The organism is Flavobacterium cryoconiti (genome assembly GCF_048158645.1).
Lineage (GTDB): Bacteria > Bacteroidota > Bacteroidia > Flavobacteriales > Flavobacteriaceae > Flavobacterium > Flavobacterium cryoconiti.
In genome coordinates this window covers 115,343-173,013 of record NZ_JBLNKW010000005.1, presented here as the reverse complement: position 1 = coordinate 173,013, position 57,671 = coordinate 115,343, and the positions used below count along the sequence as shown (strand labels likewise).

The window sequence follows — 57,671 nt, the reverse complement described above, 5'->3', positions numbered from 1 at the left end:
AAATTATGTGCAATTTGATTGATAGTATAAAACCGCATCAAATATATGCCGCTGGAGATTTAGCAGATCCGCATGGCACTCATAAAGTATGTCTGGACAGCTTGTTTGAAGCGTTAAAAATTGTAAAACACAATAGTTATATGGATGATTGTTGGGTTTGGTTGTATCGCGGAGCCTGGCATGAGTGGGAATCATATCAAATTGAAATGGCGGTTCCTATGAGTCCGGATCAGGTGCTTAAAAAACGTCATGCTATTTTTTATCACCAGACTCAAAAAGATGGAGTGATGTTTCAAGGTGACGATAACAGAGAGTTTTGGGTTCGTGTTGAAGATAGAAATAGATTAACAGCAAAGAAATATCATGATTTAGGATTAGCAGATTATTCGGCTATTGAAGCGTTTAAACGATATCATTTTTAGTATGTTGTTTTTATAAACAACAAATTATTTATGTGGTTTGTTTGGTTAGTTACCTGGTTTTGTTAAAAATGCAATCATTTTGGTTGCATTTTTTTTGCTTATTATAGTAAGAGATAAATAATCAAGATGTAATAAAATTACTTTTAATATTTTGAGATTTCAGAGAAATATATTGTTTTTTTTTAAATGAAGGAAAAAAAATCTACATACAATCTAGATTGGAGATTAAATCTGAATCAATTCTTAGTCGTGTAAAAAGAAGTATAATTGGATTAAATTATCAAAGTTTGATATTTTAAATAATGTAACCTCTAAAAAGAGGGTTTTATTAAATAGAGGAATTTAAAATTTTTTGTTTAACATCATCAATATAAGATCTTCCTATTACGTATCTAAGGCCTTCTATTTCTATACTATTTCCTTCAACAGCATCAATTTTATCGATAGCTATGGTATAGGATCTGTGTATTCTTATAAAATCTCTTTCAGGTAATAAGTTGGTAAAATCGGATAGTGTGCTGTGTATGATGTATTTGCCTGTTAAAGTATTTATTTTTAAGTAATCTTTTAAGCTTTCGATGACCAAAATTTCATTTAAAAAAATCTTCTTCATTTTCTTTTTATCTATTTTGACAAAAATGAATGGGTTTTCTTTACTGTTTTCCAGAGTAACTTTACTGGTATTGTTGAGTCTTTTGTTAATCTTGTTTACCGCTTTCATCAATCTGGGAAACTCAATAGGCTTAACTAAGTAATCCAAAACGTCTAATTCGTAAGTTTCTATTGCAAATTGATCATATGCGCTAGTAATAACTAATAAAGGTGGGTCTTCTAAACTTTTTATAAAATTTATACCATCAAGAACAGGCATATTAATATCTAGAAAAATTACATCAATTGTATTGTTTTTTAAAAAATTTAAACCTTCTATTGAATTACTAAAGGTGTTTATTAATTCTAAATCTTCAATTTGCTCTATGTAATTTTTAATAACATTAATCGCCAATGGCTCATCATCAATAATCAAACACTTTATTTTCATTTCTATTTTATTAGTTTTGGTCAAAATAATTTGAGTGGGGATAATTTTAAAAAAAAAGATAAACTGTATTAAGATACTTTAATTACTAGCTTCACGACAAAATTATTCTTTTTATTTTTAAAAGAAAGCTTATAGTCATTTTTATTATAACCTAAAGCAATTCTTTTTTTTACATTTTCAATTCCGATACCACTAGATATATTTAAATTTTCTTTAAGTTTTGTAATGGTAGGCATTGGGTTTGAAATGCTGAAATGAAGAAAATCTTCTTTAACATTAAAATTAATATCAATTTTTACCTTTCCGGTATTTTTATTTACGCCATGTTTAAACGCATTTTCAACAAAAGTCAGCAATAAAATAGGCGCTATTTCCTTATCGTGAATATCTCCAGAGATAGCTATGTTTACTTCTAATCGGTCATCATTTCTGATTCTCTCTAGGTCCAAGTAGTTTTGAATGCAGAGTATTTCGTTTTCTAAAGTTTGTCGCTTGTTTTTAGTTTCATAAAGCATATAGCGCATTAACTCCGAAAGCTTTAAAATTATTTTTGGTGTTTTATTAGATTTTTCTACAGATAAGGAATAAATGTTATTCAGCGTATTGAAAAAAAAGTGCGGAGAAATTTGTGATTTTAAGAAAAGTAATTCTGTTTCTAATTGTGATTTTTCAAGATCGGTTACTCTTTTTTGTTCTTTTAAAAAGTCTAATGTAATCTTAATTGCCGTAACAAATGTAATTACATAAAGTTCCCCCATCATCATATCAATAGTATAGTTGAGAGATAATTTATCAATAGTTTCTGGTCCTTCCGGCCAAACATTATGAGTTATTAGTAAGTAAGTAAGGTTAAATTTTATAAAGACCATAATAAATATGGCCGATAAAATTGAAAGGACATATAATAGGTATCTTTTTCGGTAAACCAAATGAGGCATAAGAACTAAAATATTCAAATAACATAAGGTCATGTGAATGGGAAAGCCCAATAAATTTGTTTTCAAGGAATATAAATAATCATTGAAATAGCTCCCCCAACGAAATGTATTAAATAAAAAATAGGTTAGCCAAAAGATAATGTGGTAATGCAATGGTATTCGGTATAATTTACTAGTGTTGAAAATCATCATGGGGAGGAAAGTATGGTTTGTTACTATTTTTTTGATGTTTAGGTCAGTTTATATGTTATCCGTCTAAATTAATTTCAGTAGATGTTAAATTTATATAAATTTAAAATTAAATTAAGATTGTTTGATATGAAGAATTTTTCCTTGCTTGTTTTGTTTGTAATTTTAATTACAAGTTGTAAAATAAAGATAAATAAAAATAACCTCCAAGAAGATATTTTTGTTAATCGTGTAAATCCTTTTTTGGGTACTGGAGGTCATGGACATACATATCCGGGGGCAACCGTTCCTTTTGGAATGCTGCAAGTAAGTCCTGACAATGGAGTTTCCAGCTGGGATTGGTGCTCAGGTTATCATTATTCGGATTCTATTGTGGCAGGTTTTAGTCATTTACATTTAAGCGGAACCGGTATTGGTGATTTGGCAGATATATTATTTATGCCAATAAATAAAAAAGTTGATTTAACTGCAAAAACAACTTCTCGCGATCAGTTTCCTTACAAATCATCGTATAGCCATGCTAACGAAAAAGCTACTCCTGGTTATTATCAAGTTTACCTTGAAGACCCTAAAATTAATGTAGAATTAACATCGACACAGCGAACTGCATTTCATAAATATACATTTGCAAAAGAAGATAAGCAATCTGTTGTAATCGATCTTGGTTTTGCAATAAATTGGGATAAAGCCTTAAAAACAGCCATTACAATTGAAGATAAGTATACTATAAGTGGGTATCGTTTTAGTACCGGATGGGCAAAAAATCAAAAAGTATTTTTTGTGGCTAAATTTTCTAAACCTATTTCAGAATCCACATTAACAGCCAATCAAAAAATAGTTTCAGGTACTGCATCTGAAGGAGAACATACTACAGCGCAATTGTTTTTTGATGGGAATAACAACAATGAATTACTTGTAAAAGTGGCGTTATCCTCTGTTAGTATTGCTAATGCAAAAGACAATTTAGAGGCTGAGAACTTCAATTTTGAAAATGTAAAATCAAAAGCAACCACTACTTGGAACACGGCTTTAAATAAAATTACTGTAGAAACTCCTGTAGATTCACTCAAAACAATATTTTATACGGCTATGTATCACACGCAATTAGCGCCTGTGACTTACAGTGATAAAAATGGGCAATTCAGGAAAGAGAATGATGAGATTGTTACGGCTAAAAATTATACTGCCTATTCCTCTTTGTCACTTTGGGACACTTTCAGAGCCGAAAATCCTTTATTGACTTTAGTCGCTCCAGATAAGGTTTCGGATCTTGTAAATTCTATGTTAGCGTATTATGATACTAAAAAGATATTACCCGTTTGGACGCTTTATGCTAACGAAACCAATACGATGACTGGATATCATTCTATTCCGGTAATTGTAGATGCTTACCAAAAAGGAATCAGAGGATTTGATGCTGAAAAAGCCTATAGTGCGATGAAAACAACCATGATGCAAGACGAACGCGGATTGAATTTGTATAAACAATACGGGTTTATTCCTTATAATTTATTAGACGAATCCGTTACTATTACTTTAGAATATGCGTATGATGATTGGTGTGTGGCACAAATGGCGAAAGCTTTAGGTAAAAACGAAGATTATCAATTTTTTCTAAACCGATCTAAAGCGTATCAACATCTATTTGATTCGAAAACGGGATTCATGAGAGGGAAATCAGCAGATGGAAAATCATGGAATGAACCCTTTGATCCCAAACATTCAAACCACAGAGAACAAACTGATTATACCGAAGGAAATGCATGGCAACACAGTTGGTTTGTACCACAAAATGTAGACGATTTTATTTCGTTACATGGAAGTAATGAGATTTTTACCAATCGTTTAGAACATTTATTTACGGAGAGTTCAGAGATTACGGGAAGTAATGTATCTGCTGATATTTCAGGATTGATAGGGCAATATGCACATGGTAACGAGCCAAGTCATCATATTGCGTATATGTTTAATCATGCTGGTCAACCTTGGCGAACACAATATTGGGTACGTCATATTTTAGATACGCAATACAATACCACACCTAACGGATTAAGTGGAAACGAAGATTGCGGACAAATGTCGGCTTGGTATGTATTCAGTTCAATGGGATTGTATCCAATGAATCCTGCTTCGGGAGAATATGAAATTGGAAGTCCAATTTTCGAAAAAGCAACAATCAATCTTCAAGACGGAAAAACGTTTGTAATTGAAACAGAAAATGTTTCAGACAAAAACTTTTATATCCAGTCAGCAACCCTAAACGGTGTAGCATTTAATAAAACAGCAATTACGCATAAACAAATAGTACAAGGCGGAATTTTACATTTTGTCATGGGATCAAAACCCAATAAAAACTGGGGCTTAACAAAATAACCAACCAACCAAATTAATTAACTAATAAATAAAATTAATGGATATTATTGACGTATCAATCATCGTAGCTTATATTCTACTATCGGTAGGAATAGGAATTTGGATTTCAAGAAAAGCATCAAAAGGATTAGACGACTATTTCCTTGGTGGAAAAACCATCAAATGGTATTTCTTAGGTCTAAGCAACGGATCAGGAATGTTTGATGTTTCAGGAACTTCCTGGATGATTGGAGTATTATTTTTATATGGCGTAAAAAGTTTCATGTTTATGTGGCTTTGGCCAATTTGGAATCAGATTTTTGTGATGATGTTTCTGGCCGTTTGGATAAGAAGATCGAAAGTTATGACGGGTTCTGAATGGATTTTAACTCGTTTTGGAAGTGATAGAGCAGGAAAAGCATCGCATATTATTGTTGCCATTTTCGCCATCATTTCTACAATTGGTTTTATTGCTTACTTTTTTGAAGGAATCGGGAAATTTGTAACCATCATTCTTCCTTGGGATTTAACGCTTCATTATGGGGATTTAATTGTATTGACTTCAGAGCGCTCTTATGCTTTGATTATTATACTTTTAACTACGATTTATACCGTTAAAGGCGGTATGTTTTCAGTAGTGGCTACAGAAGTGGTTCAATACATCATTATGATTATTGCGGGTGTTTTAATTGCAGGTTACGCTTTTATCAATTATTCAGAACTTCAGATTAATTCGGTTATTACTGAGGAATGGAAAAATGTTTTCTTCGGATGGCAGTTTGAAACCCAATGGAGTGATAAATTTCAAACTTTCAATACTTTAATAGATTCTGAAGGATACAAAATGTTTGGTGCCTTTATCGGAATGACTTTATTCAAAGGTTTCTTTGCCAGTGTTGCAGGACCTACGCCAAGTTACGATTTACAAAGAATTCTTTCTACAAAATCGGTAAAAGAAGCGGCTTATATGAGTGGTTTTACCAACTTAATTTTATTCATTCCGAGATATTTATTAATTACAGGAATAGTGGTAATCGCTTTAATGAATTTAGCGCCAGAATTAAATGCAAATAGTAATTTAACGGGAGCAGACTTAGAATTATTAATGCCAAAGGTGGTCAATTTGTATATCCCAGTTGGAATTAAAGGAATTTTATTAGCTGGTTTACTGGCTGCATTTATGTCTGGATTTTCCGCTTTTGTAAATGCAGGTCCAGCTTATATTGTAAATGATATTTATAAAAAATACTTCAAACCGGTTGCGACAAATGCACATTATATCAAAGTGAGTCAGATTTCTTCTTTCTTGGTTGTTGGTTTAGGCGTTTTCATGGGATTCTTTGCAGACTCCATTAATTCCTTAACCTTATGGATTACCAGTGCATTATATGGCGGTTATGTGGCTGCCAATTTCTTAAAATGGATTTGGTGGAGATTTAACGGTTGGGGTTATTTCTGGGGAATGTTTGCCGGATTAATTGTAGCTTCTTTCCAGTTTGTTTTAGGGCAAAATAAAGGAAACTTTACGTCAGGATCTTTTTTATATGATTTATCCGAAGTGCAGGCAATTTATTTATTTCCGGTAATATTTGGCTTCTCCATTTTGGGTTGTCTTTTAGGAACTTTCTTAAGTAAACCAACAGATATGGAAGTTCTAAGATCTTTCTACACCAATGTAAGACCTTGGGGTTGGTGGAATCCGGTTTATAAAACATTAAAAATTGAAGATCAGACTTTCGAAAAAAATAATGATTTCTGGAAAGATATGCTGAATTGTCTCATCGGAATTGTATGGCAGTCCAGTATGATTTTGCTTCCGATATTCTTTATTATCAAAGATTATCCAAAGGCTATTATAGCATTAACAGTGTTTTTAGTGACAACAACAATCCTAAAATTCACATGGTTAGATAAAATTCGAAAAATAACGGACTAAGAAAATATTTAACACATAGAAACACATTTCTTTCGCATAGTTGGTTATGTGTATCAGATAGGTTTACAAAATCGATGCTTCTATGTGTTAGAAATACTTATACTCAAAGAAGAAAAAACAAAAACAAAAAATAAAGTTTAATAATTAAGAACGAGATCATGAGCGTAATTCCTTGGCAAGACAGACCCGAAAATAGTACCGAAGTAATTTGGAGATATTCTAATAATCCAATTATAGACAGATATGCTATTCCATCATCAAACAGTATTTTTAACAGTGCCGTTGTTCCTTTTGGGGATGGATTTGCTGGTGTTTTTAGATGTGATAACAAAGCAGTTCAAATGAATATTTTTGCCGGTTTTAGTAAGAATGGTATCGATTGGGATATTAATCATGAACCAATTGTAATGCAGTCCGGTAATACTGAAATGATTGAATCGGCTTATAAATATGATCCTCGTGTTGTTTTCATCGAAGATCGGTTTTGGATTACATGGTGTAACGGATACAACGGACCAACAATTGGTATTGGGTATACTTTCGATTTCAAAGAATTTTTTCAATGTGAAAATGCCTTTTTGCCTTTCAACAGAAATGGCGTTTTGTTTCCACAGAAAATAAACGGAAAATATGCAATGTTAAGTCGTCCAAGTGATAACGGTCATACGCCTTTTGGAGATATTTGGATCAGTTATAGTCCGGATATGAAATATTGGGGAGAACATCGTTGCGTGATGAAACCAACTCCTTTTGAAGACAGCGCTTGGCAATGTACCAAGGTTGGAGCAGGACCAATCCCGATTCTTACAGACGAAGGCTGGTTGATGTTATACCACGGCGTTATCAATACTTGCAATGGTTTCCGTTATGCTATGGGAGCAGCTATTTTAGATGAAAATGCACCAGATCAGGTAAAATACAGAACACAACCTTACCTATTAGGACCAGCAGAAATTTACGAACAAGTAGGAGATGTTGGCAATGTTGTATTTCCTTGTGCTGCCTTGCATGATATAGAAGAAGATAAATTAGCCGTTTATTATGGTGCAGCAGATACCGTTGTGGCTATGGCATTTGGTAAATTAAGTGAAGTAATTCAGTTTACAAAAGATAACAGTTTATAAAAAAAGCATGCGTTTAAAATTTAAATGGTTAACGGTCGCTTTAGGATTTCTGTCCATCATTGGTTATTCACAATCAAAAAACGGAATTGTGCCCAAAAGTTATGTGGCGTATAAAACGACAGATAAAATGATAATCGATGGAGACGAATCTGATGCTTCATGGGCTAAAGTAGATTGGTCAGATCCTTTTATAGATATCGAAGGAATCCAAAAACCAAAGTATGGAACTAAAGTAAAAATGCTTTGGGATGATACTAACTTTTATATTTTAGCAAAGCTTGAGGAACCTCACGTTTGGGCAAACCTAAAGCAACGCGATACCATTATTTTTTATAACAATGATTTTGAAGTTTTTATCGATCCAGATGGTGATACTTTCAACTATTATGAATTAGAAATCAATGCTTTAAATACGGCTTGGGATTTATTTTTGTCAAAACCATATCGTGAAAATGACAATGTGGTTTTGAACGATTGGAACATTACAGGTTTAAAATCAGCAGTAAAAATCAACGGAACCCTTAATGACTCGAAAGATACCGATGAAGGTTGGGTATTGGAAATGGCGATTCCCTGGGCGGCTTATAAGACTTCTTTTTCTGAGAAAAATGTGCCTGCAGATAATTTTTGGAAAGTCAATTTCTCCAGAGTTAATTGGCAGCATACGGTAACCAACGGAAACTATGAACGCAAGAAAGAGGCGAATGGGAAATTTTTACCGGAGTACAATTGGGTTTGGTCGCCTATGGGAGTTATAAACATGCACGAACCTGAAAAATGGGGTTATGTTTATTTTTCTTCCAAAGAAGGAAAAGATAGTTTTACAATACCTCGGGAAGATAAACTAAAATGGGAATTGTTTACTTTATACCGAGCTCAAAAAGAGTATTATCAAAAACACAAAGCATGGGCAACATCTTTAGAAAGTCTTACTAAAGAATCTATTCGTGTTGAAAATAAAATTTTAAAACCGATACTGGAAAATCATCCGACAGGATATACTATTTCGGTAAAAAGTCCTTTTTCAAATAAAACATTAATTATTAGACAAGATGGTAAAATTATATCAAACTAAATCAGCAATGAAGCTAACGAAACTATTTGGTGTTGTACTAGCACTAACTTTCATTTCTTGGGTAAGTAAAGAGGAAAGTAAAAAGGAGCATCTTACTGCTAAAACTGTAGTTACAAAAACGCCTTTCAAATTTGGGGTTTGGATTACTGCCAATGCAAAAAGATCAAATGAGGAGTACGCTCAAGAATTTGAAAAATATAAAAGTGCCGGGATTGATGAGGTTTTAATAAACACGGGAACAGACCCAAAACTTTTAAAACGATTAGTGCCAATAGCCAAGCAAAAAGGGTTAAAAGTTCATGCTTGGATTATGGCTATGAACAGACCGGGTGATTCAATAGCGCTTCAACATCCGGATTGGTATGCGGTTAGTAAAGAAGGGAAATCTTGTTTTGATACACGTCCATATGTAGATTATTATCAGTGGTTGTGTCCTACAAGAAAAGAATCAAGGAATCACATATTAGGTTTAGTCGAAGAATTAGCCAAAGTAGATGGTATCGAAAGCGTACACTTAGACTACATTCGTTTTCCAGATATTTTCCTGCCAATAGGTTTACTTCCTAAATATAATTTGGTTCAAGAGGTGGAATTACCCCAATTTGATTTTTGTTATTGTGATGTTTGTATTAAAGAATTTGAAAAAATTCATCATAAAAATCCAAAAAACAGTCACAATACTTCTATTGACATGGAATGGAAAAACTTTAGACTGAATGCGATAAAAGCAGTGGTTGATGATGCTTACAAAATTGTACACAAGTATAATAAAAACTTGACAGCGGCTGTTTTTCCTTATCCGGAAATGGCGGATCATATGGTGCGTCAACGTTGGGATAAATGGAATATAGATGAAGTATATCCAATGATTTACCATGGTTTTTATAATGAAGAAGTGGACTGGGTTGGCTATGCTACTAAACAAGGAGTTACTGATTTAAAAGGAAAACAAACAAAGATTAATACGGGGGTTTATTTACCGGCTTTTAAATCGGGGGAAGAATTGAAAGAAGCTATTTTATTAGCCAAAGAAAATGGAGCTAGAGGGGTTACTTTTTTTGATGGCCCAGCCTTAACTGCAGATCAATTGAAAACTATTAAAGAAACCAAAGCAAGTTTAAAATAAATAATGAAAAAACAGTATCTGATATATATACTATTTGTGTTGCTTTTGTCTAATTGTGGACTACATAAAAGTCATGTTCAATTAACTAATTATGTAAACCCATTTATTGGTACAGCTGGTCCCGGGAATACATATCCCGGAGCAACTGTACCTTTTGGGATGGTACAATTAAGTCCGGATATTGGTATACCTGGTTGGGATAGAATTGCAGGATATTATTATAAAGATTCTATTATTTCCGGATTTTCCCACATGCATTTATCAGGAACTGGTGCGGGTGATCTATACGATATTTTAGTGATGCCCACCAACAGCCGATTTTCAAAACGGATTAAAGACAATAACTTTATGCCGTTCTCCAGATTTTCACATGATAAAGAAACAGCAATTCCAGGGTATTATGCTGTAGATTTATTAGATTTTGGAATTAAAGCAGAACTCACCACAACAGCACGAACTGGAATTCATAAATATACTTTTCCTAAAGATGATGCATCACAAATTCATATTGATTTGGGCTATGCCTTAAATTGGGATGCACCTACAGAAACCTACATTAATGTTGTGAATAAAACGACTATTGAAGGGTATAGAAAATCTTCAGGCTGGGCCAAAGAGCAACGCGTGTATTTTGTGATAAAACTTTCAAAACCGTTTAAATCCTACCAAATTTTCAAAAATGATTCGCTTACAACGAATCCTTCAAAAGCAGTTAAAACCAAAATTGTTTTAAATTATAATACTGTTGATAACGAAGAAATAATTTTAAAAACTGGCCTTTCAACAGCAACTATTGCAGGAGCTTATAAATCCTTAGCAGTAGAAGCTCGCGATTTTAATTTTGAAAATTATAAAGCGAAAGCTTCAACTCTTTGGGAAAAAGAACTGCATAAAATTCAAATCGAAACCCCAGACGAGACCAAAAAGAAAATCTTTTACACGATGATGTATCAATCGATGTTAGCACCCACATTGTTAAGTGATACTAACGGAGATTATAAAGGGGCAAATGGCTATATAGAAAATGCTAAAGGCTTTGATCGATACGATACGTTTTCGTTGTGGGATACCTATAGAGCGGCGCATCCATTGTATACTATCTTGCATCCAAAACGTGCTTCGAGTATGATTAATTCTTTATTGGCACATTATAAAGAAACAGGATTATTGCCTGTTTGGTCGATGCAAGGAAATGAAACGAATATGATGATAGGCAATCACGCAATACCTGTTATTGTTGATGCTTATTTTAAAGGAATAGAACATTTTGACACAGCATTAGCATATAAAGCGTGTATAGAAAGTTCTATGGTTAATTCAAGACAATTAGATAGTTATAAAACATTAGGCTATGTGCCTGTTGATGAGCATAATGAAAACTGGTCGGTTTCTAAAACGCTGGAATATGCTTATGATGATTGGTGTTTGGCGCAGTTTGCAAAAGCATTACATAAATCAAGCGATTACGAATATTTCTTGAAACGTTCTGAAAACTGGAGAAACATGTACGATTCTGTAAGTACATTTATGCGTCCAAAATCGAAAACGGGTGAATTTATAAAAGACTTTATTCCAAAAGAATATACGCCTTATTTCTGCGAAAGCAATGCATGGCAATATTTTTGGTCAGTGCCTCAAAATATTGAAGGCTTAATAAAAGCGGTTGGCGGAAATCTAACTTTTGAAAAAAAATTAGATACCATGTTTACCTTAAATCCATTGCCAGAAGACAAACTGCCTATATTTAGTACAGGAATGATTGGGCAATATGCACATGGTAACGAGCCAAGTCATCACGTGGCTTACTTGTATAATTATATTAATGAACCTTGGAAAACGCAAAAATTAGTTAGGGAAATTTTAGAAAGTCAGTATAAAAACACTCCAAGCAGACATTGCGGAAACGAAGATTGCGGACAAATGTCGTCTTGGTATATCTTTAGTTCCTTAGGTTTTTATCCCGTAAATCCAGCCCAAGGGATTTATAGTTTTGGCTCGCCATTATTTGACTCAGCCAAGATTAATTTAGAAAATAATAAAACATTTGTTGTTCAAACAAAAAACAACAACAATGAGAATATGTACATCCAATCTATTGAATTGAATGGCAAAAAAATAGATAGAAACTACATCACTCACAAAGAAATTACACAAGGAGGAACCTTAATTTTTACAATGGGTAAATTCCCCAAAAAAGATAAAAGTTACATGGCATTATCTTCGGAAATGTTCAATTAAAAAGAAGTAATGAAAAAAACGGCATTCATATTAACATTTATACTAGCTTTTGTAGTTACCTCCAAAGGGCAAGAAAGTGTTCCTTTTTGGCAAAACGAAAAAATCAATGAAGATAATAGAGAGCCTATGCACGCCTCTTATTATGTTTTTGAAAATGAGGCATTAGCATCTAAAAATGAATGGAGACAATCGAAGAACTATTTGGATATAAACGGACCTTGGAAGTTTAAATATGTAAATAGTCCGAGTGATTTACCAAAAGATTTTGAAAAAAGCACTTTTAACGATTCGGGTTGGGATAATTTTAAAATTCCTGCAAGTTGGGATGTAAACGGTTATGGATATCCAGTTTATGTGAATACTACCTACGATTTTGATTATTTAATGGCACCTAATCCACCTTTTGTACCAACAAATTATAATCCGACAGGAGTTTACAGAAAAGAAATTACAATCGATAAAAGTTGGGAGGGAAAAGATATTTTTCTTCACGTAGGAACAGCAAAATCAAATCTTACCGTTTGGGTAAATGGGGTTTATGTAGGTTATGGCGAAGATGGAAAATTACCTTCAGAATTCAATTTAAATAAATATGTAAAAACCGGAAAAAACACCATCACATTGCAAGTAATGAAATGGAACGACGGTTCGTATTTAGAATGTCAGGATATGTGGAGAATGAGCGGAATTACACGCGATTCTTATTTAGTAGCCAGAAACAAAGCACATTTAAAAGATTATGAAATCATTCCGGATTTAGATGCTTCTTATGTAAACGGAACTTTAAAAATTTCAACTGAATTTTCAAATTTAAATAAAAAGGATAATTACACTTTAGACGTTCAGCTTAAGGATGGTGCTACAATTGTTGCTTCAAAAGTTATTACAGAATTAAACGAAAAACAAACATTTGATTTTGCAGTAAATAATCCTAAAAAATGGAGCGCTGAAATTCCGAATTTATATCAAATCACATTTCTTTTAAAAGATAAAAAAGCAAATGTCATTGAAGTTATCAATCAAAATGTTGGATTTAGAAAAGTAGAAATCAAAGGCGGACAACTTTTAGTAAACGGAAAAGCCATTTACATAAAAGGAGTAAATCGCCACGAAACAGATCCTGTTACCGGACAAACACTTTCGAGAGAACGCATGGAGCAAGATATTAAAATCATGAAAGAATTTAATATCAATGCGGTGAGAATGTCGCATTATCCAAACGATGAATATTTCTACGAATTATGCGATAAATACGGGATTTATGTGGTTGATGAAGCCAATATAGAATCGCACGGAATGGGTTATGATATTACCAAAACTTTAGGTAATAAACCAGAATGGGAACTTTCACACATTCAGCGTATGCAACGTATGATCGAAAGAGATAAAAATCACACCTCAGTGATTATCTGGAGTATGGGTAACGAGGCAGGAAACGGTTACAACTTTTACAGAGGATATTTGTGGATTAAAAATCGCGACAAATCAAGACCAATTCAGTACGAAAGAGCGACTGCCGGTGCGTGGGACGGAAAAGGTTTAAAATTTGAATGGGATTCTGATATTATCGACCCAATGTATAGTTCTCCAAATAAAATGGAAGAATATATTCTGGCAAACCCAAATCCGTCAAGACCTTACATTCAATGTGAATATGCCCATGCAATGGGAAATTCGATGGGAAATTTTAAAGATTATTGGGATGTGATCAGAAAATATCCAAACTTTCAAGGAGGTTTTATTTGGGATATGATCGATCAATCGGTTTATAAAACACAACCCGACGGAACTCGTATTTTGGCATATGGAGGAGATTTTGGACCAAAAGATGTAAAAAGCGATAATAACTTCGTAAACAACGGTGTATTTACGGTAGATAGAAAACCGAATCCGCATGCTCTTGAAATGCGAAATGTGTTGCAAAATATTTTGACTTCTTGGGAAAATCAAGCAACAGCGACAATTAAAGTTTACAATGAATTTTCGTTTAAAGATTTAAGTAATGTTAGTTTACATTGGAAATTAGTTTTAGACGGAAAAGACGATGCAATGGGAACTATCGATAGTTTAGATATCAAATCAAATGAATCTAAAACTTATCAGCTTCCGGTTAATATAGAAGAAAAAGGGTTTCAGGAAGCTTTTATAGTTGTAACGTATCATATTAAAAAAGACGAACCATTTTTACCGAAAGGTTTCCAAATTGCTACAGAACAATTAAAACTCAAGGGGAATTGGAAAAATAACATTAAAATTCAAGGCGCATCAAAAATTACTATAGAGAAAAACGTAAATAACACCATATTTAAAAGTGATAAAGCAACCCTGACTTTCGATAAAAAAACAGGATTTATAAACGGATATTCGTTCAATAATCAGCCAATTTTAAAAGAAGGATATGAATTGCGTCCAAATCTTTGGAGAGCGCCAAACGATAATGATTTTGGGGCTAATCTTCAGGTAAATTTAAAAGCATGGAAAGAATCCACAGAAAATCCAACACTTGTAAGCTGGACCTATACAGCAACAAAAGACAATAAGATTTTAGTAAAAGCAACGTACAATTTAACTCCCGTTTCTTCGACTTTAGAACTAAATTATGAGATAAACAGTAACGGAGAATTGGCTGTAAAAGAAAAATTAAATATTGATAAAACGAAAGAACAACCGGTCTTGCCAAGATTTGGGATGGAAATAATTGTTCCGAAAGATTTTAGCAATATGAGTTATTACGGAAGAGGACCTCACGAAAACTATATTGACAGAAATTATAGTTCTCAGGTTGGAGTTTATAACCAAACGGTTTCAGAGCAATATTATCCATATATCCGTCCGCAGGAAACCGGAAATAAAACAGATGTTCGTTGGTTAGAATTATCAAATGATAAATTGAAAATAACAGTTACTTCAGATGATTTATTAGCGGTTACGGCTTTACATTATTTAAATGAAGATTTAGATGACGGTTTGCAAAAAGATCAAAGACACGCCGCAGAACTAAAAGAAAGAGATTTAACAAGTTTAAAAATTGATTCAAAGCAAATGGGAGTTGGCGGAATCGACAGCTGGCAAGCATGGCCAATGGAAAAATACCTGTTGAGAGACAAAACCTATCAGTATCAATTTAAAATAACACCATCAATAAAATAATTAAAATGAGAACATTAAAATCAATCATTGTCGCTGTCTTACTGATAAGTTCATGCTTTAGCCAAAAAATTGTGGCACAAAAGGATATTAATCTATTTCCAAAGCCAGTAAATTTGGTCCTTCAGGAAGGCGTTTTTCAGTTTTCTAAAAACACCAAATTTGTTGTAAACAATGATTCTCAAAAAGAAATAGCGACTGCTTTAATCCGCAAATTTGAAACAGCAGCGGGTTGGAAACCTCAATTTTCAACTAAAATTCCAAAAAGCAATTACATCCAATTTAAGGTTGATAAAAACTTAAATCGTGAGGCTTATAAACTACAAGTGTCTTCTAAAGGAATTGTCGTTACGGCTAAGGAAAATGCAGGTTTCATTTATGCACTTGAAAGTATTCGACAATTACTTCCAACGGCTATTGAAAGTAAAAAAGTTGCGTCTAATGTAAAATGGGAGATTCCAAGTCTAACAATTACTGACGAACCTCGTTTTCAATGGAGAGGATTAATGCTAGATTTATCTCGTCATTTTTTTGATAAAAACTATATAAAAGAAACTATAGATCGTTTAGCAATGCTTAAAATGAATGTATTGCATTTGCATTTAGTTGATGATCAAGGATGGAGGATAGAAATTAAAAAATACCCAAAATTAACAGAGGTTGCTGCTTGGAGAGTCAATCAGGAGAATTTGATTTGGAATGCGAGACTTGCTGTAAATCCCGATGAAAAAGGGACTTACGGAGGTTTTTTAACACAAGAAGAATTAAAAGAAATTGTAAAATATGCCCAATCAAAAAATATAGAAATTATTCCGGAAATCGAAATGCCGGCGCATGTGAGCTGTGCCATTGCAGCTTATCCGGAGTTGGCTTGTTTCAACCAACGCATAGGAGTTCCATCAGGCGGAGTTTGGCCCATTACCGATATTTATTGCGCAGGAAAAGAATCTACATTTAAGTTTTTGCAAAATGTATTGGATGAAGTCATGACCATTTTTCCTTCAAAATACATTCACATTGGAGGTGATGAAGCCACTAAAACCAATTGGAAAAAATGTCCTCATTGTCAAAAAAGAATCAAAGAGGAAGGCTTGAAAGATGAGAATGAATTGCAAAGCTATTTTGTAAAAAGAATGGAAAAATATATCAATTCTAAGGGTAAAAAAGTAATAGGTTGGGACGAAATTTTAGAAGGCGGTTTAGCTCCAGATGCAACCGTAATGAGTTGGAGAGGAACAAAAGGTGGTATTGAAGCCACAGAACAAGGACATAATGTAATTATGACGCCTGATTCTCATTGTTATTTTAATTTTTATCAGGGACCTCAAAACGAAGAACCTTTAGCCTTTGACGCTTATCTTCCTTTGCGTAAAGTATATGATTTTGATCCTGTTGTAGATTCAATGACTCCAAATCAAGCTAAACATGTTTTGGGAGGTCAAGCTAATTTATGGGCAGAATATATTTCTAATCCCGATGACTCTGAGTATATGATTTTTCCAAGATTAGCAGCTTTGGCAGAAGCCGTATGGAGCCCAAAAGAAGCGCGTAATTGGAATGATTTTATTGATAGATTGCCTTCTTTATTAGAACGTTATGATTATTTAGGAATCAATTATGCCAAAAGTGCTTATTTAGTAACTGCTTCGTCTACCGCTGATTTAGATAAAAAAATAGTCAAAGTAGCTTTGAAAAATGAGTTACAAAAAACGGATATTCGCTATGTTTTGGGTGATAAAAGTGTAGATGAAAATGCTTCAAAATATACAGATTCCATAGCAATTAATGAAACGACAATTATAAAAGCATCTTTATTTCAAAATGACAAACCAATAGGCAAAACTTTTATTGATACGATTCAATTTCACAAAGCATTTGGAAGTAAATTAAAGTTTAAATCTCTGTATGATGATAATTACAAAGGTGATGGGCCATTAAGTTTGGTTAATATTATTAGAGGAAGCAAAAATTTTCATGATGGTCAATGGCAAGCTTGGTTGGTTAATGATATGGAAGTGGTTGTTGATTTAGAAAAGGTGCAAACTATAAATCAAGTAACAGTTGGTTCAATAGAAAATCAAGGAGCAGGAATTTATTTTCCAACGGCAATAAAAGTTTTGGTTTCAGCTGATGGAGTGACTTATAAAGAAGTGCAACAAGTGCTGCATCCATTTGCTATAAATTCAAATTCGGAGTTGAAAGATTTTAAAATTAATTTTGACAAACTCAAAACCAGATTTGTAAAAGTAATCGCCACTAATTTGAAAAAGACTCCAAAAGGAGAAGATTCTTGGTTGTTTATAGATGAAATTTTAATTAATTAAAAGTGTACTAATAAAAATTATAAATCAATTAAAATGAAAAAAGGAATATTCATACTCGCTGTTTTATTTTCAGTTCAAATGTTTTCACAAGCCATTTATGAAGATGAACGTTATGTTCCAGAAACAGATCCATTAGTGTTAAAGAATTTAGATGAATGGCAAGGGAAAAAGTTTGGTTTGTTAATGCACTGGGGTACCTATAGCGAATGGGGAATTGTAGAATCTTGGTCAATATGTCCTGAAGATTATGGTTGGTGTGAACGAACAAAAGGCAGTGATCCAGCTAATTATAATCAATATGTGAAAGATTATGAAGGGTTGAAAAAAACATTTAATCCAGTAAAATTTAACCCGGAAAAATGGGCGAAAGCCGCTAAAAATGCTGGAATGAAATATATGGTGTTTACCACAAAACACCACGATGGGTTCTCTATGTTTGATACAAAATACTCTGATTATAAAGTAACAGATAAGGACTGTGCTTTTAGCAGCAATCCAAGAGCAAACATTGCAAAAGAAGTTTTCAATGCTTTTAGAAATGAAAAACTATGGATAGGTGCTTATTTCTCTAAACCCGATTGGCATAATGAAAATTATTGGAATCCTTATTTTCCTGCTTTTGACAGAAATGTAAATTATGATCCAATTGCATATCCTGAAAAATGGAAAAAGTATGTAAACTTTACACACAACCAAATTTTAGAATTGCTTTCAGATTACGGTAAAGTAAATATTTTATGGTTAGATGGTGGTTGGGTTGCAAAAACAGCTCAAAATGATGTAAAAAAAGGGTACAATGAGAAGTTTGCAGAGAATGAATCGGGTAATGGATTTATTAAGCATAGAGTAGTTGATCAAGACATTAAAATGGATGATTTGGTTGTAGAAGCACGTCAAAAACAACCTGGATTAATTGTGGTGGACAGAGCAGTTCATGGAAAAAACCAAAATTATTTAACACCAGAAAACCGTGTTCCTGAAAAAACATTACCTTATCCTTGGGAATCTTGTATTACCTCTGGTGGTGGGTGGTCTTATACTCCAGATGCTCAATACATGACCGGCAGACAAGGAATTCATATGCTTGTAGATGTGGTTGCTAAGGGAGGAAACTTATTATTGAATGTTGCTCCGGGACCAGATGGAGAATGGCAACAAGGTGCTTATGATTTACTGGCAGAATATGGTGCTTGGATGAAAGTAAATAGCAGTGCTATTTACAATACAAAACCAATAGCGCCTTACAAAGAGGATAATATCTGTATGACTCAAAACAAAGCGGGGAATGTTTTCTTGTTTTATTTGGCTAAAAAAGGAGAAAATAAAATTCCTTCCGAAGTTGTTGTAGAATCTATCAGTCCAAAAAAAGGAACAAAAATCACCATGTTAGGTTCTGGTACTTCATTGAAATGGACCAAACTTGATAAAGGTTTTAAAGTGATAATTCCAGAACAATTAAGAAATAATTTGCCATCAAAAGAAGCTTGGACATTAAAAATTGAAGCGATAAACAGATAGAAAAATTAAAAAGGTATGTTTTTAAATAACAGGTTAATAATACTAGCAACGCTTTTTTCTTTGATGCTTTTTTTTAGCGCAGGAATTACGCATGCACAGCAACCAGCTGATTTTGTAAATCCATTTATTGGAACTTCAAATTATGGTGCTGCTTATCCTGGTCCTATTGCACCAAGGGGAATGGCTAGTATTAGTCCGTTTAACGTAGCGGGACCTCAAAATTTACCATTAGAAAAAGACAGCCGTTGGTTATCGAATCCGTATGTAAATGAAAATACTTTCCTGACTGGATTTAGCCAAGTCAATTTAAGTGGCGTGGGTTGTCCGGAATTAGGCGTTATTTTATTAATGCCTACAACAGGATCCGTTGAAACGAATCATTTAAAGTACGGTTCCACTTATTCTGATGAAGTGGCAAAAACGGCGTATTATAGCGTAAATATTGATAAGTATAATGTACAAGGAGAATTTACGACATCCAAAAGAGTAGGAGTCAGTAAATTTACTTTTCCTAAAGGGCAATCTAACATTTTATTAAACCTTGGTTTAGGCTTAACCAATGAAGAAGGCGCTATGGTAAAAGTAGTTTCCTCAACCGAAATTGAAGGAATGCGTTCCGTAGGTTCGTTTTGTTACAATAGTCCGGAAGCCGCTTATCCAGTATATTTTGTTGCCAAATTTTCAAAACCGGCAGCTAAATTTGGTGTTTGGAAAAAACCATCAAAACAGGAAGGTGTTGAAGCCCAATGGATGACGTATAATGGCAAAACCAGAATGATGGATAATACAACCAAAATGGTTGTTGGAGACAGCATTGGGACTTATTTTTCCTATGAATTTGATAAAACAGAAACGGTTGAAGTGAAAATTGGAGTTTCTTATGTAAGTATCGAAAATGCCCGTGAAAATTTAGAAAAAGAAACCGGAAACAAAACCTTTGATGCCGTTTATAAAGAGACTTATAACGAATGGAATGAAGCACTTTCTAAAATTTTGGTCGAAGGCGGTTCCAAAGAAAATAAAACAATTTTTTACACAGCGTTGTATCACACTTTAATTCATCCCAACACCTTAAATGATGTCAACGGAGAATATCCTGAAATAAAAAGAGGTAAAATTGGTACAACCAAAGGGACGCGCTATACGGTATTTTCGCTTTGGGATACGTACAGAAATTTACATCAATTAATGTCATTGGCTTATCCGCAGCAACAATCAAATATGGTTAAAAGCATGTTGGAAATGTATGATGAAAACGGCTGGTTACCCAAGTGGGAATTAAACTCCACCGAAACATTCACGATGGTGGGAGATCCCGCCAGTATTGTCATTGCTGATACATATTTAAAAGGAATTCAGGATTTTGATGTACAAAAAGCCTATAGAGCCATGTTGAAAGGCGCGGATCAAATCGAAAATAATCCGTTGCGACCGGGACTTAAGGATTATATCGAAAAAGGTTTTTTGACAACCAAAAATGGAGGGCCAGTTTCTACAACGCAAGAGTACAATGCTTCCGATTATTCTATTTCACTTTTAGCGAAGGCTTTAGGGAAAAAGGAGGATTATTTGCGTTTTAAAAACCGTTCGTTATCCTATCGAAAATTATTTGATAAAGATTTAAAATTGCTTCGTCCAAGAACAGTCAACGGAAAATGGTACGAGCCATTTGATCCTGTTTCGGGAGCGAATTTTGAAGAAAATGTTGGTTTTATTGAAGGCAATGCGTGGCAATATGCTTTTATGGTACCCCACGATATCAAAGGACTTATAAAACTTATGGGCGGTGAAAAAGCTTTTTCAAATCAATTGCAAAAAGTATTCGATATCAAGCAATTTGATATGGCAAACGAGCCTGATATTGCTTATCCTTATTTGTTCAATTACATAAAAGGAGACGAATGGAAAAGTCAGGAATTGGTTAAAAAATTAGTAAAAGAATACTTTCAAAATAAACCAAATGGATTGCCCGGAAATGATGACACAGGAACCATGTCTGCCTGGTTAGTGTATTCTATGATGGGAATATATCCTATCTCTCCCGGAGACCCAATTTATACCATCACCACGCCAATGTTTGATAAAGTTACCATTCAATTAGATCCAAAATACTATAAAAAGAAAAGTATTGTAATTGAGCGCGAAGTCAACAATGACGGTAAAATAAAACAAATTCAATTAGACGGAAAAACACTTAATAGTTATTTTATTTCTCATGATGATTTTGTGAACGGAACAACACTAAAAGTGATCCAAAATTAATTAATACACTACCAAAAATACCACCTAAAAATGAAAAAAATAATTCTTGTTTTAGTAATGTTTCTCGGTTTTTTTAACCAAGGCTTTGCGCAAAAAAAATATCCGTATCAAAATCCTAAATTACCGGTTGAAGAAAGACTTACAGACTTGCTGAGCAGAATGAGTCTTGACGAAAAAGTACGCCAAATGGATATGTACAAAGGCGAATACTTTAAAGAAAAAGAAAATTTTTCTAAAACTAAATCGGATGTTAAAATTGGAAATCTTGGAATAGGAGCTATTCATGACATTTATCCACGTTCGGCAAAAATGATTAATGACCTTCAAAGTGAAGTTATAAAAAAGAACAAATGGGGAATTCCGGCACTTATCATGTGCGAAATGCTTCATGGTTATTTAGATGACGAAAGTACGGCTTTCCCAATGAACATTGGTTTAGGTGCCACTTGGGATACAAATCTAATGGATAAAGTGGGGAAGGTAATTGGAACCGAAGCCAGAGCTCATGGTGTTCATTTTGGTTTGGGACCTAATCTTGATGTAGGTCGTGAACCACGCTGGGGAAGAGTTGCCGAAACCTTTGGTGAAGATGTTTATTTAACGGGAGAATTAGGTTTAGCGATGATTAAAGGAATGCAAGGTGATGATTTAACTTCAGACCGTTCTATTATTGCTGAACCTAAACATTTTGCTGTACATGGTATTCCGCAAGCTGGAGGAAATTCATCACCAGTATTGGTTGGCGAGCGCAGTGCTCGGGAAGATTTTTTACCTTCATTTGAAAAAGCGTTTAAAAAAGGAGGCGCTTTAGGAACAATGTGTGCGTATTCAGAATTAGATGGAATTCCTTGTGCGGCCAATCATTGGTTATTGACCGATGTACTTAGAAAAGAATGGGGATTTAAAGGAATTGTGGTTTCTGATTTAGGCGCTATTAAATACCTTCAAACCACACACTATGTTGCAGATTCCCCAAAAGAAAGTATCAGACAAGCCATTGCCGCAGGGGTTGATATGCAGTTTTATGATTTTACAAATGAGTTTTGGCAACAAACTATTATTGAATTGGTGAATGAAAAAAAATTGACGATGGAGCAAATAGATCGAGCTGCAGGCGGTGTTTTGAGACTTAAATTTTTATTGGGTTTATTTGAAAATCCATATACTGATAAGAATTTGATTAAAGAGCGTTTTCATTCAAAAGAAAATCAGGATTTAGCATTAGAAGCAGGACATAAATCTATTGTTTTATTGAAAAATGAAAACAATATTTTGCCTTTAAAGAAAGATATTCAAACCATTGCGGTTATTGGTCCAAATGCTGATGCGTCAAGATTAGGCGGATATTCGGTAAAAAATAAAGTTGGAACTACAGTTTTAGAAGGGATTCAAAAAGTTGTTGGTACAAAAACAAATGTGCTTTATGAAGAAGGCGTTTCTCTTATAGTGAAAGGACAGGTTATTCCATCAAAATTTTTGTTCACGCCAGATGAATCACAAAACGGATTAAAAGGAGAATATTTTAATAATAGAAATTTAGAAGGAAATCCAGCATTAACGCGTATTGACAATCAATTAGAATTCGATTGGCCGTGGTCACCGGGTGATGGAGTCAGTGATGATGATTTCTCTATTCGTTGGACCGGTTATATAAAATCAGAAAAGGCATTTGATGGTTGGTTAGGTCTAAGTTCTGATGATGGAATTAGAATGTGGATTGACGATCAATTGGTTATCGATAATTGGACAAAAGGAGCAACCAATATGGTCACCACTCCAAAGAATATTGAAGCTGGTAAAAAATATAAAGTTCGCATAGAAATGTGGGAAGGTGGCTGGGGAGCCAGAGCACACTTGCGTTGGAACTTAGAAAAAGTAAACTTTCAACCAGCGATTGATATTGCCAAAAAAGCTGATGTTGCTATTGTAGTTTTAGGGGAATCGAATGAATTGGTAGAGGAAAATAGAGATGTGGCTACTTTAGATTTACATGGTATGCAACAAGAACTGATTGAAGCCATTCAACAAACGGGAACTCCGGTAGTTTGTGTGTTGTTAAACGGTCGTCCGCTTTCAGTAAATTGGATAAATGAAAATATTCCTGCCGTTGTTGAAGCTTGGTTTCCAGGTGAAGCAGGAGGAAAAGCTGTTGCCGATGTTTTATTTGGAGATTATAATCCAGGAGGGAAACTTCCTATTACCTTTCCTAAATCGGTTGGGCAGTTGCCTATTTATTACAATCAGAAACCTTCTGCCATTCATAGATATGTGACTGAAAGTGAAAATCCATTGTACACTTTTGGATATGGATTGAGTTATACCACATTTGAATATTCAAATCTTTCAATAAGTGCTACAGAAATTAAGGCTGACGGGGAGTTGAAAGTTAGTGTAGATGTGAAAAATATAGGAAATTTTGACGGTGATGAAGTGGTGCAATTGTATATTAATGATGTTTACAGTAGTGTAACGACACCATTGAAAACATTAAAAGGTTTTAAAAGAGTATTCATTAAGAAAGGTGAAACTAAAAATGTAGCGTTTACATTAACACCTGATGAATTGGCTATTTGGAATCGAGAAATGAAAAGAGTGGTAGAACCGGGTGATTTTGAAGTAATGGTTGGAGGCAATTCAGTTGATTTACTTAAGACAAATTTCAAGGTTGTAAATTAATTTTAACAAATGTTGCTTAACTAATACTCTGGGTTTATTTGCACCTCTAGAACTCGGATGGTAATATTTCCGCATAAGAGAATTTGAAAAAAGATTAATTTATATACAAACCAATGAGAGTAAAGTATACACCTAATAGATTGAATTTAGTTCATCAACTAAAAACCACAGCAATAAAATGTTTTATTATCCTGTTTATTCTGCATTCTCAAATTTCAAAAGCCCAAACAGGTAGTAATAACGAACCCATACGCTATATTGGAGGTACACATATCAATCCGTTCACACATGAAGCTGGCTTACGATATGCCATTGGTGTCGAAAATATTCAGACTTTACGAGCAAATCGGACACATCCCGAGTTAAGCGACGGGTATGGTTGGACTTATAATCATGCGTCTAACTTAGCGTATTGGAATGGTCAGTTCTACCAACAATATATCAGTGGTGAAAAGGATGAACATAGAGCACCTGTACAAACGATGTTGATTACTTCTAAGAATGGGAAAGAATGGGGTTTTCCCAAAGTGGCTTTTCCACCTTACAAAGCCCCTGAAGGTGTTAAAATTCCGGAAGGATCAACTGGTTATATGATGCACCAACGTATGGGCTTTTATGTTACTCCTAATGGCCGCTTACTTACTTTAGCTTTTTATGGACATACAGAAAATCCATTCAGAGAAAACGGTATTGGTCGCGTTGTTCGGGAAATTTATAAAGATGGGAATATGGGACCTATCTATTTTATAAGGTATGATAGCCAAACCAATTGGAATGAATCTAATACAGCCTATCCTTTCTATAAAAAATCTAATGACAAGGGATTTGTTGCAGCCTGCGATTCCTTGTTAAACGATAGATTAAGAACGCTACAATGGTTTGAAGAAGACAACGGTGTTGATGGATTTTACACTTTCAATAAATCCGAACAAGCCTTTAATTGGTACAAACGAAAAGACGGAAAGATTGTGGGACTTTGGAAAAAATCCTTTACCGCACTATCCGATGATGATGGCAAAACATTTTCAGATCCCATAAAATCGAATACACTAGTAATGTCAGGAGGTAAGATGTGGGGGCAACAAACTGAAGATGGCAAATATGCCATTTCCTACAACCCAATCGATCAGACCCAATACCGATTCCCAATGGCAGTCATTACTAGTGATGATGGCATTATTTACGATAATCTTTTACTGGTACAGGCAGAGGTTCCGGTAAGGCGATTCTACGGAATATGGAAAGACTTTGGACCGTGTTATATGCGTGGTATTACTCCTGGAAATGGAAATCCTCCTGGTAAGGATATGTGGATGACTTACAGTATGAATAAAGAAGATATTTGGATTTGCCGTGTTCCTACACCAATTAAATATGCAATTAACGAGGATGTTAAGGATGATTTTGAAAACATGACCGTGAATGGGCTGCTAACGGACTGGAATACCTATTCTACGAAATGGGCAAAGACAAGTTTAACAAAAGAAAGCAATGGCAATCAATCCTTGCACATGACCGATACAGATCCTTACGATTATAGCCGTGCCATACGTGTTTTTGAAGAAGGAACAGCGGTTTCGGTAAGTTTTAAAGTGAAAGTAGAAGCCATAGATAGTTCCCAATTTGATGTAGAGATTACGGATCAGTTTGGCAATAGCCCTATACGGATATCTTTCGGTGAGGATAAACAAATCAAAATTTCGGAGGGTTTCAATATGAAACCTACATTACCGTTTGAATATGGTAAATGGTATAACTTTAAAATTAAAGTGAATACCCTTGGTTTAGGCAGTTATTCCATAGCTATTGATAATAAAATGATAGCTGAAAATATTCCTACTTTAATGGCTGTAAAGTCTGTGGAGCGAATCTCTTTTAGAACAGGGGCTTATAGAAATTTACCTGATCGAAAAACACCCAACGAAGTAAATGATCCTCCATTAAACGGAGCTGATGAAAAACAAAACCTATCGAGTTATTTTATTGATGATGTTTTTGTTATATCAGAGAAGAAATAGAAATAGTAAAAAGAAGTGCATCTCAGAAAGTTATCTATAATATGATTGCTTTTTTTCAAAACAAGAAGTTGCTCTTGCTATTTCAAGTATTAAATTCGCAACTTATACAAACCTTTTTTAAGTTTCTTTTTTACTAAACACTGCTTTTTTTGTACTAGATTTTTGTATAGTTTAATTTAGGATTTTTTTCAATCCAATTTAGATTTAGTTAGACGGAGAATTTGATGATGCCAAATAATTTATTGCATATAATTTTTATTTTAAATTAATGACTGATGTTGTTGTCTATAAAATGGTTAACTTTTTAATACTCTTTAAAAGTCATAATTGCAACGAATTATTAAAAGGATTTAATTGGGTAATTCAGTCATTTGTTAATCAGCAATGTTTTCTAGATTTACTTTTTATAGGATGAAAAGATGTTGAATATCTTATTGCGGTATGTTTGTTAAATTTTAACACTTACTATACTTTTTTTTAGCAATAGCGTCATTTTTTAGTCTTTTAATGTCTTTTTTTAGTTTAAAATGCGATTAAAAGTGTCTTTAAAAATTAACAGAGTTGGTTCAATTATAGGCTGAAAATCACAAAATTTCATAAAAAAATAGCCCAATAGCTTTAAAAAATTGTTATTGGTCGAAATAATTTTCCAGTGATGCAGCATAGTTTTAAATTTAAGAAATTATTAACGTTAGGTTAACCAATTAAAAATAAATTATTAACACAAAAACCAAATTATGATTCAAAAAGTATTTAAGTTACTGTTTGTGTTTTGCTTGTTCAGCTTTCAATTTGCTAAAGCACAAACCACAGTATCAGGAAAAATTACCGATGGAAGTACTGGTATGTCATTACCAGGGGTAAATGTTGTTGTTAAAGGGACAACAAAGGGGATTTCGAGCGATTTTGAAGGGAAGTACAGTATTAATGTTCCAAATCGGTCAGCGATTTTAGTATTTTCTTATGTAGGTTATGCTGAAAAAGAAGTTACTGTATCTGGGTCAACTACTGTAAATGTTTCTATGTCAGAAAATGCAAATCAGTTAGGAGAAGTTGTAGTAACAGCTTTGGGTATTTCTAAAGATCAAAGAAAATTAGGTTATGCCGTAACTACTGTAGGTGGGGATAACTTAGACAAAGCTAGAGAAACGAACGTAGCTAATGGTTTAGCAGGTCGTGTTTCAGGTCTTGTAGTTAGAGGAACTAGTAGTGGTGCTGGTGGAACTTCAAAAGTTCTTTTGAGAGGTATATCAGGTATTACTAGTGGAGGTTCTCCATTATTTGTTATTGATGGTATTCCAATTGATAATACACAAAGAGGTTCAGCTGGAGAATGGGGTGGAGCTGACCAAGGTGATGGTATTGGTAATATCAATCCAGATGATATTGAGAAAATGACAGTTCTTAAAGGTCAGTCAGCATCAGCTCTTTATGGTGCTAGAGCTGTAAATGGGGTTATTATTATTACTACTAAAAAAGGTAAAAAAGGGGGGGATTACTCCATTACTTTTAATTCTAATTTTATGGCTGACGCACCAGTTGATTATACTGATTTTCAAAGTCAATATGGTCAAGGTACAGGAGGTTCAAAACCTTTAACTGCAAGTGCTGCATTAGCTTCAAACAGAAATTCTTGGGGAGGAAAATTAGATGGTAGTTCAGTAATTGGTTTTGACGGTAAACAATATGTTTATGGTAAAGCTAAAGAAAGTTATATCGATTTTTATAGAACAGGAACTAACCTTACCAATACTGTTTCTGTTTCTAAAGGTGTTGGAAATGGAGCATTTCGTTTGTCATTCTCTAATTTAGATTCTAAATCTATTGTGCCAAATAGTGGTCTTAAACGTACTACGATAAATTTGAGCGCAGATCAAAACATTACAGATAAATTAAATGTGGCTGCTTCTGTAAATTACACAGATGAAAGATCAAATAATAGAGCTTTTTTAAGTGATGGTCCTAAAAATCCAAATAATTTTTTATTCTTGGCTCCAAATGTAGATCATAATATTTTTGCTCCTGGTTATGACCCTGTAACTGGTGCTGAAATTGTTTTTAGTGATGATAATTATGTAACAAACCCTTATTTTATAGTTAATCAAGGGGTTGAAGATCCTACAAGAAAAAGAATCATTTCTGTATTATCAACTAAATATAACTTTACAGATAATATCTATGCAATGGTAAGATTAGGAAATGATGTTTCTAATGATACAGAATTTAGTGTTAATCCTTGGGGATTAGATTATACTACTAATAAACGTGGAAGCTTGGATAGTAAAGGTCAATCTACTCGTTCTGAGTTAAATCTTGATGGACTTTTTGGAGCTAAATTTAAAATTGGCAGTGATTTCTCAGTAGATGCATTAGCGGGTGCTAATATTAGACAAAATAAATATGAAAGAATTAAAATAGGTGGTGGTCCATTCGTTTTACCTTATTTATATACTCCAAACAATGTAGTTAATATTAATAGAGAGTATAATTATACAGGAAGTGAAAGCCACTCTGCATTTTATTCATTTGATTTTGGATATAAAAAATATTTAACATTATCTACAACAGGTCGTTACGATGTTTATTCTTCATTGTCATCTGCAGCTTCTTCTAATAATGGAGTATTTACACCTTCAGTTTCTGGAGCGTTTGTTTTCAATGATTTATTACATATCGATGCGTTAGATTTTGGTAAAGTAAGAGTATCTTATGCGGTAACAAGTGGTGAGGCTACTCCTTATACGAATTCTTTATATTTCAATTCAGGGAATTCATTAGTAAGTAATGGTGTAAGTTATTCTACGGGTTCAATTCCTTCAACTCTTCCAACTCTTTTAAAACCATTTACGGTAGACGAGATAGAATTAGGTTTAGATCTTAGATTCTTAAAAAGCAGATTAACATTTGATTTATCTTACTATCAAAAAACTTCTCATGATGAGATTTTAAATGCGGAATACAGTAGATCTACTGGATTTGCTACAGGTGTAGTTGCAAGCGCTTCTATTCAAAATAAAGGGTTAGAAATTGCTGTAACTGGAATTCCTGTAAAAACAGATAATTTTACTTGGACAACTAGTTTGAATACTACCAATTTTAAAAACAAAGTATTGGCTACTAATGCAGATGCTACTCCAATCGTTTTAGGAAGTAACCGTGGAACTTTAGGAAATGCTGTTACTGCTTATGTTGTAGGTGCAGCTGGTCCGCAAATTAGAGCGTATGATTATGCTTATAATACAGATGGAAGTATCCAAGTTGATGCTGCGGGTTTACCAGTAAGAGGGGAGTTTAAAAACTTCGGTTCTGTTTTACCAACTTTTTATGGTGGATGGAATAATGAATTCAAATACAAAAACTTTAATCTTGCGTTCTTAGTTGATTTTAATTACGGTAATAAAGTAATTTCTGCTACTGAATACTACTCTCGTTTAAGAGGATTGAATCAAGCTACATTAGTAGGTAGAGAAACAGGTGTTACAAATAGTGGAATTACTGCTACAGCTGAAAATTATTATCAAGCAGAAGCTCGTAACATTACAAGTACAAGTGTTGTTAGCGGGGATTTTATCAAACTTAGACAATTATCATTTGGATATGCTTTCCCTAAAAGTGTAATGGGCAAAATCTCATTCTTGGAAGGAATTGATGTTTCATTTGTAGCTAGAAATCTTGCTATCCTAATGCGTAAAGCGGATAATATTGATCCAGAAAGTAGTTTTGGTTCTAATGTGAAATATTATGGAATTGAAGGGACTAGTTTACCTTCAACAAGGTCTTTTGGTCTAAATGTTAACTTTAAAATAAAATAATTATGACTAAATATATTAAAATATTGTTTGTTGTTGTTAGTGGTTTGCTAATTTCATGCGATAGTAATTTCCAAGAAATTAATACCGATCCAACTAAAGCAGGATCAGAAATATTTGATCCAAATTTACTTTTACCAAGAGCTCTTTATGATTATGGACAAAGAACTGTAGGTTACGAAGGCCCAATCTTATTTCAAAGTATGTGGGTACAACTTTTAGCATCGCCTTCAACAGGAGGAGCTAATTATTATGATGGTGGAGATAAATATGTTACTACTGGTGGTACATATGATTATGTTCAAAGAATTTGGAATGGTGTTTACACCGCTGCTTCAACAGCGAATCAAATGTCTAAATTAGCAACTCAAAAAGACATGCCAAATTTAGCTGCTATTGGAACAATTGTAAAAATCATGTCTATTTCTTATATTTCAGATGTATATGGCGATGTTCCTTATACTGAGGCTTTAATGTTAGATCAAAGTGTTTCTCAACCAAAATACGACAAACAACAAGATTTATATCCTCAAATGTTAGCTGATTTAGATGCTGCAATAACAACTTTAGATGTTTCTAAAGATAAACCAACAAGTGATATTTATTATGGTGGTAATATTGCTAAATGGCGTTCTTTTGGTTATTCATTGATGTTAAAAATGGCAATGAGATTAACAGTTGCCGATGCTGCTAATGCTAAAAAGTATGCTGAAAAAGCGGCTGCAGGTGGAGTTTTTGCTTCTGTTGCTGACGAAGCTATTTCTCCTACTGATGATGCAGATGGTTTTGATAATGGTAATGGAGCTTCTTTCACTGTATCTGCAGATGTTTATGAAGTACGTTGGTCTAAAACATTGATTGATTATTTAAAATCTAACAATGATTTACGTTTACCTGTTGTTGCTGAAGTTCCAGCTGCTGGACTTGCTGCTAATTATTTATATACAGGTGGTAATACAAGTACGTCTGCTCAAATAGGATTTCCTAACGGATATGATACTAAAGGAGGATCTAGAGATGTAAGTTTAGAGCCTAATTATCCAGGTGCTACAGGTACGGGTAGCAATATCGCTGCAATTGGTAATTATTCTAGACCTACACCTATGTATAGAAATAGAACTACTCCAGTTTTTGTTCTTACTTATGCACAAGTACAATTGTTATTAGCTGAAGCTGCAGTAAGAGGATATTCTGTATCAGGAACTGCTTCTCAATACTTTAACAATGGATTAGTAGGTGCAATGGTAACTTTGAATAAATTTGGTGGAACTCAAATTACAAATGCTGACGCTGTTTTTTATGCTGCTGCACATCCTTTGAATGTTACTTCAACTTCTGCTTCTTTGAAAATGATTAATGAGCAAATATGGGCGACTACTGGTTTAACTGGTAACTGGGTTGAAGCTTGGAATAACTGGAAAAGATCTGATTTCCCTGTTCTTACACCGGTAAATTACACTGGAAACTTTAGTTCAGGACAAATTCCTACAAGACAAGTTTATCCGTCTACTGAAGGAAGTAATAATACTGCTAGTTATAATCAAGCTGTTTCTAACATGGGTGGAGACACTTGGATTACAAAAATCTGGTGGGATAAATAATAAATTGATTTTTTGATTCATAATTCTGTTAAAAGGAGGGGGAACTCTCCTTTTAACTTTTTTTCCAATTTTTATTGTCAAAAAAATAAACAGTTACTCTCTCTTTATTTAATCTGTTGGAAATTCAATAGTACTAATTTTTGTCTATTACTATTGTTTTTTTTAAATATATATTAGGCTATAAATAGTTCATCTTCATATCAATCTGCTCTTCATTTACAAAATGCAGATGCATATTGTATCGAGTTATGTTCTGAATCAGCGATATGAAATCTTCATAATGTTTTGCTTAAAAATAAAAAAACAGTTCTTAATATAGAGTTGGGCTGTCAAGCAATAGTGACCATATTTATTATATGACGCTATTTCTTTTAGAAAATAGAAGCACTAAAGAATTGAAAAAATAAAATCTAAATAATCGAATACTTAAAAATTAAATTATAAAATAATTATTATGGCTAGCAGTAACCAATTAGTAGTACAGGAAAAAAACACCACATTAATTCCAATTATGATAATTGGTGGACTATTTTTTATTTTCGGATTTGTAACTTGGATAAACGGTGCATTAATTCCATTTATGAAAACGATAAACGAATTAACATCAGCTCAATCACTATTGGTAGCTTCAGCGTCCTATATCTCTTTTGTAGTTATGGCCTTGCCGGCATCTTACATTTTAGCAAAGATTGGCTATAAAAAAGGAATGTCTTTAGGATTGTTTATAATGGGAATAGGAGCTTTAGTGTTTATACCTGCCGCCGAGGCAAGAACCTATTGGATGTTTTTAACAGGGATTTTTATTCAAGGAACTGGGATGACCTTATTACAAACGGCATCTAATCCTTACATTACGATTTTAGGGCCTATTGACAGTGCTGCTAAACGTATCGCGATTATGGGAATTGCTAATAAGATAGCCGGAGCTTTAGGGTCTCTTATTTTTGGAGCCCTTTTATTGTCTGGAATAGATGAAATTAAAGAAAAATTAAATGTTGTTGATGCTGCCAAAAAAGTACAATTGTTAGATACTATGGCAGACAGTGTTGTGGTTCCATATGTAATAATGGCAATTGTTTTATTTGTTTTAGGTCTGTTAATACGAAAAGCGCCTTTACCAAATGTAGAAGCAGAACCTATTGAAGTTGCAAAGGAAGGCGAATCAACAAAAACGAGTATTTTTCAATTCCCGCATTTGTGGTTAGGTGTGTTAACTCTTTTTATGTATGTTGGGGTTGAGGTTATTGCAGGAGACACTATTATAGCGTATGGTATTGCTCTAAATTTTCCTGTAGCGGAAGCTAAATTTTTCACCACATTTACATTAATGGCCATGGTAGCGACTTATGGTCTTGGAGTATTTTTAATTCCAAAATACATAACCCAAGCCTTTGCATTAAAAGCAAGTGCAGTTTTAGGAATTATATTGTCATTTTGTATTGTGTTTTCTTCCGGATTTACATCTGTTTTATTTGTAGCAGCGTTGGGTATTTCAAATGCTTTGGTATGGCCGGCAATATGGCCTCTAACTTTAAAAGGGTTAGGTAAGTTTACTAAAACAGCTTCTGCATTGTTGATTATGGCTATTTCTGGAGGAGCAATAATTCCTCCTTTATATGGGAAATTGGTTGATTCAAATAAAGCTGACTTTATTGCTCAAGGAATGAGTGATGCATTGGCAACAGCAAATGCTTCCACAAAAGGATATTGGATTTTATTACCGTGTTATATCATTGTATTATATTATGCCATTGCAGGACATAAGTTAGGATTAAAGAAAAACTAATTGTCAGTAAAAACAAACTAAATAGTAATTTATAATAAACTATGAATTTAAAACTAAAGTATCTTGGAAATTATATTGGTATTAATGTTTTTTTCTTGCTCTTCGATACCTTTTTGTATATGAATTAATCTCAAAGCGTATTTGAGAATCTTTAAGACATTTAAAATAGTAACAATCAAACAAAACTTTCTTAGATTCATGGAGCAGAATGGGAAGCTTACTTGAACTTTTATGTTTAGTTTTAGTAATTTTATAATTTAAGAAGACATCGATACCTGTCATGATAATTCATTTTTAATAAACAAAAAATATGAAAAGAGTTTGGTTATTTATAGGGTTCAGTTTATTGATTTTTTTACCTGTTTTTTCGCAACAGACAAAATTATTTTCTTTGCTACCTGCTGAAAAAACAGGAATTACTTTCAATAATCGTCTTCCTGAATCTCCTCAGCTTAATATTATTACTTACGAGTATTTTTATAATGGCGGCGGAGTGGCATCCGGTGATTTTAATAATGATGGATTGATAGATTTGTATTTTACTTCAAATCTTCAACCTAATAAAATGTATCTCAATAAAGGAAATCTGAATTTTGAAGATATAACAAAGAAATCAGGTACAGAAGGGCGCAGAGGATGGAAAACAGGGGTAAGTGTTGTCGATATAAACGGTGATGGTTGGCTGGATATTTATGTTTGTTATTCTGGAGATGTTGAACCCGAGAAAAGAAGAAATCAATTGTTTATCAATAATGGACCTTCCTCATCCGGAGAAATTACATTTAAGGATAAAGCGGTGGAAATGGGAGTTGCAGATGAAGGATATTCCACGCAAACTGCTTTTTTTGATTATGATAATGATGGAGACTTGGATCTTTTTGTGTTGAATCATAATATCAAAGCGCTTCGTAATTTTGATGCTTCTTTTGTAAAAAAAATGGTAGATCCTGATGCGGGAGACCGTCTTTATCGCAATGATAACAACCATTTTACAGATGTTACCGTGCAAGCGGGTATTATTTCTAATCCTCTTGGATATGGGCTATCTGTTATTGTGAGCGATTTAAATAATGATGGTTGGGCAGATTTATATGTATCTAATGATTATGTCGAAGAAGATTATCTCTACATTAATAACAGAGACGGAACTTTTACGGATAGTTTGAAAGATCAGTTGGGACATATTTCTAATTTTTCTATGGGAGCGGATATCGCCGATATTAATAATGATGGCTGGCCTGATATTTATACACTTGACATGCTTCCTGCCGATAATAAAAGACAAAAATTATTGTATGCCCCAGATAATTATGAACTTTATAATAATACTTTAAATAACGGATTTTACCATCAGTTGATGCGTAATATGTTGCAGGTAAATAACGGTAACAATACCTTTAGCGAAACTGGGCAGTTAAGTGGAATCTCTAATACTGATTGGAGTTGGTCCGCCTTATTTGCTGATTTTAACAATGATGGTAATAAGGATTTGTTTGTTTCTAATGGGTATGCAAGAGACATGATTAATCGAGATTTTGTCAAATTTTATGCTAGTGAGCGATTGAAGCATTTGCGTGGCGAAACCGAAGACAAGATGTTTACAATGTTGCAGGGAATCCCTTCAACTCCTCTTCATAATTATATTTTTGAAAACAAAGGAAATCTTCAGTTTAAGGACTGCTCAATGGACTGGGGACTCGAAGATGAAAATTTTTCACATGGATCCGTTTATACTGATCTGGACAATGACGGAGATCTTGATTTGGTAATCAACCGGATGAATCAGGTTGCAGCTGTCTATAAGAATAATGCTATTGAGATGGGGAATGGTGGCAATTATATCAATCTGGAATTGCAAATGCCAGGACAAAATAAAAATGCTTTGGGAGCTAAAGTAAAAGTGTTTACTCCAAGTGGTACTGTTACCCAGGAAAATTATCCCGTTCATGGTTTTCAAAGCTCCATGCAACAACCCATGCATTTTGGTTTGCCTTCAGCAACTATTGATTCGATTGCAGTATATTGGCCTGATGGAAAAATGGAGACAATAAAAAAGGATATTGCGGTTGGTCAATCTATTAAAGTCCTATATGAAAAAGCCAATCTTAGTTCAATTGTTTCAGAGTCGAGTAAGAAAACCGTTTTTTCTTCGGCTACGACTGCAATTCCTTTTCGACATATAGAAGAAGAAACTAATGATTTCAAGGTGCAACCTCTAATGACTAATATGCTTTCTTACAGCGGACCACATATTGCTAAAGCGGATGTGAACAAAGATGGATTGGAGGATGTTTTTATTGGCGGTTCCAGAGGGCATGCAGGTCAACTTTTCTTGCAGCAACCAAACGGTGATTTTGTTCTTTCTGTCCAAAAAGGATTCGAGCAGGATAGTGCATCAGAAGATGTTGATGCGTTGTTTTTTGATGCGGATAATGATGGCGATATGGATTTGTATGTAGTCAGTGGAGGATATGCTTTTGACGAAAATGACGCAGCATTACAAGACAGACTTTATATCAATACTAATGGGTTTTTTGAAAAAAGTTTGGATGCATTACCAATAGAAACCAAAAGCGGCTCTTGTGTAAAGGCAGCTGATGTAAATGGGGATGGAAATCTTGATTTATTTATAGGAAGTCGTGTAATTCCTGGGAAATATCCTGAAACTCCGGAGAGTATGTTGCTCATCAATAATGGTAAAGGAATATTTACTAATCGTATCGCCTCATTAGCTCCGGCATTGCAACAAATAGGAATGGTTACTGATGCTTTGTGGATGGATATCAACAAAGATGGTCAACCGGAATTGATTGTTTGTGGCGAATGGATGAAAGTGAGTTGTTTTGAAAATAAAAAAGGAACACTTACAGATGCCACTCAAAAATATTTTCCTGATTCCTTGGAAGGTTGGTGGAACCGATTAGCTACAGCTGATTTGGATAATGATGGAGATCTTGATTTGGTTGCTGCTAATTGGGGAACTAATAGTCAAATTCAGGTCAATGAAAAAGAACCTGTAACGCTTTGTTATGGTGATTTTGACAAGAATGGTTCCATAGATCCTTTTGTTTCTTGTTATGTTCAGGGAAAATCATATCCTATGGCTAGCCGAGATGAATTAACAGACCAGATTGTTAGTTTGAGACAACGATTTCCAAATTATGAATCGTATTCAGAAGTAACTATTAATGAAATTTTATCAGCAGACCAATTGCAGTCTGCAAAGCAATTAAAGGCCAGTACGTTTGAAACGGTTTGGTTCGAAAATAAAAACGGGGTCTTTATTAAACACCTTTTACCGGTTCAGGCTAATTATGCTCCTGTATACGCCATTGGAATAGATGATTACAATAATGATGGTAAAACTGATATTTTATTGGGCGGTAATATAGAGAAAACAAGAATAAAAATAGGCAAGATAGACGCTAATTATGGCATCTTATTGACTGGAGACGGAAAAGGAAATTTTAATTATATGCCACAGTTAAGTTCTGGTTTAAATGTTAACGGATGTGTAAAGGATATTATTTCTTTACCATTTAATGGCAAAAAAAGAGTTGTTTTTTCTATAAATAATCAGCGTCCTGCTGTGTATAATTATTAATACAATCGCTATGAGAAAAATCTATATCATTCTATTTGTAATTTTTACAGGGAGCACATCATATTCCCAAAATTCAGCGCAATTCTCTTCAAAAGAGTATGTCTCCGCTTTAAAAAAAGTAACGGATGTGATGGTCAATGATATTGCCTCTCCGGTGGCAGCAGCGAGGTATTATGCTTATGTTACTCTTGCTTCAAATGAAGTGACGTCATTGTTTCAAGTGCCTGCAAATTCTTTTTCCCAATCGCTCAAACACTATCAAAAGTTGCAAGTATCAGATACACTAATTGCAAAAAGTAATGCTTCTTTTGCTACTGTATTTACTGTTTTTAAAATGGCAGAAAAACTGTTACCATCGGGTTCTAAGTTTTCGGCCAAAGCTGATTCTTTAATGCATTTGGCCATAAAAAAAGGAATTCCTGCTGCACAGGTAGAAAATACCTCTAAGTTGGTTCAAGTTGCGGTAAATCAAATGATGCAGTATGTAAAAGCAGATGGTTTTAGTAAGCTCAGTAGTTATAAGAAATACACTCCTTTAGCCGGAGAAGGTCATTGGCAACCAACGGGTCCAGGATATATGCAGGCTTTGGAGCCACAATGGTATCGAATAAGAACCTTTTTGCTTGATTCGGCACAGCAATTTAAGCCAAAAGCACCTGTCTCTTTTGATAGTAACAAAACGTCATTATTTTACCAACAAATGCTTGAGGTTTACACCATTGTAAACCACTTAACAAAAAAAGAAAAAGCCATTGCCAGTTTTTGGGATTGCAATCCTTTCACTTTACAACAGATTGGTCATGTTGAATTTGGTTTGAAAAAAATTTCTCCCGGGGGGCATTGGATAGGGATTACTGGTATCGCTTGTTTAAAAAAAGAAACCACTTTACCACAAACCGTTTTTATTCATACGGCAGTTGCCCTTACATTGTCTGATGCTTTTATTTCTTGTTGGGATGAAAAGTATAGAAGTAATAGGATAAGACCAGAAACAGCAATCAATAAATGGATTGACATTCGATGGCGATCATTGTTGCAAACGCCTCCTTTTCCCGAATATACTTCTGGACACAGCGTAATATCAACAGCCGCTGCTACGGTACTCACTCAAATTTTAGGGGATGATTTTTCTTTTACAGACAATACGGAGATAGAATTTGGTTTGCCTGAACGGAAATTCAAATCCTTTTTGCAAGCATCACAAGAAGCTGCCATTTCCAGATTATATGGTGGAATTCATTACAGAGATGCTATTGAAAACGGTGCGTTACAGGGGAAACAAATTGGAATGTTCATTGGTCAAAAAATATTAAAGTCTAATGATGGGAATTTTACCTTTAAAAATTAATCATTAAATTATTATATACTTTATCAAAATGAAGTTTAAAGTGTTTTATTAGTTTGTCGTTTTTGTTTTGCAAATTAATCTTTAACAATTTGGTTTCTAACACAATTAAAAACAAATACAGTGTTAGAGTATCTAACCAAAAAAGTAAATGGCGTTTTTGATTTAATCTAAGTAATTACAGGAGGTGATGATAGGTAGTGAAAATAAAAAAAACCATCAAAATGTTGATGAGTTTTTCTTAGTAGCGGGTAATCTTGAAAAAGCTAATGAGTTTTTTGACGATTATTATAGTATTTTAGCACGCGCATCTTAAATTTCAAAATAGAACAATAATTTACAAATTATTATTCTATTTATACTTATTCAAATCTAGATTAAGAATAGTACCTACTTTGCTAAACTCTTCATTAATCTTTGCATTCAAGATAAGTTGTTCATTTGTTATTGGATGATTAAAAATTAACTGATGTGCATGAAGCATCATTCCTTTCAGTTCAAAATTCTCCAACCATAATTTATTTTGTTTGTTACAACCATGTGGACGACTTCCTAAAATGGGATGAAAAATATGTTTGAAATGTTTTCGTAATTGATGCATACGTCCAGTTTCAGGAATCGCTTCTACCAAACAATATCGTGACGTTGGTTGGTTGTTAAATTCTAACTCAACTTCGGCATTTTGCAAACGATGAAAGTATGTTATTGCATTTTGTTTAATGTCATCATCATTAGTTAAATCATAATCAATCGTTAGTTCTTCGGGTGACCAACCACGTAAAATTGCTAAATATTTTTTTTCGACTTCGCGTGTGGCAAAACGATCATTCATAATTTTCAAAACGGCTGCATCCAACGCAAATAACAAGACACCAGATGTTTTGCGGTCTAACCGATGAATAGGATAAACGTGTCGCCCTCCTATTTGATTTCTCAATTCTTGAATAGCATAAACTTTTGCATCGCGCGCATAAAATGATTTGTGAACCAACAATCCACTTGGTTTATTAATTGCTATAATATATTCGTCTTGGTAAAGAATTTCTAACATTTGGCAAAAATAAAAGAGATTTCGATAGAAATCTCTTTTTTGACTTATTTATTTCCCCGCTCTCCGAAGAGTTCTTATTAAACGCTGTGCGAATGTCTCCTGACTTCGCACCCACAATCTTGATCAACTAAACAAAAAACAGATACATTAAAAAGTAGTTTTTGTTTTTCAAAGTAAATATAAACAAAAAAAGCTCCAGATTTCTCTGAAGCTTTGTCTTAGTAGCGGGAACAGGACTCGAACCTGTGACCTTCGGGTTATGAGCCCGACGAGCTGCCTACTGCTCTATCCCGCGATGTGCGTTTGTATTTTCAATAAAATTCTTAGTAGCGGGAACAGGACTCGAACCTGTGACCTTCGGGTTATGAGCCCGACGAGCTGCCTACTGCTCTATCCCGCGTTGTTTCGGGTGCAAATGTACGACGAATTTCCGTATTTCCAACGAAAATTTTAAAAAATGTTTTATTTCGTCTATTGACTTGATATGACTACCTTTGCGGAATAAATTATAATAGAAATGTCACATAAAGCAGGTTTTGTAAACATCATCGGGAATCCAAATGTTGGGAAATCAACACTAATGAATGCCTTTGTTGGAGAAAGATTGTCAATAATCACATCAAAAGCACAAACAACACGTCATAGAATTCTGGGAATTGTAAACGGGGAAGATTTTCAAATGATCTTATCGGATACGCCTGGAATCATCAAACCGGCATATGAAATGCAGGAATCAATGATGAATTTCGTTAAGTCCGCTTTTGAAGATGCTGATGTTCTGATTTATATGGTGGAAATTGGAGAACAAGAGTTGAAAGACGAAGCGTTTTTTAATAAAATTATCCATGCCAAAATCCCTGTTTTATTATTATTGAATAAAATTGACAATTCAAATCAGGCGCAACTGGAAGAACAAGTGGCTTTCTGGACTGCGAAAGTTCCTAATGCAGAAATTTTTCCAATTTCAGCTTTGCAGAATTTTAATGTGCCAGAAGTTTTTGGAAGAATCATTTCATTATTGCCAGAATCTCCTGCTTATTACCCGAAAGATCAATTGACGGATAAACCAGAGCGTTTCTTTGTAAATGAAACTATTCGTGAGAAAATCTTGTTGAATTACAGCAAAGAAATTCCATACGCTGTAGAAATTGTTACCGAAGAGTTTTTTGAGGATGAAAACATCATTAGAATCCGTTCTTTGATTATGGTGGAGCGTGAAACCCAAAAAGGAATCATTATAGGTCATAAAGGTGCTGCTTTGAAAAAAGTAGGAATGGAAGCGCGTGTTGATTTAGAAAAATTCTTTGGAAAACAAATTCATATTGAGTTGGTGGTGAAAGTGAATAAAAACTGGAGAAGCAACGCGAATATGTTGAAGCGTTTTGGCTATAACCAATAAGAGTTGATTTGTTCATTCGGTTGTTTGTTTAATCGTTTGAAAATAAAAGCTATTTGATCTCGAAATGCCCTAGCCCTGATAATAGCGGCATCCTTTTTCTGGCTTTTTTAGACAGAAAAAGATACAGCGGATAGCAGGAAAAAGCTCCTTAAAACTTTAAAGTTGAAAGCTTAAACAAAAAGCATACCTTTGCAAAATATTTGAAAATAGGATTATGAATAACATTGTTGCCATTGTAGGAAGGCCAAACGTAGGAAAATCGACTCTTTTTAATCGATTAATCCAAAGAAGAGAAGCTATTGTAGATTCAGTTTCGGGAGTGACCCGTGATAGAAACTATGGAAAAAGCGAATGGAACGGAAAGGAATTTTCTGTGATTGATACGGGCGGATACGTGCGTGGTTCGGATGACGTTTTTGAAGGCGAAATTCGTAAACAAGTAGAACTTGCTATAGATGAGGCTGATGTTATCATTTTTGTTGTCGATGTAGAAGAAGGGATTACTCCAATGGATGATGCTGTTGCGAGATTGTTGCGTAAAGTGACGAAACCGGTTTTACTTGCAGTAAATAAGGTGGATAATGCGATGCGTGAGAAAGATGCGATTGAGTTTTATAATCTTGGTTTAGGAGAATATTATACGTTTGCCAGTATTTCAGGAAGTGGAACAGGGGATTTATTGGACGCATTGATTGATGCTTTTCCTATAAAACCAGAGCCAACTCAAGAAGAAGTTGTATTGCCTCGTTTTGCAGTTGTAGGTCGACCTAATGCTGGAAAATCTAGTTTTATCAATGCATTGATTGGTAAAGACAGATATATAGTTACTGATATTGCGGGAACCACCCGTGATTCTATTGATACAAAATTTGACCGTTTCGGTTTCGAATTTAACTTGGTTGATACGGCAGGAATTCGTCGTAAAGCGAAAGTGAAAGAAGATTTAGAATTTTACTCTGTAATGCGTTCGGTTCGTGCCATTGAGCATGCTGATATTTGTATTTTGATTATAGATGCCACTCGTGGATTTGAAGGTCAGGATCAAAGTATTTTTTGGTTAGCTGAGAAAAACCGTAAAGGAGTTGTAATTTTAGTGAATAAATGGGATTTAGTTGAAAAAGAAACGATGTCAACTCGTGATTATGAAGCTAAAATCAGAGAAGAATTAATGCCATTTACGGATGTGCCTATTCTTTTTGTTTCGGCATTAACGAAACAACGTTTGTTGAAAGCATTAGAAGCAACCGTAAAAGTTTTCGAGAACAGACAACAACGTATTGCTACTTCAAAATTCAATGAATTTATGTTGAAAGTGATTGAAGCATACCCACCACCAGCGACAAAAGGGAAATATGTAAAAATTAAATATTGCATGCAATTGCCAACACCAACACCTCAGTTTGTGTTTTTTGCCAATATGCCACAATATGTTAAAGAACCTTACAAACGTTATCTGGAAAATAAAATTAGAGAAAACTGGGACTTTTCAGGAGTGCCAATCGATATTTATATCAGAGAGAAATAAGAAAAAATCCCGAGCAATCGGGATTTTTTTTGTTTAAAATCGATATTACTGTTCTTCTTCTTCTAAAGTTTCCATTGGATGGTCACCATACCAATCTTTAAAAGTTCTTACTGTTTTGTAATCGTCATGTAGAACTGTATATACCATAAATAAAATTAATGGTATACCAATGCAATATAGGGTCATTATTACCGGCAAAGTAACGTTAGTTTGACATAAACCGGCAAATACAAAAACATAAATGGTGGTAAACCACACGAGTTTGATTGCAAAATTTTTCATGGCTATATCTTTTATTAAAGTTACGCCAGAAAACTTAAAAATTTAGTTAATGTGTTATTAATCAATGCTTAAAATTGGAGTAATTCGTTAAGCTAATTTAGGACTGCTTTTTATGAATTATAACAGTTTAAGAAAAACTCCCAAAAGAGTTGCAATGACTATAATATGGGGTTCTTGTTTTTTTTTGACATAAACCAAAATTAAAACTGTTCCTAAAGCAATCAGTGCAGTGGGGATGTCAAAATGGGTTCGGAAGGGGTAAAGGGGCAGGGACTAAATTTGACTTTGAAAAGTGATTCCACAAAACCTTAGTTGGTCTGTTCTTTATGTCTTTCTTTTAATTTTATTTTATGTAAAAATGTAAACCGAATAATATCCCTGTCAAAATAATCAACACCACTCGCACGTTGTTGAAAACTTTTTAAATAACCCAATTCTAACGCAATGTTTTTGTTAATCCCATATTGTAAAGCGGTATAAATTCTGTTTTGGTCAAAAGTGTTTTTAACAATATTTTCACCGCCATTAATCATTAATTCATCGTAAACAATTGCTTTCAAATACTGACTTTCTTTTTTCCAACAGGAATATTCCCCTTGAAGACGGTATCTAAACCTCCAATAAAAGGTGTTTCCCGAAAGTAACCCCTCTTTATTGGCATTGTGTATATATCGCTCTTCTACTTGAAAGCGTTGATTTATGGTAATTTTATCAAATTCTTGCTTCCATGTTATGTCTTGTTGTCCTCTATATTCGGGTATTTTAAAATCAAAAGTGACTTCAGGAACTTGTGTAGCTACAGAAAAATAAGCATATCCCGCGCCAACTTCTATATTGTTGTTGATTTTATAGCGCCCCTGTAATCGTAGTGCAAATAAATTTTCCTCTATAGGATTTATAAAAATACGATTGTCAACTTCGGTATGTATAGACCATTTATTGTTTATGGTCAATTGGTTGTAATATCGTGTCCAAAGTAAACTCTGATGATCTACATTTTTTTCGGTTTGTGCTTTGGAAACAAAGCATACTAACAAAAGGCAAAAAATTCTAATGGTTTTCATGAAGTTTATTTCGATTTTTGGCAAATTTACATAAACTCTATAAAATATATAGATTTTATTTTATCGCTAAACCAAAAAACCTTTTACATAATCCTTAGTGAGTTTCTCTTTTGGGTTGAGAAGTACTTCTTCGGTAGGACCAAACTCAATAATTTCTCCCATATAGACAAAACCAATATAATCCGATACTCTTCGGGCTTGACGTAGAATGTGGGTGACTAATACAATTGTGTATTTGTCTTTTAATTGTAAAAATAATTCTTCGATATGCTGGGTTGATATTGGGTCTAATGCTGATGTTGGTTCATCTCCCAAAATGATTTCCGGTTCGATAGCAAGTCCTCTAGCCAAACACAATCGTTGTTGTTGACCAATGGATAATCGGGTAGCGGGAGATTTTAGTCTGTCCTTTACTTCATCCCAAAGGTTAACGCCACGAAGGTATTTTTCTACGATTTCATCCAACTCTTTTTTGTTATGGTTTCCGTGGATGCGTTGCCCATAAGCAATATTGTCGTAGATATTCATTGGCAACGGAAAAGGCCTTTGCGATAGCAAACCCATTTTTTTTCGAATGTGGGTTACTTCCACTTTTGGGTCGTAAATGTTTTCGCCATCTACCAAAACTTTTCCATCTACACGGACATCGTTTTGACGGTCGAGTAATCGGTTCATTGTTTTAAGAAGCGTCGTTTTTCCACAACCTGATGGACCAATTAGCGAAGTTACTTTTTTGTCTGGAATATCAAGATTGATGTTCTTTAGAATATGGTTTTCACCAATGTGAACATTTAGATTTTGGATGCTTATGTGAGGTTGAATGATCATATTTTATTTTTTGAAAGATTTTTGCTGGCTATTTTTGCTACAATGTTGATGACTAAAACAATGATGGTTAGGATAACGGCGGCGGCATAGGCTCGGTTTTGCACCTCTTTAATAGGGCTGCTCAATTGGAAAAATATTGATAGCGGTAAAGTTGCTGCTGGTTGGTCCAGGGAAGTTGGAATGCTGTCAGTAAAACCTGCTGTGAATAATACACAAGCAGCATCACCAATGGCTCTTCCAAATGACAGTAATATTGCGGTTATAATTCCAGGAATGGATTGTCTCAATATTATTTTTGCTGATTCATAACGTGTTCCTCCGAGTGCGAAAACAGCGTTACTCATATCTTCTGGCACCACCCGTACTACTTCGTCAATGGCTCGAATGAGTATGGGAATTATCATCAAAGTTACGGTAATGATTCCTGCTAATAAAGAGGTTTTTAATCCCATATAGACCATGATTGCAAATCCAAATGCTCCGTATACAATGGATGGAATACCAAACAAAATGTCAGAACTCAATCTGGTAATCGTGGCCAAAGTTGCATTTCTTTTGGCATACACATTAATGTAAATGACAATGGGAAGGCTGATTATAAGCCCTAATAAAGTTGAACCTATAGTGATGTAGACAGATCCAACGATGGCATTCAAAATACCACCACCTTTACCGATGTAAAAACCTCCTTCGGGGATTTTGGAAACCATATCCCAACTCAAAGAGGCAAGCCCTTTTGAAAACAAGGTGTATAATATCATGAACAGGGTGCTACTAATAATGATGGTGCTTAGTATCATCAAAACTTTGAATATATTTTCTTCTATTTTTCTCATGTTGATACCTGTTTAATTATTTCTTTTTTCGATTCTGTATAAAATAATTCTCGAAAGCGCATTGAATAAAAAGATAATGACAAATAGGAGCAGGGCTGCAAACATCAATGCCGAATCATACATTGGAATAGACATCATCTCGCCGTAATTATTAGCGATAAGCGCCGGCAATGGATAAGCCGAATCGAATAGGCTATGAGGGACTTGTGCCAAATTACCGCAGACCATCAATACTGCTATTGTTTCTCCAAAAGCTCTGGAAATAGCCAGAACCACTGCCGCTACAATTCCGTCAATTGATTTTCGTAGCACTACTTTCTTGGTGGTTTGCCATTGTGTTGCGCCTAATGATAAGGAAGCATTTCGTAAGTCCTGAGGAACATTGTCAAACACTTCAATTACAATACTTATGATAAGAGGGAAAATCATTATTGCTAATACAATTCCTCCCGCCAATACAGAATAACCCGTTGTAAATTCAACAAAATGTGGCGCTATTTTATCTTGTATTAAAGGGACAATTACCAAGACTCCCCAAACTCCATAAAGTACGGGAGGAATACCAGATAACAATTCAATTAAAGGCAGAACTAATTTTCGCACGCGTATGTGAGCATATTCCGAAAGATAAATAGCGGTGAGCATCGATAATGGTAAAGCAATTATAATAGCAATTGCAGTTACCCAAAGCGTACCAACAATAAAGGAATAAAACCCAAAGGCTTCTTTAAAAGGTTTCCATTCGGAAGAGAATAATAAATTATAAAGCGAAGTACTGTTTAAAATAGGCATTGATTTGTAGAACAATCCTAGAGCAATCAATACAACTGTCGAAATTGACAAGAGGGTAAGTGCCAAGAATGCTTTACCAATGAGACGATCTTTGAGTAGTCTTATATTTTTCATTTAATTGTAGTAAACCACCCTCACAAAAACTGTTTTAAAACCCCTCATGGTTTTCAGTATTTGCGTTAGGGTGGATGTTTTATTTAGAAGAATATTATTTTACCTTCTCTAATTCTTTTTTTAGTTTTTCTTTTGAAAGTTTAATGTATCCCGCTTCGGTAACAAATTTTTGACCATCGGTAAGAATGTATTTTATAAATGCTTTTACAACTGCATTGTTAGGTTTACCAGTAGTTACAAAATACAAATCTCTTGCAGGAGGAGATGGGTATTTCCCAGATACAATGGCCGCAATCAATTGATCTATGTCATTATAAAAATTTTCATCTGGATCAAGTTTACCATTATTGTTAAGGTCGATTGGTACTGCAACAATTCCATTGGTAGGTTTGTTGGTTTTTGTATCGTAGATATAAACGATATTGTTAAAACCTAAACCAGATGGATCTCTTTGAACAGCTTGAGCCAATCCAGGATCTCCAAACACGGCAACACCTTGTAAATCTTCTTGTTTTTTGCCAAAATAGCTAGCCCATGTTTCGGCAGCTCCAGCCGCATCAGATCTTGTGTACACATGTATAGGAGCAGTGCTCTTGAAGCCTAATGCATTCCATGTTTTGTATTTTCCTGTGATGAATATGTTATTGAAGGCTTCTTTTTTAACCCCTCTTTTGTATAATACGGATTTATAGGGACTCGTTGCGCTTATGGTTGGAATTACTGCATCTTTAGTTACAGCAATGGCATAAGCTCCTTTTTTGTACTCAGCAGCATTCAGTTGACGAGATACCAATCCAATATCGGTAACTTTGGATAATACATCGGTTATTCCTTTTCCAGCACCACCGGCCTGAATATCAATTTTGACATTTGGATGCGTTTTCTTGAATTCTTCGGCCCATTTTACAGTAATTGGATATAGGGCAAAAGCACCGGAAATACTTATGTTTCCTTTTAAATCTTGTGCTTCTACTTTTGTGATAGTTGCATTCGTCAATAATAAAATAATTACGGCGACTAACGATACTTTATATGTTTTCATTTTGTTTTTTTTTAAGGGTTTTAATATAATTAGATTTTAGCAAAAAGGAATAAAAAACACTGCAGTCATATAAAGGATTACGGTAATTTTTTTATTTAAAATCGAATCTAGTTTACTCTTTTTGGAATTATTATAATGAATATTTCAATGTAATTCCATAAGTTCTTTGATCGCCTATTACACCAGCATATTGTCCGGCATTTCCACCAGCAGGCAATAATTGTTCGTAATAATCCTTATTTAAAAGATTACGTCCCCAGAAGTGAATAGATAACCCTTCAGATGCACGGAATCCTAAACGAGCGTTAAAAATAGCGTAACCAGGAACGACTAAATATTTTGAAGCAGAAGGACTTGATGAGAATTCAGAACGCGCATAAGAATCAACGGCAAGGAAAATTTTACCTGAATTTCCGAAGAATTTTGCATTGTCAGAAAGCTCACCTCCTAAAGATCCAGCCCATTTTGAAGCACCAGGTAAATCAGTTCCTGAAACATCTTTAAAAGCTACAGAAGCTCCTGTTTCTTCTAGCGGAAGCGGTGCATTTGTAAATTTAATATACTTTCCGTCTGTATAAGTTGCAGCTCCGTTTAGGGTTAGGTGACTGTTAACTACAAAACTGGCATCTAGTTCCGCACCTCTTACACGTACTTTATCTGCATTGGCAAGATAGCCACGGTTTACACCTAATTCGGCAGCTTGAACATTGGTTTGAAAATCTTTAATATCTGTATTAAAGAAGGTCAAATTCAATATCGAGTTTTTAAATGGAGATGTTTTAACTCCTACTTCATAATGATTTATTTTTTCAGGTTTAACTACCGCAAGATCGGCTAGAGTCTGACCTGCTGCCGGAGTAGGAAGTCCCGCTACATTCACGCCAATTGGTTTGTAGCTTTTTGCATAAGTAGCATACGCATTGATTTTGTCTGAAGCTTTAAAAGACACAGTTAAGTTTCCAGAAAAGTCTGTATTATCTGTATTTGATGTGAAAGCTTGGTCAGAATAAACTAGTTTTTTCAAAGCAAGTAAAGCAGGATCGGTAGTTTGAAGGCCTCCGTATGTTTTACGGCTGTAATCAGCATCTTTCTTATCGAAATTGGATCTTATACCAGGTAATACATGTAAACGATCTGTTATTGCCCAGTCTAATTGCCCGAAAACTGCCGCACTGGAAGATCTGATGCTGGCATTGGTTTTTATTCCGTATCCTTCAAAAAGACCTGGAGTTTTCCATAATGTGCTGGTAGTACTTTGTGCAAATCTCCATTGCGCATTTCCAGATTCTTCTGTACCGTCTGTTTTTGATGTTTGATCAATAAAAAACACACCCACAACACCACTTACTTTAGATGTAAGTTGTCCCGCATAACGTACCTCTTGCGTTATTTGTGTCTGTCTGGTAGGGTTTTGCGATTTTGCCAGTACTTGTAACCCTGTAAAGTCTCTATCATTTGATGGATCCCAATTCCAAAAACGCCAAGCAGTAGTTGAAGTAAGTGTTCCATTTCCAATTTTTGTATCAATATTAAGGGATACACCACCTAAATCTTGTCCTGAACGCCATGGCGTATCGTGGTCAATCTTACGATCGAAGGCATTTAAACTTGGGAGTTGATAATTCAAATCTTTAATAATTGCGCCAAATTGTCGATAAGCGGCTCTTTTCGTAGGAGCAATCCCAGCAATAACTTGAGCATATCCATCCGGACGCTGTGTCGTAATGTCTGCTGCTAATATAATATTGGTGTTTTCTGTCGGTTTATAGAGTAATTGTCCTCTGATTCCTTGATTATTTAGCGTATTTGTGGCTCTTCCTGTTGCAATATTATCAATTAGTCCATCACGTTGTGTTCCAGAAAAAGAGATACGACCTGCTATTTTTTTGCTCAATGCACCTGTAACCGAAGCCTTTGCTTGCAGGTATCCGTAATTACCATAACTCACTTCAAAGTTGGCACCCGGAGTAAAACTCGGTTTGCGAGTAGTTATATTGAAGGCCCCAGAGGTTGTATTTTTACCAAATAACGATCCTTGTGGTCCGCGTAATACCTCAATTTGCTCTATATCAATAAAATCGAGAGTGGTTGCAGCTGGACGAGCGTAATACACACCGTCAACATAGAAACCAACCCCAGGATCGATACCGTCATTGGTAAGTCCAAAAGGAGAACCTAGGCTTCGAATGTTAATCCCTGTATTTCTTGGGTTTGACGAATAAAGTTGCACTGATGGTACTAGTTCTTTAATACGGTTAACATTAAAAGCTCCAGATTGTTCTGCCTGTTTACCTGTTATAACTGATATTGCGATCGGGACATCTTGTACTTTTTCTATTCGACGTCTGGAGGAAACTACAACCTCTAATAAAGTGTTTTCTTCATTAAGTGTTATTTGTAATGAAGGTATTGGTAAAGAAGTAATTTCTATTTCTGCAGTTTTATATCCTACATATTGAACTAAAAGGGTTAAAGGAAGTTTTCCTTTTGTATCTATTATAAATTTCCCGTCAGAATCTGAAGTTGTGTTAGAAGTAGTTCCTTTTATTACAACATTTACGGCTCCTAACGGAATGTTTTGGTTTGTTGTAATTAGACCTTCAACGTTTTGTGCGAATGATATTGAGAAAGTTAAAATAGATAATATTGTAAGTATATTTTTTATAGAATTTTTCATTATATGTTTATTATATGTAATTAGTAGAGTTTAAATTAATTTTTTTTTTTACTAGCACATACACATCATTTGATTATTCTTTTCTTTAGTTGCAATTACTTGTTTATTTCCTATTTGTTCATTTAAAATAACGAACGTGTTTAAATACGTTTTCATACGTTTAAAATTGGATTGTTAATTATGCGTTAAATTCTATGCAAATATATAATTAATTCTATAAAAATAGTAGAGTTTAAAAAATATTTTTTTATTTTTTTACTAATGAGGAAATTGTAATGCCTTGCATAGCCTTTAGGGTTTCGTCTCGAATAGTCATCAGCCCGTGTCGTAACAGGCATTCAGACTCACTAGTGCAATCGGAGCAAGGCTCGTAAAAATTTAATGATGCACACGGAAGTAATGCAATTGCACCATCAAATAATCGATGAATATCAGCTAAAGTAATTTCGTTTTTGGATTTTAAAAGATAATAGCCGCCAAATTTCCCTTGTTTGCTCCCTACAAAATGTCCGCGTTTTAAATCCAATAAAATCTGTTCCAAAAATTTTTTTGGAATGTTAGCTGCTTCAGCAATTTCAATAGTTCTTGAAATGTGATTATCGTCTTGTTGCGCTAAAAATAGTAATGCCTTGAGGGCGTATTTGGCTTTATGTGAAAGCATTTTTAATGTATTTTAAATTGTAACTTTTAAATTAGATGTGATTCAAATTTAAAAAAAATGAAAGTAAAACAAACATAAACTATTTTAATTTATAATTTTAAAAGTAATGCTGATTTTTGTAAGTATTGATAAAACGGAACAAAATAATTTTAAATCTACCAATTTCCACTAGAACCACCACCAGAGAAGCCTCCGCCACCAAATCCACCACCGAAACCGCCTCCGCCAAATCCACCACCAGATGAACCACCGCCAAAACCGCCACCGCCACTGTTTCTGCCAAGACTACTTAAAATAATTACATCAAGCAAACTAGGCCCACCGCCTCTGTTTCCAGAATTTCCGCCACCGCCTTTGTTTCTTGAAATTAGAATAAGAATGATTACAATAATTACGATAAAAGGTAAAATTGGAAAATTTTGATCTTTATTTTGTTTTCGTTCTCCTTTGTATTTCCCTTTAAAAACATCAATTATGGCATCAGTTCCTTTATCAAGTCCTCTGTAATAACTTCCAGCTTTGAATTCGGGTGTAATGATATTTCTGATTATTTCTCCTCCAATTCCTGCTGTTAAACGGTCTTCCACTCCATAACCAGGGTTAATGGCAATTTTTCTTTCGGCTTTAGCCACTAAAATAATTACACCATTATCGTCTTTTGCAGTTCCTCCAATTCCCCAAGTTTGGCCCCATTTAGTAGCTAGTTGGCTTACATCTTCATTTTGTAAGCTTTCAATAGTAATAACAACTATTTGAGTGGTAGTTGAGTCAGAGTAATGAATTAATTTTTCTTCTAATTGTGTTTTTTCAGATGCGCTAAGAAGGTTAGCATAGTCATAAACCGAGGTTTGTAAACCAGGAACTTCAGGTATTTTAAATTGTGCAAAACCTATTTGTGTAATAAAAAAACAAATAAGCAGTTTGAAAAAATAAGAGCTATTTAATTTATACATAATTATATTATCCTTTTGAGATTTCGTTTGATAATTCATTCGTATCATCTTCGGACCAAGGAAAATGTTTTTTTAGTTCTTCACCTGCTCTTAAAATTCCATCTACCAGACCTTGTTTGAAGTTGCCATTTTTAAAATGAGCCCCCATAATGTTCTTTGTAGTGTCCCAGAAATCATTTTGAACAATGTCATTAATTCCTTTGTCCCCACATATCACAAAATTTTTATCGGCAACAGCCAGATAAATTAAAACGCCATTTTGAAGTTGGGTTTCGTTCATTTTCAATTCATGAAAAACTTCCAAAGCCCTGTCAAAAGGAACTTCGGAAGTTGTTTTTTCTATGTGTACTCTAATCTCACCAGAAGTATTTTTTTCGGCCACGCGAATAGCTTCAACAATTGCTTGTTCTTCTTCTTGGGTTAAAAAATCTTCTACTTTTGACATTTTTGTGTTTTTTAATTCCTTCTTCTGGGGTTAGGAACAATTAGAATTTTACTTCAACTGGTTTGTCTGCACCTTCAACAGCATTAAAATATGCTTTTTCTTTGAAACCGAATATTCCTGCAAATAATGAATTTGGGAACGTTTTAATATGCGAGTTATACGGTTTAACTGCTTCGTTGAAACGGGTTCTTGCAGTAAGAATTTGGTTTTCAGTACTGGCCAATTCGTCCTGTAATTTCAAGAAATTTTGATTCGCTTTCAAATCAGGATATTGCTCTACTGTTACTAATAATCGAGATAATGAACTGCTCACACCACTTTGTGCTTTATTGAATTCTGCTAATTTTTCTGGAGTAATGTTTGTTGGGTCAATTGTAGTTGAGGTCGCTTTTGCTCTAGCTTCAATAACAGCAGTCAAAGTTGATTTTTCAAAATCAGCAGCTCCTTTTACAGTATTTACTAAATTTCCTATAAGGTCATTTCTTCTTTGGTAGGCAGTTTGCACATCTCCCCAAGATTGTTCTACTGTTTGATTCAAAGTTACGGCTGTATTGTTAATCCCTTTAACCCAGCTATAAATTCCAATAATTAATACTGCTGCAATAATCCAAGGTAAAAATTTTTTAAAATCCATTTTTTGTTTAATTTAAAGTTTAGTGTTTAATTGTTTTCTTATAAAATAGGCAACCAAAAAATTATAGTTGATTTTTAATATTCGTTAATTGTGTTCGTATGGTTTCCAGTTTTCGAATAATTTCAAATTTATCCAAGGTTTTCTTCTGACCTTCTTTCAAATGTGTTTTGGCACCTTCCAGTGTAAAACCTCTTTCTTTTACCAAATGAAAGATGAGTTGTAAATTAGTCACATCTTCAGGAGTGAACATGCGATTGCCTTTGGCATTCTTTTTTGGCTTCAGAATATCAAATTCATTATCCCAAAAACGAATCAGTGAAGCATTCACGTCAAATGCTTTGGCGACTTCGCCAATGCTGTAATACCTTTTATCTTTAGAAAGCTCAATATGCATATTTTTTTATTTGACTTTTTAATTCTGCTACGACTATCTGTAGACTTTTTTACTCTTTTTTATAAAGCATTAATCTAATGACTGATTTTCTTGGTTAGCCAATTTTGAAATGGCAACATACTCGATTGCCGAAATATTTCCATAATAAAAATTCAATGGATTCACGACTTTACCATCTTTATGCACTTCATAATGCAAGTGCGGCCCTTCGGATCTTCCCGTACTGCCTACATACCCTATAATATCGCCTCGTTTCACTCTTTGTCCGGCTCTACAGTTGTATTTACTTAAATGACCATACAGCGTTTCGTATCCATAACCATGCCTAATTACCACATGATTTCCAAAACCGGAAACCGTATTATCCGCCTTAGAAACAACTCCATCTCCTGTAGCATAAATGGGAGTCCCTATTTTTGCAGAGAAATCCATTCCTTCATGCATTTTTCTCGCCTTCGTAAAAGGATCTGTTCTGTACCCAAAACCAGATGCCAATCGTTTCAAATTCTCATTTCTTACTGGTTGAATGGCGGGAATAGCTGCCAATAATTTATTTTTTGCTTTAGCTAATTCCAAAATAACATCCAGTGATTTGGACTGAATCGCCAATTCTTTGCTAAGCACATCAACTCTTTTTGTCGTGTTGATTACCAGTTGGGAATTGTCATAGCCTTCTAATGTTTTATAGCGATTGATATTTCCAAAACCTGATTTTCGTACCGAGTCAGGAATCGCTGCCGTATTAAAATAAACCCTGTATAAATTATTATCCCTATCTTCAATGTCTTCAACAACCCCATCAACTTGATCCATTTTCTTATTTAAAATAGAAAAATTCAACTTCAAATTGTCAATTTCACGTGCTTGCAAACGATCTTTTGGCGTTTCAAAATAGGGTGTATTCAATAAAACAATAAAACATAAAAATCCGAACAAGGCCGATGCTATTAAAAATAAGGCTACAACACCAAATTTCTTTCTTTTTCTTACTTTTATTTTTCGGTATGCTAGATTTTCGGAATCGTAATAATATTTTACTTTCGCCATATTTTAAAATACCCTATTTTTGCACCTTCGTAAAAGGTTAGTCGAACAAATTTAATAAATGTTTCATTCGTTCAACCCTTTTTTTAGGAATAAATATAATAATGTGCCTATTCCAGCTATTCGTTGCAAGTTCTCGTCTTGAAATCTTTTTTTCTAATGAGCCAGCAGGAGCTTCCTCCGGTCGCTCTGCCATCTCAAGAAAAAATAAATTTCAAAGCCGCGAAGCTTTTCACTGTTATCTGGGGCAAAAGAAATTAAAAGATTTAATGATTAAAAGATTGAAAAATTCAATTCTAAATAATCTTAAATTTTTGAATCTTTAAATATTTAAATTAAAAAAATGACATCACAAGACGTACGTAAACAATTTCTGGATTTTTTCGCATTAAAAGGACACTTAATCGTTCCATCGGCACCCATAGTTCTAAAAGATGATCCAACCCTGATGTTTAACAACTCAGGAATGGCACAGTTCAAAGAATATTTCCTTGGGAACGCCACGCCAAAAAGCAATAGAATTGCCGATACGCAAAAATGTCTTCGTGTTTCAGGAAAACATAATGACTTAGAAGATGTAGGTTTTGATACCTACCACCACACCATGTTTGAAATGCTTGGGAACTGGTCTTTTGGGGATTATTTCAAAAAAGAAGCTATTAACTGGGCTTGGGAACTTTTGACGGAAGTCTATAAAATTCCAAAAGAAAATTTATACGTTTCTGTATTTGAAGGAAACCCGGAAGAAAATGTACCATTTGATCAGGAAGCTTGGGATATTTGGAAGGGATTGATTGATGAAGACCGAATCATTCTTGGAAACAAGAAAGACAATTTCTGGGAAATGGGAGACCAAGGACCTTGTGGGCCTTGTTCTGAAATTCATGTTGATTTACGCCCGGAAGCAGAAAAATCACAGGTTTCTGGAAAGAGTTTAGTAAACAATGACCATCCGCAAGTAGTGGAAATCTGGAATAACGTATTCATGGAGTTCAACCGTAAAGCCGACGGTTCTTTAGAGAAATTACCTGCGCAGCACGTTGATACCGGAATGGGATTTGAGCGTTTGTGTATGGCATTACAAGGAAAAACGTCTAATTATGATACGGATGTGTTTACGCCACTTATTGAAAAAGTAGAACAAATTACAGGATTAAAATACACAACCAATGATGTCATTCTGAACGATAGTGAAGAATCTGAAGAGCAAAACAAAACCAATATCGCTATTCGCGTAGTGGTTGATCACGTTCGTGCGGTGGCTTTTGCTATTGCTGACGGACAATTGCCATCAAACACAGGTGCTGGTTATGTAATTCGTAGAATTTTGCGTCGTGCAATTCGTTACGGATTTACTTTCTTGAATACCAAAGAACCGTTTATCAATCAATTGGTAGCCGTTTTGGCCAATCAAATGGGTGAATTTTTTCCGGAAATCAAATCGCAACAACAATTGGTTACGAATGTAATTCGGGAAGAAGAAGCTTCTTTTTTGAGAACTTTAGACCAAGGATTGCAATTGCTGGAAAATGTAGTTGCCGAAACTAAAGGGTCAACCGTTTCAGGTACTAAAGCATTTGAATTATACGATACTTTTGGATTTCCAATTGACTTAACCGCATTGATTCTTAGAGAAAAAGGATTTGAACTGGACGAAGCTGGTTTTAACGCAGCCATGCAAGCTCAAAAAGCCCGTTCGCGTGCTGCATCAGAAGTTTCTACCGAAGATTGGTCCGTGTTGATTCCTGGAAATATAGAAACATTTGTGGGTTACGATCAATCAGAAAGGGACGTAAAAATCACTCGCATCCGTAAAATTGACAGTAAAAAGGACGGGGTTTTATACCAAATCGTTTTAGATAACACGCCATTCTATCCAGAAGGTGGTGGGCAAGTGGGAGATAAAGGAACATTGGTCTCTGCAAATGAAACGATTGAAATCATCGATACCAAAAAAGAAAATAACCTGATTTTGCATTTTGCAAAAAAATTACCGGAAAATGTAAACGCTAGTTTTACAGCTAAAGTAAATCAGGATTTGAGAAGTTTGTCTTCTAGAAATCACTCGGCTACGCACTTAATGCACCAAGCGTTGAGAAGTATTCTTGGAACGCATGTAGAACAAAAAGGTTCCTTGGTAAATCCAAACTATTTGCGTTTTGACTTTTCTCATTTTGCTAAAATGACGGAAACCGAATTGCAACAAGTAGAGGATTTTGTAAATGCAAGAATCCAGGAACAATTGCCATTAATTGAAAGAAGAAATATTCCAATTCAACAAGCTTTAGAAGAAGGCGCAATGGCTTTGTTTGGTGAAAAATACGGAGATAATGTACGTGCCATAAAATTTGGCGAAAGCATGGAATTATGCGGAGGAATCCACGTGAAAAACACGGCTGAAATCTGGTATTTCAAAATCGTTTCAGAAGGAGCGGTTGCTGCAGGAATTCGTCGTATCGAAGCCATTACAAGTGATGCCGTTAAAGCACATTTTGCATCTTATGAAAACATATTGAATGATGTAAAAACAGCATTAAAAAATCCTCAGGATATTTTGAAAGCCGTTCATTCGATGCAAGAAGAAAATACCAAATTGGCCAAACAAATTGAGGCTTTGGTGAAAGACAAAGTTAAAAATTTGAAAGCGGGTTTAACAGCAGAAATACAGGAAATAAACGGCATACAATTCTTAGCAAAACAAGTGGATTTAAATCCGGAAGGAGCAAAAGATTTGGCGTATGAATTAGGGAATTTAGGTAAAAATGTATTCCTTGTCTTGGCTACAGCCGACGAAGAAAAACCAATGTTAACCTGTTATATTTCTAAAGAATTAGTTGCTGATAAAAACCTAAATGCTGGGCAAGTAGTTCGTGAATTGGGTAAATTTATCCAAGGAGGCGGTGGCGGACAACCATTTTTTGCTACAGCTGGAGGAAAGAATATAGCCGGAATTCAAAACGCCTTAGAAAAAGCGGTTGAGTTTGTAAAATAAAACAAATTTATTTTTTATAATAGAAACCCTTTTAGAGCAGAAGTTCTAAAAGGGTTTATTTTTTTGTTCAACTCACTTATATATGGTCTTCATATAGTGTTATAGCTAAGTTAAAAAAAGTAGTTTAACCGAAATATAGGGATTGTAGCGATGAATATTGTAGCTTTTGTTTTATTTTTTTAGGTTTGATTTATATAGAACGAAAGGTTTGATGAAGATCTATGCGATTTATTTAGTATTATGAAAAAAACAAAAAAAATATTTTGTGTCTTATCAATTTTTTTATTGACTCTTTGTTCGTGTTCAAATGATACTGATGACAGCATAAAATTGCTAAAAAAGATAGTTGCTACTTCAGCAGATGGAACTTCAGCAACGACTTTGTTTACTTATAATGGCAATAAAA

38 protein-coding genes and 2 tRNA genes (2 of these 40 running past the window's edge) are annotated in these 57,671 nt (G+C 34.3%); 22 read left to right on the top strand and 18 right to left on the bottom strand.

The window, feature by feature from the left end; translation table 11 throughout:
- Positions 1 to 422, top strand: partial view of a glucosamine-6-phosphate deaminase gene (nagB, locus tag ACM55H_RS09090; RefSeq protein WP_416836300.1) — the final stretch only. The gene continues 1,492 nt to the left of window position 1, outside the view; only the last 422 of its 1,914 coding nucleotides appear in the window; its start codon lies off the left edge, out of view; the stop codon is at positions 420 to 422.
- Between the two features lie 328 nt (positions 423 to 750).
- Here the strand turns inward: nagB and ACM55H_RS09085 are convergent, their stop codons facing one another.
- Both ACM55H_RS09085 and ACM55H_RS09080 read right to left on the bottom strand, forming a co-directional pair.
- Positions 751 to 1,464, bottom strand: a complete 714-nt coding sequence (locus tag ACM55H_RS09085; RefSeq protein ID WP_416836204.1) for a LytR/AlgR family response regulator transcription factor — start codon at positions 1,462 to 1,464, stop codon at positions 751 to 753.
- Positions 1,465 to 1,532: 68 nt separating this feature from the next.
- On the bottom strand, positions 1,533 to 2,591 hold the full coding sequence (locus ACM55H_RS09080; RefSeq protein ID WP_416836299.1) for a sensor histidine kinase: 1,059 nt from the start codon (positions 2,589 to 2,591) through the stop codon (positions 1,533 to 1,535).
- Positions 2,592 to 2,720: 129 nt separating this feature from the next.
- Here ACM55H_RS09080 and ACM55H_RS09075 point away from each other — a divergent pair, with 129 nt between their 5' ends.
- The 17 genes from ACM55H_RS09075 (at position 2,721) to ACM55H_RS08995 (ending at position 38,535) form a co-directional block, all read left to right on the top strand.
- On the top strand, positions 2,721 to 4,964 hold the full coding sequence (locus ACM55H_RS09075; RefSeq protein ID WP_416836203.1) for a GH92 family glycosyl hydrolase: 2,244 nt from the start codon (positions 2,721 to 2,723) through the stop codon (positions 4,962 to 4,964).
- Positions 4,965 to 5,001: 37 nt separating this feature from the next.
- Positions 5,002 to 6,879, top strand: a complete 1,878-nt coding sequence (locus tag ACM55H_RS09070; RefSeq protein ID WP_416836202.1) for a sodium:solute symporter family protein — start codon at positions 5,002 to 5,004, stop codon at positions 6,877 to 6,879.
- A gap of 158 nt (positions 6,880 to 7,037) precedes the next feature.
- A complete protein-coding gene (locus ACM55H_RS09065) occupies positions 7,038 to 8,003 on the top strand; it encodes a glycoside hydrolase family 130 protein (protein WP_416836201.1) in 966 nt (321 codons plus the stop codon).
- 7 nt (positions 8,004 to 8,010) lie between these two features.
- Complete coding sequence (locus ACM55H_RS09060; RefSeq protein ID WP_416836200.1) at positions 8,011 to 9,078, top strand: carbohydrate-binding family 9-like protein; 1,068 nt, start codon at positions 8,011 to 8,013, stop codon at positions 9,076 to 9,078.
- Positions 9,079 to 9,085: 7 nt separating this feature from the next.
- Positions 9,086 to 10,204: a putative glycoside hydrolase gene (locus ACM55H_RS09055; RefSeq protein ID WP_416836199.1), complete on the top strand. Its 1,119-nt coding sequence runs from the start codon at positions 9,086 to 9,088 to the stop codon at positions 10,202 to 10,204.
- Positions 10,205 to 10,207: 3 nt separating this feature from the next.
- Positions 10,208 to 12,442, top strand: coding sequence for a GH92 family glycosyl hydrolase (locus ACM55H_RS09050; protein WP_416836198.1), 2,235 nt, complete (start codon positions 10,208 to 10,210; stop codon positions 12,440 to 12,442).
- Between the two features lie 9 nt (positions 12,443 to 12,451).
- Positions 12,452 to 15,592 (top strand): beta-galactosidase, LacZ type, encoded by a 3,141-nt coding sequence (gene lacZ / locus ACM55H_RS09045; protein ID WP_416836197.1) that lies wholly within the window; start codon positions 12,452 to 12,454, stop codon positions 15,590 to 15,592.
- A 5-nt stretch (positions 15,593 to 15,597) separates the two neighbouring features.
- Positions 15,598 to 17,913 (top strand): glycoside hydrolase family 20 protein, encoded by a 2,316-nt coding sequence (locus ACM55H_RS09040; RefSeq protein WP_416836196.1) that lies wholly within the window; start codon positions 15,598 to 15,600, stop codon positions 17,911 to 17,913.
- Positions 17,914 to 17,946: 33 nt separating this feature from the next.
- Positions 17,947 to 19,431, top strand: a complete 1,485-nt coding sequence (locus ACM55H_RS09035; RefSeq protein WP_416836195.1) for an alpha-L-fucosidase — start codon at positions 17,947 to 17,949, stop codon at positions 19,429 to 19,431.
- 15 nt (positions 19,432 to 19,446) lie between these two features.
- A complete protein-coding gene (locus ACM55H_RS09030; RefSeq protein ID WP_416836193.1) occupies positions 19,447 to 21,693 on the top strand; it encodes a GH92 family glycosyl hydrolase in 2,247 nt (748 codons plus the stop codon).
- A gap of 30 nt (positions 21,694 to 21,723) precedes the next feature.
- On the top strand, positions 21,724 to 24,369 hold the full coding sequence (locus ACM55H_RS09025; protein WP_416836191.1) for a glycoside hydrolase family 3 N-terminal domain-containing protein: 2,646 nt from the start codon (positions 21,724 to 21,726) through the stop codon (positions 24,367 to 24,369).
- A gap of 113 nt (positions 24,370 to 24,482) precedes the next feature.
- Positions 24,483 to 26,387 carry a six-hairpin glycosidase gene (locus tag ACM55H_RS09020; protein WP_416836190.1) on the top strand — a complete coding sequence of 635 codons (1,905 nt, stop codon included), beginning with the start codon at positions 24,483 to 24,485 and terminating at the stop codon, positions 26,385 to 26,387.
- Between the two features lie 737 nt (positions 26,388 to 27,124).
- The gene (locus ACM55H_RS09015) at positions 27,125 to 30,199 is read left to right on the top strand and encodes a SusC/RagA family TonB-linked outer membrane protein (RefSeq protein WP_416836189.1); all 3,075 of its coding nucleotides are present in this window, start codon (positions 27,125 to 27,127) and stop codon (positions 30,197 to 30,199) included.
- A 2-nt stretch (positions 30,200 to 30,201) separates the two neighbouring features.
- The gene (locus tag ACM55H_RS09010; protein WP_416836188.1) at positions 30,202 to 31,797 is read left to right on the top strand and encodes a SusD/RagB family nutrient-binding outer membrane lipoprotein; all 1,596 of its coding nucleotides are present in this window, start codon (positions 30,202 to 30,204) and stop codon (positions 31,795 to 31,797) included.
- Positions 31,798 to 32,251: 454 nt separating this feature from the next.
- Positions 32,252 to 33,583, top strand: coding sequence for a sugar MFS transporter (locus ACM55H_RS09005; protein ID WP_416836187.1), 1,332 nt, complete (start codon positions 32,252 to 32,254; stop codon positions 33,581 to 33,583).
- Positions 33,584 to 33,893: 310 nt separating this feature from the next.
- Positions 33,894 to 37,187 (top strand): VCBS repeat-containing protein, encoded by a 3,294-nt coding sequence (locus ACM55H_RS09000; RefSeq protein WP_416836186.1) that lies wholly within the window; start codon positions 33,894 to 33,896, stop codon positions 37,185 to 37,187.
- A 10-nt stretch (positions 37,188 to 37,197) separates the two neighbouring features.
- The gene (locus ACM55H_RS08995) at positions 37,198 to 38,535 is read left to right on the top strand and encodes a vanadium-dependent haloperoxidase (protein ID WP_416836185.1); all 1,338 of its coding nucleotides are present in this window, start codon (positions 37,198 to 37,200) and stop codon (positions 38,533 to 38,535) included.
- A gap of 349 nt (positions 38,536 to 38,884) precedes the next feature.
- Here the strand turns inward: ACM55H_RS08995 and ACM55H_RS08990 are convergent, their stop codons facing one another.
- From ACM55H_RS08990 to ACM55H_RS08980, 3 genes are all read right to left on the bottom strand, one after another.
- Positions 38,885 to 39,583, bottom strand: coding sequence for a pseudouridine synthase (locus ACM55H_RS08990; RefSeq protein ID WP_416836184.1), 699 nt, complete (start codon positions 39,581 to 39,583; stop codon positions 38,885 to 38,887).
- Positions 39,584 to 39,805: 222 nt separating this feature from the next.
- Positions 39,806 to 39,878: transfer RNA gene (locus tag ACM55H_RS08985), tRNA-Met, on the bottom strand.
- 32 nt (positions 39,879 to 39,910) lie between these two features.
- A tRNA-Met gene (locus ACM55H_RS08980) sits at positions 39,911 to 39,983 on the bottom strand.
- Between the two features lie 117 nt (positions 39,984 to 40,100).
- Between ACM55H_RS08980 and era the strand changes: the two genes are divergently transcribed.
- Together era and der are read left to right on the top strand one after the other, a co-directional pair.
- Positions 40,101 to 40,982 carry a GTPase Era gene (era, locus tag ACM55H_RS08975; protein WP_416836183.1) on the top strand — a complete coding sequence of 294 codons (882 nt, stop codon included), beginning with the start codon at positions 40,101 to 40,103 and terminating at the stop codon, positions 40,980 to 40,982.
- 214 nt (positions 40,983 to 41,196) lie between these two features.
- Positions 41,197 to 42,507: a ribosome biogenesis GTPase Der gene (der, locus tag ACM55H_RS08970; protein WP_039109002.1), complete on the top strand. Its 1,311-nt coding sequence runs from the start codon at positions 41,197 to 41,199 to the stop codon at positions 42,505 to 42,507.
- Between the two features lie 45 nt (positions 42,508 to 42,552).
- On the opposite strand, the gene ACM55H_RS08965 is transcribed toward der, so the two are convergent.
- From ACM55H_RS08965 to ACM55H_RS08905, 13 genes are all read right to left on the bottom strand, one after another.
- Positions 42,553 to 42,789 carry a hypothetical protein gene (locus ACM55H_RS08965; protein WP_416836182.1) on the bottom strand — a complete coding sequence of 79 codons (237 nt, stop codon included), beginning with the start codon at positions 42,787 to 42,789 and terminating at the stop codon, positions 42,553 to 42,555.
- Between the two features lie 308 nt (positions 42,790 to 43,097).
- Complete coding sequence (locus ACM55H_RS08960; protein WP_416836181.1) at positions 43,098 to 43,853, bottom strand: DUF2490 domain-containing protein; 756 nt, start codon at positions 43,851 to 43,853, stop codon at positions 43,098 to 43,100.
- A gap of 66 nt (positions 43,854 to 43,919) precedes the next feature.
- Entirely contained in the window at positions 43,920 to 44,681 is a 762-nt protein-coding gene (pstB, locus tag ACM55H_RS08955; protein WP_416836180.1) for a phosphate ABC transporter ATP-binding protein PstB, read from the bottom strand.
- A complete protein-coding gene (pstA, locus tag ACM55H_RS08950) occupies positions 44,678 to 45,517 on the bottom strand; it encodes a phosphate ABC transporter permease PstA (RefSeq protein WP_416836179.1) in 840 nt (279 codons plus the stop codon). Before pstA ends, pstB begins: the two co-directional genes overlap by 4 nt.
- A 12-nt stretch (positions 45,518 to 45,529) precedes the next feature.
- Positions 45,530 to 46,423 (bottom strand): phosphate ABC transporter permease subunit PstC, encoded by an 894-nt coding sequence (pstC, locus tag ACM55H_RS08945; RefSeq protein WP_416836178.1) that lies wholly within the window; start codon positions 46,421 to 46,423, stop codon positions 45,530 to 45,532.
- Between the two features lie 94 nt (positions 46,424 to 46,517).
- Positions 46,518 to 47,465, bottom strand: a complete 948-nt coding sequence (locus tag ACM55H_RS08940; RefSeq protein WP_416836177.1) for a PstS family phosphate ABC transporter substrate-binding protein — start codon at positions 47,463 to 47,465, stop codon at positions 46,518 to 46,520.
- Positions 47,466 to 47,595: 130 nt separating this feature from the next.
- Entirely contained in the window at positions 47,596 to 50,142 is a 2,547-nt protein-coding gene (locus ACM55H_RS08935; protein ID WP_416836176.1) for a TonB-dependent receptor, read from the bottom strand.
- Between the two features lie 247 nt (positions 50,143 to 50,389).
- Positions 50,390 to 50,803 carry an RrF2 family transcriptional regulator gene (locus tag ACM55H_RS08930; protein ID WP_416836175.1) on the bottom strand — a complete coding sequence of 138 codons (414 nt, stop codon included), beginning with the start codon at positions 50,801 to 50,803 and terminating at the stop codon, positions 50,390 to 50,392.
- Positions 50,804 to 50,958: 155 nt separating this feature from the next.
- Complete coding sequence (locus tag ACM55H_RS08925) at positions 50,959 to 51,756, bottom strand: TPM domain-containing protein (protein WP_416836174.1); 798 nt, start codon at positions 51,754 to 51,756, stop codon at positions 50,959 to 50,961.
- A 7-nt stretch (positions 51,757 to 51,763) separates the two neighbouring features.
- Complete coding sequence (locus ACM55H_RS08920) at positions 51,764 to 52,201, bottom strand: TPM domain-containing protein (protein ID WP_416836173.1); 438 nt, start codon at positions 52,199 to 52,201, stop codon at positions 51,764 to 51,766.
- A 40-nt stretch (positions 52,202 to 52,241) separates the two neighbouring features.
- Entirely contained in the window at positions 52,242 to 52,835 is a 594-nt protein-coding gene (locus ACM55H_RS08915) for a LemA family protein (protein WP_039109012.1), read from the bottom strand.
- Between the two features lie 61 nt (positions 52,836 to 52,896).
- The gene (locus ACM55H_RS08910) at positions 52,897 to 53,229 is read right to left on the bottom strand and encodes a MerR family transcriptional regulator (RefSeq protein ID WP_035670311.1); all 333 of its coding nucleotides are present in this window, start codon (positions 53,227 to 53,229) and stop codon (positions 52,897 to 52,899) included.
- A gap of 69 nt (positions 53,230 to 53,298) precedes the next feature.
- A complete protein-coding gene (locus tag ACM55H_RS08905) occupies positions 53,299 to 54,276 on the bottom strand; it encodes a M23 family metallopeptidase (RefSeq protein ID WP_416836172.1) in 978 nt (325 codons plus the stop codon).
- Between the two features lie 340 nt (positions 54,277 to 54,616).
- Here ACM55H_RS08905 and alaS point away from each other — a divergent pair, with 340 nt between their 5' ends.
- Together alaS and ACM55H_RS08895 are read left to right on the top strand one after the other, a co-directional pair.
- Positions 54,617 to 57,265: an alanine--tRNA ligase gene (alaS, locus tag ACM55H_RS08900; protein ID WP_416836171.1), complete on the top strand. Its 2,649-nt coding sequence runs from the start codon at positions 54,617 to 54,619 to the stop codon at positions 57,263 to 57,265.
- Between the two features lie 330 nt (positions 57,266 to 57,595).
- A protein-coding gene (locus ACM55H_RS08895) for a hypothetical protein (protein ID WP_416836170.1) crosses the window boundary here: on the top strand, positions 57,596 to 57,671 show its 5' portion. The gene runs 605 nt beyond the window's last position; only the first 76 of its 681 coding nucleotides appear in the window; it begins with the start codon at positions 57,596 to 57,598; the stop codon falls past the right edge of the window.

Excerpts from the sequence above, each read along its gene's own strand:
- ACM55H_RS09065 (WP_416836201.1), top strand. The coding sequence starts at position 7,038 with ATGAGCGTAATTCCTTGGCAAGACAGACCCGAAAATAGTACCGAAGTA.
- pstC (WP_416836178.1), bottom strand. The coding sequence starts at position 46,423 with ATGAAAAATATAAGACTACTCAAAGATCGTCTCATTGGTAAAGCATTC.
- ACM55H_RS09020 (WP_416836190.1), top strand. The coding sequence starts at position 24,483 with ATGAGAGTAAAGTATACACCTAATAGATTGAATTTAGTTCATCAACTA.
- ACM55H_RS08915 (WP_039109012.1), bottom strand. The coding sequence starts at position 52,835 with ATGGATTTTAAAAAATTTTTACCTTGGATTATTGCAGCAGTATTAATT.
- ACM55H_RS08995 (WP_416836185.1), top strand. The coding sequence starts at position 37,198 with ATGAGAAAAATCTATATCATTCTATTTGTAATTTTTACAGGGAGCACA.
- lacZ (WP_416836197.1), top strand. The coding sequence starts at position 12,452 with ATGAAAAAAACGGCATTCATATTAACATTTATACTAGCTTTTGTAGTT.
- ACM55H_RS09055 (WP_416836199.1), top strand. The coding sequence starts at position 9,086 with ATGAAGCTAACGAAACTATTTGGTGTTGTACTAGCACTAACTTTCATT.
- pstA (WP_416836179.1), bottom strand. The coding sequence starts at position 45,517 with ATGAGAAAAATAGAAGAAAATATATTCAAAGTTTTGATGATACTAAGC.
- ACM55H_RS08965 (WP_416836182.1), bottom strand. The coding sequence starts at position 42,789 with ATGAAAAATTTTGCAATCAAACTCGTGTGGTTTACCACCATTTATGTT.
- ACM55H_RS09085 (WP_416836204.1), bottom strand. The coding sequence starts at position 1,464 with ATGAAAATAAAGTGTTTGATTATTGATGATGAGCCATTGGCGATTAAT.
- ACM55H_RS09035 (WP_416836195.1), top strand. The coding sequence starts at position 17,947 with ATGAAAAAAGGAATATTCATACTCGCTGTTTTATTTTCAGTTCAAATG.
- ACM55H_RS09010 (WP_416836188.1), top strand. The coding sequence starts at position 30,202 with ATGACTAAATATATTAAAATATTGTTTGTTGTTGTTAGTGGTTTGCTA.
- ACM55H_RS09080 (WP_416836299.1), bottom strand. The coding sequence starts at position 2,591 with ATGATTTTCAACACTAGTAAATTATACCGAATACCATTGCATTACCAC.
- era (WP_416836183.1), top strand. The coding sequence starts at position 40,101 with ATGTCACATAAAGCAGGTTTTGTAAACATCATCGGGAATCCAAATGTT.
- der (WP_039109002.1), top strand. The coding sequence starts at position 41,197 with ATGAATAACATTGTTGCCATTGTAGGAAGGCCAAACGTAGGAAAATCG.
- ACM55H_RS08905 (WP_416836172.1), bottom strand. The coding sequence starts at position 54,276 with ATGGCGAAAGTAAAATATTATTACGATTCCGAAAATCTAGCATACCGA.
- ACM55H_RS09050 (WP_416836198.1), top strand. The coding sequence starts at position 10,208 with ATGAAAAAACAGTATCTGATATATATACTATTTGTGTTGCTTTTGTCT.
- ACM55H_RS08990 (WP_416836184.1), bottom strand. The coding sequence starts at position 39,583 with ATGTTAGAAATTCTTTACCAAGACGAATATATTATAGCAATTAATAAA.
- ACM55H_RS08960 (WP_416836181.1), bottom strand. The coding sequence starts at position 43,853 with ATGAAAACCATTAGAATTTTTTGCCTTTTGTTAGTATGCTTTGTTTCC.
- pstB (WP_416836180.1), bottom strand. The coding sequence starts at position 44,681 with ATGATCATTCAACCTCACATAAGCATCCAAAATCTAAATGTTCACATT.
- ACM55H_RS09000 (WP_416836186.1), top strand. The coding sequence starts at position 33,894 with ATGAAAAGAGTTTGGTTATTTATAGGGTTCAGTTTATTGATTTTTTTA.
- ACM55H_RS09025 (WP_416836191.1), top strand. The coding sequence starts at position 21,724 with ATGAAAAAAATAATTCTTGTTTTAGTAATGTTTCTCGGTTTTTTTAAC.
- ACM55H_RS09075 (WP_416836203.1), top strand. The coding sequence starts at position 2,721 with ATGAAGAATTTTTCCTTGCTTGTTTTGTTTGTAATTTTAATTACAAGT.
- ACM55H_RS08920 (WP_416836173.1), bottom strand. The coding sequence starts at position 52,201 with ATGTCAAAAGTAGAAGATTTTTTAACCCAAGAAGAAGAACAAGCAATT.
- ACM55H_RS09015 (WP_416836189.1), top strand. The coding sequence starts at position 27,125 with ATGATTCAAAAAGTATTTAAGTTACTGTTTGTGTTTTGCTTGTTCAGC.
- ACM55H_RS09005 (WP_416836187.1), top strand. The coding sequence starts at position 32,252 with ATGGCTAGCAGTAACCAATTAGTAGTACAGGAAAAAAACACCACATTA.
- ACM55H_RS08910 (WP_035670311.1), bottom strand. The coding sequence starts at position 53,229 with ATGCATATTGAGCTTTCTAAAGATAAAAGGTATTACAGCATTGGCGAA.
- ACM55H_RS09030 (WP_416836193.1), top strand. The coding sequence starts at position 19,447 with ATGTTTTTAAATAACAGGTTAATAATACTAGCAACGCTTTTTTCTTTG.
- ACM55H_RS08925 (WP_416836174.1), bottom strand. The coding sequence starts at position 51,756 with ATGTATAAATTAAATAGCTCTTATTTTTTCAAACTGCTTATTTGTTTT.
- ACM55H_RS08940 (WP_416836177.1), bottom strand. The coding sequence starts at position 47,465 with ATGAAAACATATAAAGTATCGTTAGTCGCCGTAATTATTTTATTATTG.
- ACM55H_RS09040 (WP_416836196.1), top strand. The coding sequence starts at position 15,598 with ATGAGAACATTAAAATCAATCATTGTCGCTGTCTTACTGATAAGTTCA.
- alaS (WP_416836171.1), top strand. The coding sequence starts at position 54,617 with ATGACATCACAAGACGTACGTAAACAATTTCTGGATTTTTTCGCATTA.
- ACM55H_RS09070 (WP_416836202.1), top strand. The coding sequence starts at position 5,002 with ATGGATATTATTGACGTATCAATCATCGTAGCTTATATTCTACTATCG.
- ACM55H_RS08930 (WP_416836175.1), bottom strand. The coding sequence starts at position 50,803 with ATGCTTTCACATAAAGCCAAATACGCCCTCAAGGCATTACTATTTTTA.
- ACM55H_RS08935 (WP_416836176.1), bottom strand. The coding sequence starts at position 50,142 with ATGAAAAATTCTATAAAAAATATACTTACAATATTATCTATTTTAACT.
- ACM55H_RS09060 (WP_416836200.1), top strand. The coding sequence starts at position 8,011 with ATGCGTTTAAAATTTAAATGGTTAACGGTCGCTTTAGGATTTCTGTCC.